The sequence below is a fragment of the Oceanobacillus bengalensis genome (genome assembly GCF_003628445.1).
GTDB lineage: Bacteria > Bacillota > Bacilli > Bacillales > Amphibacillaceae > Oceanobacillus > Oceanobacillus bengalensis.
The window spans coordinates 293,878-351,548 of sequence record NZ_RBZO01000001.1 but is presented as its reverse complement, the minus strand read 5'-3'; the positions used below and the strand labels follow the sequence as shown (position 1 = coordinate 351,548).

General features: G+C 36.2%; 59 protein-coding genes (2 of these 59 only partly in view). 26 read left to right on the top strand and 33 right to left on the bottom strand.

The features are described from left to right. Positions 1 to 432: the 5' portion of a prolyl oligopeptidase family serine peptidase gene (locus tag D8M05_RS01695; protein ID WP_121127979.1), read on the bottom strand. 330 nt of this gene lie to the left of the window's left edge; only the first 432 of its 762 coding nucleotides appear in the window; the start codon lies at positions 430 to 432; its stop codon lies off the left edge, out of view. Between the two features lie 135 nt (positions 433 to 567). On the opposite strand from D8M05_RS01695, the gene D8M05_RS01690 reads away from it, so the two are divergent. The 4 genes from D8M05_RS01690 (at position 568) to D8M05_RS01680 (ending at position 2,429) form a co-directional block, all read left to right on the top strand. After that, complete coding sequence (locus D8M05_RS01690; RefSeq protein ID WP_183072674.1) at positions 568 to 1,386, top strand: Cof-type HAD-IIB family hydrolase; 819 nt, start codon at positions 568 to 570, stop codon at positions 1,384 to 1,386. 162 nt (positions 1,387 to 1,548) lie between these two features. Further along, positions 1,549 to 1,671, top strand: a complete 123-nt coding sequence (locus D8M05_RS20715; protein WP_281271890.1) for a hypothetical protein — start codon at positions 1,549 to 1,551, stop codon at positions 1,669 to 1,671. Positions 1,672 to 1,694: 23 nt separating this feature from the next. Beyond that, positions 1,695 to 1,883, top strand: coding sequence for a DUF3813 family protein (locus D8M05_RS01685; protein ID WP_121127975.1), 189 nt, complete (start codon positions 1,695 to 1,697; stop codon positions 1,881 to 1,883). A 282-nt stretch (positions 1,884 to 2,165) separates the two neighbouring features. Further along, complete coding sequence (locus D8M05_RS01680; protein ID WP_121127974.1) at positions 2,166 to 2,429, top strand: NifU N-terminal domain-containing protein; 264 nt, start codon at positions 2,166 to 2,168, stop codon at positions 2,427 to 2,429. 38 nt (positions 2,430 to 2,467) lie between these two features. Here the strand turns inward: D8M05_RS01680 and D8M05_RS01675 are convergent, their stop codons facing one another. After that, positions 2,468 to 2,863: a hypothetical protein gene (locus D8M05_RS01675; protein WP_121127971.1), complete on the bottom strand. Its 396-nt coding sequence runs from the start codon at positions 2,861 to 2,863 to the stop codon at positions 2,468 to 2,470. A gap of 17 nt (positions 2,864 to 2,880) precedes the next feature. After that, a complete protein-coding gene (locus tag D8M05_RS01670) occupies positions 2,881 to 3,726 on the bottom strand; it encodes a YitT family protein (RefSeq protein ID WP_121127970.1) in 846 nt (281 codons plus the stop codon). Positions 3,727 to 3,836: 110 nt separating this feature from the next. On the opposite strand from D8M05_RS01670, the gene D8M05_RS01665 reads away from it, so the two are divergent. The 3 genes from D8M05_RS01665 to D8M05_RS01655 all read left to right on the top strand — a co-directional run bounded on the left by D8M05_RS01665 (position 3,837) and on the right by D8M05_RS01655 (position 6,045). Then, positions 3,837 to 4,706 carry a DegV family protein gene (locus D8M05_RS01665; protein WP_121127968.1) on the top strand — a complete coding sequence of 290 codons (870 nt, stop codon included), beginning with the start codon at positions 3,837 to 3,839 and terminating at the stop codon, positions 4,704 to 4,706. A gap of 188 nt (positions 4,707 to 4,894) precedes the next feature. Continuing rightward, positions 4,895 to 5,107, top strand: a complete 213-nt coding sequence (gene yppF / locus D8M05_RS01660; protein ID WP_121127965.1) for a YppF family protein — start codon at positions 4,895 to 4,897, stop codon at positions 5,105 to 5,107. A 65-nt stretch (positions 5,108 to 5,172) separates the two neighbouring features. Next, the gene (locus D8M05_RS01655) at positions 5,173 to 6,045 is read left to right on the top strand and encodes an SDR family oxidoreductase (RefSeq protein WP_121127963.1); all 873 of its coding nucleotides are present in this window, start codon (positions 5,173 to 5,175) and stop codon (positions 6,043 to 6,045) included. Positions 6,046 to 6,253: 208 nt separating this feature from the next. Here D8M05_RS01655 and D8M05_RS01650 read toward each other — a convergent pair whose 3' ends face one another. The 3 genes from D8M05_RS01650 to D8M05_RS01640 form a co-directional block, all read right to left on the bottom strand. Continuing rightward, complete coding sequence (locus tag D8M05_RS01650) at positions 6,254 to 7,744, bottom strand: alpha-amylase family glycosyl hydrolase (protein ID WP_121127961.1); 1,491 nt, start codon at positions 7,742 to 7,744, stop codon at positions 6,254 to 6,256. Between the two features lie 162 nt (positions 7,745 to 7,906). Next, positions 7,907 to 8,260 (bottom strand): YisL family protein, encoded by a 354-nt coding sequence (locus D8M05_RS01645; protein WP_121127959.1) that lies wholly within the window; start codon positions 8,258 to 8,260, stop codon positions 7,907 to 7,909. A gap of 115 nt (positions 8,261 to 8,375) precedes the next feature. Next, on the bottom strand, positions 8,376 to 9,563 hold the full coding sequence (locus tag D8M05_RS01640) for a DUF418 domain-containing protein (protein WP_121127957.1): 1,188 nt from the start codon (positions 9,561 to 9,563) through the stop codon (positions 8,376 to 8,378). 112 nt (positions 9,564 to 9,675) lie between these two features. Between D8M05_RS01640 and D8M05_RS01635 the strand changes: the two genes are divergently transcribed. The 6 genes from D8M05_RS01635 (at position 9,676) to D8M05_RS01610 (ending at position 12,160) form a co-directional block, all read left to right on the top strand. Next, a complete protein-coding gene (locus D8M05_RS01635) occupies positions 9,676 to 9,885 on the top strand; it encodes a spore germination protein (RefSeq protein WP_121127955.1) in 210 nt (69 codons plus the stop codon). A gap of 16 nt (positions 9,886 to 9,901) precedes the next feature. Beyond that, positions 9,902 to 10,108, top strand: coding sequence for a spore germination protein GerPB (locus tag D8M05_RS01630; protein WP_121127953.1), 207 nt, complete (start codon positions 9,902 to 9,904; stop codon positions 10,106 to 10,108). Positions 10,109 to 10,197: 89 nt separating this feature from the next. Continuing rightward, positions 10,198 to 10,776: a spore germination protein GerPC gene (gene gerPC / locus D8M05_RS01625; RefSeq protein WP_121127951.1), complete on the top strand. Its 579-nt coding sequence runs from the start codon at positions 10,198 to 10,200 to the stop codon at positions 10,774 to 10,776. Beyond that, positions 10,776 to 10,955 carry a spore gernimation protein GerPD gene (locus D8M05_RS01620; RefSeq protein ID WP_121127949.1) on the top strand — a complete coding sequence of 60 codons (180 nt, stop codon included), beginning with the start codon at positions 10,776 to 10,778 and terminating at the stop codon, positions 10,953 to 10,955. The genes gerPC and D8M05_RS01620 overlap by 1 nt, the downstream gene beginning before the upstream one ends. Positions 10,956 to 11,521: 566 nt before the next feature. After that, complete coding sequence (locus D8M05_RS01615; protein ID WP_121127947.1) at positions 11,522 to 11,887, top strand: spore germination protein GerPE; 366 nt, start codon at positions 11,522 to 11,524, stop codon at positions 11,885 to 11,887. A gap of 54 nt (positions 11,888 to 11,941) precedes the next feature. Further along, entirely contained in the window at positions 11,942 to 12,160 is a 219-nt protein-coding gene (locus D8M05_RS01610; RefSeq protein WP_121127945.1) for a spore germination protein, read from the top strand. A gap of 159 nt (positions 12,161 to 12,319) precedes the next feature. Here the strand turns inward: D8M05_RS01610 and addA are convergent, their stop codons facing one another. The 3 genes from addA to D8M05_RS01595 all read right to left on the bottom strand — a co-directional run bounded on the left by addA (position 12,320) and on the right by D8M05_RS01595 (position 20,394). Next, the gene (gene addA / locus D8M05_RS01605; protein ID WP_121127943.1) at positions 12,320 to 16,060 is read right to left on the bottom strand and encodes a helicase-exonuclease AddAB subunit AddA; all 3,741 of its coding nucleotides are present in this window, start codon (positions 16,058 to 16,060) and stop codon (positions 12,320 to 12,322) included. Next, positions 16,053 to 19,544: a helicase-exonuclease AddAB subunit AddB gene (addB, locus tag D8M05_RS01600; protein ID WP_121127942.1), complete on the bottom strand. Its 3,492-nt coding sequence runs from the start codon at positions 19,542 to 19,544 to the stop codon at positions 16,053 to 16,055. The genes addA and addB overlap by 8 nt, the downstream gene beginning before the upstream one ends. Before the next feature lie 190 nt (positions 19,545 to 19,734). Then, positions 19,735 to 20,394 (bottom strand): TVP38/TMEM64 family protein, encoded by a 660-nt coding sequence (locus D8M05_RS01595; RefSeq protein WP_121127940.1) that lies wholly within the window; start codon positions 20,392 to 20,394, stop codon positions 19,735 to 19,737. Positions 20,395 to 20,589: 195 nt separating this feature from the next. Here D8M05_RS01595 and D8M05_RS01590 point away from each other — a divergent pair, with 195 nt between their 5' ends. Beyond that, entirely contained in the window at positions 20,590 to 20,979 is a 390-nt protein-coding gene (locus tag D8M05_RS01590) for a YhjD family protein (RefSeq protein WP_121127938.1), read from the top strand. Here D8M05_RS01590 and D8M05_RS01585 read toward each other — a convergent pair. The 4 genes from D8M05_RS01585 to D8M05_RS01570 all read right to left on the bottom strand — a co-directional run bounded on the left by D8M05_RS01585 (position 20,927) and on the right by D8M05_RS01570 (position 25,256). Continuing rightward, entirely contained in the window at positions 20,927 to 21,448 is a 522-nt protein-coding gene (locus D8M05_RS01585; protein ID WP_121127936.1) for a competence protein ComK, read from the bottom strand. The genes D8M05_RS01590 and D8M05_RS01585 overlap by 53 nt on opposite strands. 233 nt (positions 21,449 to 21,681) lie before the next feature. After that, positions 21,682 to 23,229 carry a fatty acid--CoA ligase family protein gene (locus tag D8M05_RS01580; RefSeq protein ID WP_121127934.1) on the bottom strand — a complete coding sequence of 516 codons (1,548 nt, stop codon included), beginning with the start codon at positions 23,227 to 23,229 and terminating at the stop codon, positions 21,682 to 21,684. A gap of 221 nt (positions 23,230 to 23,450) precedes the next feature. Beyond that, a complete protein-coding gene (gene lplA / locus D8M05_RS01575; RefSeq protein ID WP_121127932.1) occupies positions 23,451 to 24,446 on the bottom strand; it encodes a lipoate--protein ligase in 996 nt (331 codons plus the stop codon). A gap of 78 nt (positions 24,447 to 24,524) precedes the next feature. Beyond that, positions 24,525 to 25,256 carry an MBL fold metallo-hydrolase gene (locus tag D8M05_RS01570; protein ID WP_121127930.1) on the bottom strand — a complete coding sequence of 244 codons (732 nt, stop codon included), beginning with the start codon at positions 25,254 to 25,256 and terminating at the stop codon, positions 24,525 to 24,527. 101 nt (positions 25,257 to 25,357) lie between these two features. On the opposite strand from D8M05_RS01570, the gene yhfH reads away from it, so the two are divergent. After that, entirely contained in the window at positions 25,358 to 25,486 is a 129-nt protein-coding gene (yhfH, locus tag D8M05_RS01565) for a protein YhfH (protein ID WP_183072673.1), read from the top strand. Between the two features lie 178 nt (positions 25,487 to 25,664). After that, positions 25,665 to 27,485 carry an oligoendopeptidase F gene (gene pepF, locus D8M05_RS01560; protein ID WP_121127926.1) on the top strand — a complete coding sequence of 607 codons (1,821 nt, stop codon included), beginning with the start codon at positions 25,665 to 25,667 and terminating at the stop codon, positions 27,483 to 27,485. Between the two features lie 227 nt (positions 27,486 to 27,712). Here the strand turns inward: pepF and hemY are convergent, their stop codons facing one another. The 4 genes from hemY to D8M05_RS01540 form a co-directional block, all read right to left on the bottom strand. Further along, the gene (hemY, locus tag D8M05_RS01555; protein WP_121127924.1) at positions 27,713 to 29,116 is read right to left on the bottom strand and encodes a protoporphyrinogen oxidase; all 1,404 of its coding nucleotides are present in this window, start codon (positions 29,114 to 29,116) and stop codon (positions 27,713 to 27,715) included. Next, positions 29,116 to 30,051: a ferrochelatase gene (gene hemH / locus D8M05_RS01550; protein ID WP_121127922.1), complete on the bottom strand. Its 936-nt coding sequence runs from the start codon at positions 30,049 to 30,051 to the stop codon at positions 29,116 to 29,118. The genes hemY and hemH overlap by 1 nt, the downstream gene beginning before the upstream one ends. 25 nt (positions 30,052 to 30,076) lie before the next feature. Then, positions 30,077 to 31,111, bottom strand: coding sequence for a uroporphyrinogen decarboxylase (gene hemE / locus D8M05_RS01545; RefSeq protein ID WP_121127920.1), 1,035 nt, complete (start codon positions 31,109 to 31,111; stop codon positions 30,077 to 30,079). Between the two features lie 124 nt (positions 31,112 to 31,235). Beyond that, positions 31,236 to 33,404, bottom strand: a complete 2,169-nt coding sequence (locus D8M05_RS01540; RefSeq protein ID WP_121127918.1) for a transglycosylase domain-containing protein — start codon at positions 33,402 to 33,404, stop codon at positions 31,236 to 31,238. 177 nt (positions 33,405 to 33,581) lie between these two features. On the opposite strand from D8M05_RS01540, the gene D8M05_RS01535 reads away from it, so the two are divergent. Further along, positions 33,582 to 34,079: an antibiotic biosynthesis monooxygenase family protein gene (locus D8M05_RS01535; RefSeq protein ID WP_121127916.1), complete on the top strand. Its 498-nt coding sequence runs from the start codon at positions 33,582 to 33,584 to the stop codon at positions 34,077 to 34,079. Between the two features lie 60 nt (positions 34,080 to 34,139). Here the strand turns inward: D8M05_RS01535 and D8M05_RS01530 are convergent, their stop codons facing one another. From D8M05_RS01530 to D8M05_RS01505, 6 genes are all read right to left on the bottom strand, one after another. Continuing rightward, positions 34,140 to 34,619: a thioredoxin family protein gene (locus D8M05_RS01530; protein WP_121127914.1), complete on the bottom strand. Its 480-nt coding sequence runs from the start codon at positions 34,617 to 34,619 to the stop codon at positions 34,140 to 34,142. Positions 34,620 to 34,657: 38 nt separating this feature from the next. Further along, on the bottom strand, positions 34,658 to 35,086 hold the full coding sequence (locus D8M05_RS01525; RefSeq protein WP_121127912.1) for a disulfide oxidoreductase: 429 nt from the start codon (positions 35,084 to 35,086) through the stop codon (positions 34,658 to 34,660). A gap of 123 nt (positions 35,087 to 35,209) precedes the next feature. Continuing rightward, positions 35,210 to 35,839, bottom strand: a complete 630-nt coding sequence (locus tag D8M05_RS01520) for a response regulator (RefSeq protein ID WP_121128031.1) — start codon at positions 35,837 to 35,839, stop codon at positions 35,210 to 35,212. Between the two features lie 34 nt (positions 35,840 to 35,873). Further along, positions 35,874 to 36,911: a sensor histidine kinase gene (locus D8M05_RS01515; protein WP_121128028.1), complete on the bottom strand. Its 1,038-nt coding sequence runs from the start codon at positions 36,909 to 36,911 to the stop codon at positions 35,874 to 35,876. A gap of 15 nt (positions 36,912 to 36,926) precedes the next feature. Then, a complete protein-coding gene (gene liaF, locus D8M05_RS01510) occupies positions 36,927 to 37,685 on the bottom strand; it encodes a cell wall-active antibiotics response protein LiaF (RefSeq protein WP_183072672.1) in 759 nt (252 codons plus the stop codon). Between the two features lie 54 nt (positions 37,686 to 37,739). Beyond that, positions 37,740 to 38,429: a phosphatase PAP2 family protein gene (locus tag D8M05_RS01505; protein ID WP_121127910.1), complete on the bottom strand. Its 690-nt coding sequence runs from the start codon at positions 38,427 to 38,429 to the stop codon at positions 37,740 to 37,742. A gap of 99 nt (positions 38,430 to 38,528) precedes the next feature. On the opposite strand from D8M05_RS01505, the gene D8M05_RS01500 reads away from it, so the two are divergent. Together D8M05_RS01500 and D8M05_RS01495 are read left to right on the top strand one after the other, a co-directional pair. Then, positions 38,529 to 38,963 (top strand): ferritin-like domain-containing protein, encoded by a 435-nt coding sequence (locus D8M05_RS01500; protein WP_121127908.1) that lies wholly within the window; start codon positions 38,529 to 38,531, stop codon positions 38,961 to 38,963. A 171-nt stretch (positions 38,964 to 39,134) separates the two neighbouring features. After that, on the top strand, positions 39,135 to 40,307 hold the full coding sequence (locus D8M05_RS01495; protein ID WP_121127906.1) for a M20 metallopeptidase family protein: 1,173 nt from the start codon (positions 39,135 to 39,137) through the stop codon (positions 40,305 to 40,307). Between the two features lie 22 nt (positions 40,308 to 40,329). On the opposite strand, the gene D8M05_RS01490 is transcribed toward D8M05_RS01495, so the two are convergent. After that, positions 40,330 to 41,544: an ABC transporter permease gene (locus D8M05_RS01490; protein WP_121127904.1), complete on the bottom strand. Its 1,215-nt coding sequence runs from the start codon at positions 41,542 to 41,544 to the stop codon at positions 40,330 to 40,332. After that, entirely contained in the window at positions 41,537 to 42,280 is a 744-nt protein-coding gene (locus tag D8M05_RS01485; protein ID WP_121127902.1) for an ABC transporter ATP-binding protein, read from the bottom strand. Before D8M05_RS01485 ends, D8M05_RS01490 begins: the two co-directional genes overlap by 8 nt. Before the next feature lie 1,103 nt (positions 42,281 to 43,383). On the opposite strand from D8M05_RS01485, the gene D8M05_RS01480 reads away from it, so the two are divergent. The 3 genes from D8M05_RS01480 (at position 43,384) to D8M05_RS01470 (ending at position 44,967) form a co-directional block, all read left to right on the top strand. Next, the gene (locus D8M05_RS01480) at positions 43,384 to 43,812 is read left to right on the top strand and encodes an HIT family protein (RefSeq protein WP_121127900.1); all 429 of its coding nucleotides are present in this window, start codon (positions 43,384 to 43,386) and stop codon (positions 43,810 to 43,812) included. A 149-nt stretch (positions 43,813 to 43,961) separates the two neighbouring features. Further along, a complete protein-coding gene (locus D8M05_RS01475; RefSeq protein WP_121127898.1) occupies positions 43,962 to 44,483 on the top strand; it encodes a tryptophan transporter in 522 nt (173 codons plus the stop codon). 121 nt (positions 44,484 to 44,604) lie between these two features. Continuing rightward, positions 44,605 to 44,967, top strand: a complete 363-nt coding sequence (locus D8M05_RS01470) for a YtxH domain-containing protein (RefSeq protein WP_121127896.1) — start codon at positions 44,605 to 44,607, stop codon at positions 44,965 to 44,967. A 150-nt stretch (positions 44,968 to 45,117) separates the two neighbouring features. Here the strand turns inward: D8M05_RS01470 and D8M05_RS01465 are convergent, their stop codons facing one another. From D8M05_RS01465 to D8M05_RS01455, 3 genes are all read right to left on the bottom strand, one after another. Next, positions 45,118 to 46,041, bottom strand: coding sequence for a glycine betaine ABC transporter substrate-binding protein (locus D8M05_RS01465; RefSeq protein WP_121127894.1), 924 nt, complete (start codon positions 46,039 to 46,041; stop codon positions 45,118 to 45,120). A 72-nt stretch (positions 46,042 to 46,113) separates the two neighbouring features. Then, positions 46,114 to 46,971: an ABC transporter permease gene (locus D8M05_RS01460; RefSeq protein WP_121127892.1), complete on the bottom strand. Its 858-nt coding sequence runs from the start codon at positions 46,969 to 46,971 to the stop codon at positions 46,114 to 46,116. Further along, positions 46,964 to 48,163 carry a quaternary amine ABC transporter ATP-binding protein gene (locus D8M05_RS01455; protein WP_121127890.1) on the bottom strand — a complete coding sequence of 400 codons (1,200 nt, stop codon included), beginning with the start codon at positions 48,161 to 48,163 and terminating at the stop codon, positions 46,964 to 46,966. Before D8M05_RS01455 ends, D8M05_RS01460 begins: the two co-directional genes overlap by 8 nt. Positions 48,164 to 48,432: 269 nt before the next feature. Here D8M05_RS01455 and D8M05_RS01450 point away from each other — a divergent pair, with 269 nt between their 5' ends. Continuing rightward, on the top strand, positions 48,433 to 48,909 hold the full coding sequence (locus D8M05_RS01450; RefSeq protein WP_121127888.1) for a GbsR/MarR family transcriptional regulator: 477 nt from the start codon (positions 48,433 to 48,435) through the stop codon (positions 48,907 to 48,909). A 3-nt stretch (positions 48,910 to 48,912) separates the two neighbouring features. On the opposite strand, the gene D8M05_RS01445 is transcribed toward D8M05_RS01450, so the two are convergent. Continuing rightward, positions 48,913 to 49,269, bottom strand: coding sequence for a DUF1878 family protein (locus tag D8M05_RS01445; protein WP_121127886.1), 357 nt, complete (start codon positions 49,267 to 49,269; stop codon positions 48,913 to 48,915). 202 nt (positions 49,270 to 49,471) lie between these two features. On the opposite strand from D8M05_RS01445, the gene D8M05_RS01440 reads away from it, so the two are divergent. After that, a complete protein-coding gene (locus D8M05_RS01440) occupies positions 49,472 to 50,014 on the top strand; it encodes a DUF3267 domain-containing protein (protein WP_121127884.1) in 543 nt (180 codons plus the stop codon). Positions 50,015 to 50,321: 307 nt separating this feature from the next. Continuing rightward, positions 50,322 to 51,194: a peptidylprolyl isomerase gene (locus D8M05_RS01435; RefSeq protein ID WP_121127882.1), complete on the top strand. Its 873-nt coding sequence runs from the start codon at positions 50,322 to 50,324 to the stop codon at positions 51,192 to 51,194. Between the two features lie 99 nt (positions 51,195 to 51,293). Here D8M05_RS01435 and D8M05_RS01430 read toward each other — a convergent pair whose 3' ends face one another. Continuing rightward, positions 51,294 to 51,488, bottom strand: coding sequence for a sporulation YhaL family protein (locus tag D8M05_RS01430; RefSeq protein ID WP_121128024.1), 195 nt, complete (start codon positions 51,486 to 51,488; stop codon positions 51,294 to 51,296). Positions 51,489 to 51,656: 168 nt separating this feature from the next. Between D8M05_RS01430 and D8M05_RS01425 the strand changes: the two genes are divergently transcribed. Next, positions 51,657 to 52,886 (top strand): HD domain-containing protein, encoded by a 1,230-nt coding sequence (locus D8M05_RS01425; RefSeq protein WP_121127880.1) that lies wholly within the window; start codon positions 51,657 to 51,659, stop codon positions 52,884 to 52,886. 41 nt (positions 52,887 to 52,927) lie between these two features. Here D8M05_RS01425 and D8M05_RS01420 read toward each other — a convergent pair whose 3' ends face one another. The 3 genes in view from D8M05_RS01420 to D8M05_RS01410 are tightly spaced (at most 51 nt apart) and all read right to left on the bottom strand, a layout consistent with a single transcriptional unit that may run on beyond the window. Continuing rightward, on the bottom strand, positions 52,928 to 53,476 hold the full coding sequence (locus D8M05_RS01420) for a GbsR/MarR family transcriptional regulator (protein WP_121127878.1): 549 nt from the start codon (positions 53,474 to 53,476) through the stop codon (positions 52,928 to 52,930). A 51-nt stretch (positions 53,477 to 53,527) separates the two neighbouring features. Next, positions 53,528 to 56,494, bottom strand: a complete 2,967-nt coding sequence (locus tag D8M05_RS01415) for an ATP-binding protein (protein ID WP_121127876.1) — start codon at positions 56,492 to 56,494, stop codon at positions 53,528 to 53,530. 4 nt (positions 56,495 to 56,498) lie between these two features. Beyond that, positions 56,499 to 57,671 carry the 3' portion of a metallophosphoesterase family protein gene (locus D8M05_RS01410; protein ID WP_121127874.1) on the bottom strand. 54 nt of this gene lie beyond the right edge of the window, so only the last 1,173 of its 1,227 coding nucleotides appear in the window; its start codon lies beyond the right edge, outside the window — the gene reads right to left on this strand; its stop codon occupies positions 56,499 to 56,501.

The window sequence follows — 57,671 nt, the reverse complement described above, 5'->3', positions numbered from 1 at the left end:
TAATTTGGGTGAACCCATAACGATTGCAGCAGTTTTTATCCATGGAAAGCTTTGTAAGCCAGCTGCGGTTGTAATTCCACCCATACTTGTACCAGCTACACCAAAGCGACCATCCAATAGTAATCCTTTTTCATCCACATAGTTTTTAATCATTTCTAACTCTTTTATGTTTTGGATGAGCGTATCCCAAAATGCGAGTGAACGCTTGCCGGCTGATATACCGTCCTCTCTCTCCCCATGATGTAGGCTGTCTGGAAGAATAACTCTTAACCCTTTTTCAGCTAATAAATATGCTGTATCTAAATTATGTTCTTTGGCACTAGTGAACCCGTGAAAATATGTAACAATCGGTAAAGCTTGATTTTCCATCTTCGCATCCACAATCACTAAGCAAGGGACGGAGTGGATTTCTTCTTTAAAAACACCAATCATAATTGTCTCTCCCTGGAATTATTTACTATTTCTATTTTAATGTTTAAATGGCACCACATGCAAATATCTTTACCTATAAATAACTTTACATATTATTCTTTCCCCTTTAAACTTAACTGATATGAGGTGAAAAAAATGAATCGACATTTAATTGCTTTAGATTTGGATGGAACACTATTAACCGATAAGAAGGAAATTAGTGAAAGAACGAAACAGACGATCTTGAAAGCAATGGACGATGGACATATTGTTGTCATTGCTACTGGTCGCCCACACCGGGCAAGCATTCATTATTATCATGAACTTGGTTTAACGACACCGATGGTCAATTTTAACGGGGCATTAATTCATCATCCGACAGATAAAAAATGGGACGCACTACATAATCCAATGCCAATTCGTACAGCACGTAAAATCGTTGATGCTTGTTATGATTTAGACGTGTACAATATACTTGCAGAAGTGATGGACGATGTGTACCTTGATCAATACGATGAGAAAATTATTGAAATTTTTCAGGAGACAGAAAAGGATACACCTTTTAATATTGGTAGTCTGAAGCATAAATTAAAAGATGATCCCACTTCATTGCTCATTCATCCGAAAGAGGATCATATCTTACAACTTAGAAATCACTTAACCGAATACCACGCAGAACTTATTGAGCATCGTAAATGGGGAGCACCTTGGAACATCATTGAAATCGTTAAAAAAGGTATGAACAAGGCAGTAGGTTTACAAAAAGTCTCCACATACTTCGGAATTCCGAAAGAAAGAATTATTGCTTTTGGTGATGAAGATAATGATTTAGAAATGATCGAATATGCTGGTGTAGGTGTTGCGATGGGAAATGCAATTAATGAATTAAAACATGTGGCAAAGCATGTTACCCATACAAACGAACAGGATGGTATTGGCGTATTCCTTGAAGATTATTTAAAAATGAAACGCTAAAAAAACACTCCCGAAAATTTCCAAGCTTATAAAATTTAATATGAACCATACTAGTAGTGAACGTGATATAAAGCGTTCACTTTTGTTTTCTCATCATTCACAAGTGTTTTCTTATACAACTGATTAGCATTCCATTTCTGATTTCTTAAGGAGGAATCATGCATGGGAAAAAGAAGTAAATCCAAACGGTTTACACAACAAGGTGCTGACTCTGTCAAGAAACACGCTGAGCGATTTCCATATCGTTCGACACTTGCTGAAGCAAAAACGAAAACAGAATCATAAAGAAATACTAGGAGGGTTTTTACTTGCAAAATAATTTATTCCAACAAGCTAAAAATGCTGTCACAGGTTTCATGAATGGGAATGCAAGTGAACAGGATAAGCAAGCCGCACAAAGCGCTATTCAAGCTGCATACAATGATGCTACACCTGAAGAAAAGCAACAATTACAGCAGTTAGAACAACAGCTTAAACAGCATAACCAATTACACTAAACTCCGCACAAAAGCACAAGCGCCCGTATAGAGACGTACGAACTGGACTGAACCGTAGGAGATAAAGGAAACACGACGACCCCAGGTTATAGGAAGTTCGACGTGTCGAACTGTTATCGTACGGAGGTGAGGGAAGTTCGCTAGTCTCTGGGCGCTGTAGCTGGACGTGGCTTTTAAGCTCCTCTTACTACATGTAAGAGGAGCTTTGTATTTTGCTTTTTAAAAGTGTGTTTTTCTGCTAATATAGGGGTAAGCACGATTTGATTAGGAGGGAAAAACACGATGGGCGTACGAGTAGAAGCTACACCAAATCCAAATGCAATGAAATTCTCAAGCGATAGCATTATTTTTGAAGGAACAAATAGTATTTCCGTTATGCCAGGAGACACAAGTGAACATGCAATTTTAAATGATTTAATGGCACTTGAAGAAGTTGATAATGTCTTTGGTTATCAAAATTTCATTACTGTAAACAAACAATTTGATGTTGAATGGGACAATTTGACCTCAAAAGTGTTAGAGGTTTTTGAAAAGTATAATCTTTAAAAGCGAAGAAGAAGTGCCATAATTGTTGGCACCTCTTCTTATTTTACATCAACAGGTATGTAATTTGGATTTGTTCGTTCTCCACTTTCATCCTTCACATATACCGTAATAATTGGTGGTTCTTCTGCACTAATTTGTGCTTCGGCCAATTCATAATTAATGTCAATTGGAAACCAACTTGAAACTTCATCTATTGCAATCGATGTTTCTTCATGTAACAATTCTTCGCCCTGTTCAATCGTATAATAAATTTCACTTTCTGTTGTATTTACTTCAGCGTTCAAATCAACACGATTCCTATCTAATTGCTGATCAATATTTCTCAATTGAAATGTAAAGTTAGCAGGTTCGCTCGTACTAGTATCCGTAACATCTTCCCCACCACATCCTACTAAAAATAAACACAATCCGAATATTAGAATACCGTATTTCATCTCTTTCTCACCCTTCGCTAATCTCTTCTAAAGAAGCCATAAATGCCGGCAGTTTCAACGATATTTGTAAAGGCATTTGGGTCTACTTCTGTAATAACCTTCTCCAAATCGTATAATTCATATCTAGTGATAACAAGGTATAACATACTTTTATCATCCTTTGTATATGCACCTTTAGCTGGTAAAATCGTAATTCCTCTCACTAGCTGTTTATGAATTGCTTGTTGTAATTCATCTGCTTTCAAAGTGATAATCATAACGGTCACTTTTTCATGACGAGTATGAATCGCATCAATAACCCTTGTTGAAACATATAATGTAACCATTGTATACAATGCATTTTCAGGTTCATAAAGTAATCCTGCCAACACAATAATTATACCATTCATAACGAGAAAATAGTTACCAATTGGTTTATCCTTCATTCTCGATAGAATCATAGCAATAATATCCATTCCACCAGTAGAAGCACCGTGCTTTAAAGTAAATCCAATTCCAACCCCAGCAATAACACCACCAAATACAGCATTTAAGATAATATCATCGGACAAATTTACTATCGGTAAAAATTCAAGGAATAACGAAGAAAATAGTACCGAGATAATACTATATATTGTAAACCCTCGCCCAACCTTAAACCAACCTAAAATCAAAACAGGAACATTTAATATTAATAGCAATATACCTGTACCAATAAAGCTAATGCCAATAAAGTCATTAAAGAAACTTGAAATTAATTGTGCTGTTCCAGTAAATCCACTAGCATAAACATTCGCTCCGATTAGGAAAAAATTTAATGATATAGCATTTAATAATGCCCCTAGAATAACAATAATAATACGCTTTGTTTCAACCATAAACATAGACGTAACCCTCCTTTTCTTTTGCATCAGCACACTCTAAACTTTTGACTAAATTTCTAACTAGCTATAAACTTAAAGGTAATACTAATATTTGGAATGTAGGTGAAAGCATGACAATCAAAATCCTTATCGATTCTGCAAGTGATTTGACAAAAACATATTATAACGAATATACACTAGAAATGGTACCATTAACTGTTCATTTAGATGAAAAAGAATACAAAGACGATGGAATTGCCATTAGGCCGAAAACGGTATACGATGCAATGAGAAACGGAAAATCTCCCAAGACATCCCAGGTATCCCCACAAACGTTTAAAACGGTCTTTACTACTTATGCTGAGGCAAATCAACCGTTACTATACATTGCCTTTTCATCACAATTATCAGGTACTTACCAGACGGCAAAGATGATGGAGCAAGAAGTAAAAGAAAAATACCCAGATGCACCTATCCATATTATTGATACGAAGTGCGCTTCCATCGGATATGGTCTTGTTGCACTCCATGCTGCAAAATTAGCTAAGGAAGGTGCTAGCCTTGAGGAACTTATCCGCGATGTTACCTATCAGGCAGAACATATGGAGCATGTCTTTACGGTTGATAATTTGGAATATCTATATCGCGGAGGACGCGTCAGTAAATCAGCTGCCTTCGTAGGCTCCTTATTAAAAATAAAGCCACTATTACATGTAGATGATGGAAAATTGATTCCTCTGGAGAAAATAAGAGGTTCAAAGAAAGTTATTGGTCGAATGTTGGAGGTAATGGAAGCTCGTGGTACAGATTTTAAAAATCAAACAATCGGTATTTGCCACGGTGATGATATTGAAAGAGCCGAAATGCTTTCTTCCATGATCCAAGAAAAATTTGGCGTAGACAAAGAAAATATCGTTATGGAGATGATAGGTGCAACAATAGGGGCTCATGTTGGTCCAGGAACACTCGGACTTTTTTTCTCTAATAAGCCAAATAAATAATTTAGTTAAGGCTCGCCCTTTATGTGGGTGAGCTTTTTTGAATTGTATACGCGGTTGATATCGACTACTACTACCTTACATTTCAAAAAACAATAATCTTCTACCCCATATAAAATTCATAAAACTCAACATTCCCTCATATATTTAAGGTACGAGAAAAATATATTCAATGGGGGAAGGGGAATTTCATGCATATTCACGACTTAGTAGATAGATATATAAAAGAACGCAAGTATTCACCTGATTCAATCAATGATATTCTTGATTTTTATCAACAAAAATATATTAGTGGAGAGATTGGCTTAAACAATTACAAATCCATCTTCTCCTATCTCCATAAGCAAGGCGCGATTTCTGCTTATGATTATGATGTTGAGCAGTTTTATCAAAAGTCCTATTAAGGGCTTTTTTTCTTTTGGGTATAATACCAAATCTTTGGTAAAAATACTCATTAGGAGGAGATATCATGGAAATGGAAAAGAAACATGGAAAAATAACCCCACCTGCCCAACATCAAGATAAACAGCCTGGTATTGAGGCAAAGATGCAACCGAAACCAGAATACATTCGTAAAGATTACAAAGGAAGTAATAAACTAACAGGAAAAGTTGCTATTATTACAGGAGGAGATAGTGGAATTGGACGAGCAGTTAGTGTCCATTTTGCAAGAGAAGGTGCAGACATTGTAATTGTTTATCTAAACGAACATGAAGATGCAAATGAAACGAAGAAATTAGTTGAATTGGAAGGGCAAAAATGCGCACTTATAAGTGGAGATATCGGTGATGAATCTTTTTGTCAATCAGTGGTGAAACAAACAATAGATACATTTAAAAAGGTAGACATCCTAGTGAATAATGCTGCTGAACAACATCCACAAACCAATTTCTTAGGTATCACTAGCGAACAATTAGAAAAAACGTTCCGCACCAATATTTTTAGTATGTTTTATTTAACAAAAGCTGTTTTGCCACACTTACAAAAAGGTTCTTCAATTATCAATACATCTTCTATTACTGCTTACGAAGGTAATGTGGATTTAATTGATTACTCTGCCACAAAAGGGGCAATCACCTCCTTTACTCGTTCTTTATCAGGTGCACTTGCCAATGAAGGAATTCGGGTAAACGGTGTTGCACCGGGCCCGATCTGGACACCGCTCATCCCAGCTTCTTTTGATAAAAAGAAAGTAGATACTTTTGGTGCAAATACACCGATGAAAAGAGCCGGTCAACCAATGGAATTAGCACCAGCATACGTCTATTTAGCAAGTGAGGATGCAAGTTATGTATCAGGAGAGATGATACATGTTAATGGTGGCACCATTATTAATGGATAAGGTATTACACGAAGCATAGCTAAAAAAAGGACCAGGTGCAATAACCTGGTCCTTTTCAAAATTTTTATATCTTTTTTTATTCCCAAACCTCACTCAAAATAATGGAGCTAATACATACACATCCGCTAAGTACTATTGCAATAAGTCCAAGCATACTAGCACCTCCTTAAAAATGGGATATATTGTGATAGGGTTAAACCCTTTACACTTAAGATTCACGCTTCTTTTGCTTACGGCTAAGATAAATAATGCCAAAGATAAACACTGCCATTATGCCACCAGCAAGACCAATTAATCCCCAGTTAAACCCAGAATAGGATTGTAGCTTATATACTTCAACAGATTCACGAGGAATACCAATTCGATATTCTCCATTATCTTCCTCACGAACTAGATTATCTCCAAGATAACCTCTAAGTTCCATTCCTGGTTCTATATCGGAAAGACGAATATATTGGGATTCACTATCGTTATTTATCGCAATGAACAATGTTTCATCCTCATAGGTTCGCTTAAACACACTCATTGCACCACTTGAACCAACCATTTCGAAATCACCATATTGTAAAGCAGGGAACTGCGAGCGCAATGCAGAGATACGATCATAGAATTCCTTTAATTCAGGTTCTCCACTATTAAACTGAACAAGCATCTGCACTTCCTCTGGTGTTTTCCCATACATCGGTATTTCTGACCCCTGGTAAAGCATCGGAACACCAGGTGTTGTATACATATAAGTTAAAGCCAATGTCCATGTAGTTACTGCATTTCTACCATTCTCAGAGAACGTTTGCGTAAATCGCTCTGTTGACATATCATCCAAAAATAGGATATCTTGTTCCTTATTACTTTCTTGCCAAGCTTCATATATTTCGGAAACTGGCTTATCAGGTTCCGAGAAAACATCTCTCATCGTTTGTGAAAGTGTAATGTTCTCAATTGCCTGTATTTCTGTATTATCTAAAATCTGTCCACTGTTTTCATCTGTTTCAAGAATATCACCTAACAAATAAAAATCTGGTTTTATTTCTTTCATATGTGACGTCAAATCAGCTAAAAATTGGACAGGTGCTTGATCTACAGCATGAAGCTTAAACCCATCTAAGTTTGTTTCACTTATCCAGAATTCTGCAACATCAATAATGTATTGTTCTACTTCGGGATTCTCTAAATTAAAAGTAGCGACATTTGTTAACCATTCAGGCCCTGTTTGATTATGCTCAATGAACCAATCTTCTTTGGCTGCATCGGTTACAATTGGATTCGATCGTGCAACATAACTTGTCACAAACTCCATCACGACTTTCATCCCACGGGCGTGTGCTTCTTCAATCAACTGGTTTAGGTCATCGATTGTTCCAAATTGCTCTTCCATGTTATAAAAATCCTCTATCAAATACCCATGGTATCCATTCTCTGCATTGTCCATCAGTGGTGAAAGGGATATGGTACTCACACCAATTTCCTGCAATGCATCTAACTTCAAAATGATGCCTTCTATATCCCCACCATGATATGCATGGGGGTTATCGACATCAGATGTATTATCGTTTTCATAATCCCCGTTGTTGAAACGATCGACCATAATTTGGTAAACAATTTCTTCCTGTAGTTGTCTTTCTTCTGCTACTGCAACAGGTTCATTTATATATAGAGAAACCATCATAGCAATTACGATTAAACCTAATATCTTTTTCATGAAAAATCTCCCAGCTTTATATTTATACTTCTATTATTGACCATACAAATAATTAGTCAATAACTTATCAAACATTGTTAAAAAGCGTTCACTTTTTTCACTGTAATTAACGTGAAAAGGCCGCCCACCTAGGGACAGCCTTTCTAAGAAACATGCTTTTTATTACATTGGTAATCTTACAAATCCTAACACCATTACAATAATTAAAGCAATAACAAATTGAATCCACACGCCTGTAACTGATTTGTTTTTACTCGATTTTACGAGAATCATTTCCATTGCAGCAATTAGCCAGACACCTGCAACGCCTTTTGTAATAGCTTCTGCTAGAATTGGCATTCCACTATTGGAAATATAATCTCCTAATAAAGCTCCACCAGTGTACAAAATAAATAAGTAATCAAGACGCAAAATCATTTGAACAACTTTTGCATTTTTCCCTTGCTTCAATAGCACAAATGCAACGATAAATAAAATAAATCCTAATACCCATGATGTAATATGCATATGAGTCATGTATGTAGCCTCCTCTGTTATGAATTCGTTTGATAAATTTCTCCAGTTACTATCTGATATCATACCATGCATAAAGCAATAATTCATTTGATAACTATTTTTTCACTAAAATTAATCACTTCTTAATGAAAGGTTGCCTCCTCTTGTACGTTAAGCTCCTCCATACCCACTCCAATGGGCCAAAGCGATATTTTTCAAACCACCTTTTACTCACAAACACTTGGAAAACATAAACAATTACAACAATACACACACCCATTAGTGGTGTAATTTTACCGTAAAGACCAAAACCCACACCATAGAAAAGGATAAATGATAGGAGTGATTGAAAAATATAATTGGATAACGCCATCCTACCAACATATGTAAAAGGTCTTGTAAGCTTCTTCCCTAGATCAGTTTGTCCAAGAAACGTGATTGTAATGATATAAAATAAAGCAGAAGCCGTGCCACCAATATTATCTTGAACATAGGAAAACCAGAGTGGATTCCCATAAAAATAAGGTCCAAGTTTCAAGGAGACAAACACAAGCAGTGAAGCTATCCATAGTTTCACTAATGTCTTACGATACATCATTGGTTCGTGTAACCATCTTTTTTTCGCTACAAACATTCCAATTAAAAATAATGGGAGTAATACGAGAATTAAAAATACAAAGCCAATTCCACCATTTGCATATGTCCAGTCATTATAGTTCTGACTCCAAATCGTAGTAATATCATTGCTGCTATAATGTTCAAGTGCCTGAGATATTTTCAACGTATTTACTACACCTAAGTAATCCCTTGCTGTATAATACATGAGGGATATAAACGCAACACTTCCTCCTAATAACATTGTCGCAGTCACAAGTAATGTGTTGGTACGAACATGTAAGAAGAATAGGAGTAAAAACCCAACGATACTATATGAAAATAAAATATCCCCGTGCCATATCCCAAAAGCATGTATTGAACCAAACAGGAGTAATACCGCCATTCTCCTAAATAAGATAGGATAAAGTGAATCATTTCGAGCTTCGATGCGCTCTTTCATAATTTGAAAGCCGAAGCCGAATAAAATCGAAAATAATGTGTAAAAACTAGCTTGGAAAAACATATCAATGATCACTTGAATAGAATGGTTTATTGGCCCTTCCCATAACTCACTTTCCCCACCATACATAAAATATGGTGAACTGAATGCACCAACATTGACGATAAATATGCCAAATATCGCAAAACCACGGGCAGCATCAATCCATACTAACCGTTTTTTCTCATTAATTGGTGATGTCGTATTCACTGTATTCACTCCTTTCATTACTTAACCCCACATATCTCTGTCTACTTTCTAGAATACCATGTTTCCTACCCATATTGCTTTCAACATTTTCATACTCAAACATAAATTATGTATGGGAGGGAGATTTCGAATGCCTGCAAAAGTCGGTGCTGTGAAAGTCATTTCAATTGGTTCATCCAGTATTTTTAATATTGGTGACGTCTATTCTATGAATCCTGTAAGTACAGCAAAAACATACGCTGGTGGTGGATCATTCAATACAGGTGACGGAATCCGAATAAACCTCACCAATTCAAATTTGTATGTCAATGATAAGGATATAAACGATCAAAACATTTAGAGTAGGAGGAGATAAAATGAATCTAACCATCCACCAATCCATTCATATTCATCTGTTAAAGATTGGATCCATAGCAAATTCTTCGGTTGTTCAAATTGGTAGTACGGGCAGCATTCAAGGAAAATCGGATATTCATAATACAGGAGGATTCACAGAACTTGCTGAGCAGGCGCTCCCTGTAGATAATTTAACACCACTCGTTCCACTTTCTCCAATTACGTAACTAACATAATCCTAGTTCCTTGCATAAACTACATTAGGCATTCGTCCATCATTCTATTTTTTTAATAACAGAAAAAGGGGGAGCCTGTTATGTATGGCAATGAATTAAACCAATATCTATTTGAACTTAGTCAATATATAAGACGCCAAGATGAGACAATACAGGCATTAGAAAAACGTATTGACATGCTTGAAGCAGAGATCAAGCATAAAAATGGAACAACGATTGAAAAGGTTGAATATAAATTTGACCAGCTAAAAGTTGAGACACTATCTGGAACGCTCCATATTGGTATTTCCCCTGATGAATTAAAGAACATTGAAGATTTAGCGGTGCAACAACATGGACTAAATGAATTCCCTATTTATGAACAACAATTAACTGGAAATCTTCAAGAATATTTACAAGTAAATGGTCCAACCATGATTCGTAACCTTTCTAATGAACATGCAGTGTCTATCGATGAATCTGATTACGAATTGTTAATCCAAGATATGCAGAAACAAATTCCGAATCGAATTGCATTTTATAAAGAAAATGCAGTAATGAATAAACCATTACAAGCGAATCATGATTTACCTAGTTTTATAGAAAATAAAATAATAGAAGAATTTCATTTGTCCTTAGCAAATTACATGAGGTCAATTGCAAATAAAGGAGAAAAATAATGATTTTTGAATTACACAATTGGAATCTAAATGTCGGTAATGTTGAAATTGGTGGTATCTCCGCTTCTTCCGTTTTTCTTATAGGCGACAACGACGAAATGATCTTATCTTCTTTTTATGATACACCACCAGAAAGCTTCACCATTGGAAACATTGTCCCATTGTCATCCACTGTTTAGGAAAGGTTATTTCCTATTGTTTGGTGTTTGTATAGATTGTAGATTATTTGAATTCAAACAATTAAGCTCTCGCTCATAATTATGATTGGTTTATGTCGTCATTCGCTGCGGCAGAATACTTCGCTTTCCACGGGCACGGCCTCAGCCTCCTCGCGGAAAGACCACCGCTGCGGGGTCTTCGGACACGTGCTATTCCCGTAGGAGTCTTCGTATTCTGCTATGATAGTTGTTCTAATTATTTTTAGGTTATAGACCATGAAATCACGTTTTGGATAGTTGTTTTCTGTAAAAAACAGTATATTTCTAGTTTTATAAAAGTAGAGCAGATTCCTAGTGAAGGCAATACACGTAGACTCCTGTGGGAGGATAGGCCTAGGTGAGACTACGTAGTGCGTTAGCACGGAGTTGGCTCACCAGCCGCCCACGGAAAGCGAAGTGTATTGCCGGAACGGTGTGTTTAGGACTATTTTGAATTAAATATATCTACACTTTATATCAACTGCTAGATAATCTTTAAAAAGCTGAAAAATCTTCTAGAAAACAGATTTAGGAAAAGAGGATTATTCATGAATAAGCGTACATCTATCGTTAACAACATTCGGGTTACTGCCATTTCTAACAGTGCAATATTTAATATTGGTGATTCGAATCAATCAAATATCAAAACAAAAGCAATTGCCGTTCAAAAGGAAGGGACACTAGCAAACTTGGATTTGGATTTTGATGATTATTTGCTTTTCAATCGGAGAGCAAAGTGGCCTAATTTGAAATCAACTGTTATCAAAAAAACCTATAACCATAACGAGGATATTTACGTTCAACAAATTGCAGCAATCGGTGTTAGTAGTTCGTCTGTCCTCCAAATTGGTAACATGAATCACATCAGAGCAGATTCTCGAATTAAACACTTTCGTATGCTAGAGGAAGATTAAGGCAACAATACCTATATTCTTTCATATGTTAATCTTAAGAGGAAGGTGTTTATCATGCCATCTATCGTTGGTCCAATAAAAATAAACAGTGTTGGTGGTGGTGTAATAAACTTTGGTGATGCATTCTATTTATCTCCAAAAAGCACTTCTAAAACCAATGCTGGATCTGGTGGACTCAATACAGGTGATTTTATTAATACGAACACTGGATATAGTGCTACTAGAACGCTTGACCCCGATGCTAGCGATCAGAATGTCGTGGGGAATGCATAGCGACAAAGAAAGCCAGCCTTAATTAGGCTGGCTTTTTTGTATATGATATTCGCATTGTTTTCGCCAAAGTTCACAGTAGAGTCGCTGATGTTCACATTATTTTCGCCGAAGTTCACAATCAAATCGCTAAAGTTCACAAATACACGCAAGCTCTACGAATTAACTTTTCTTTGCCACTTCCAATTCCAACTGCTTTGCAAAGAAGTAAAGATACGCTGCTTTTACTGGTTTTTTCGTAATTTGTTCTATTGCATGGCGGTACAGATTTACTTGCGTCTCATATCTTTTCATTAACTTCTGTTTCACCTTATCTGTAACGTCTTCAAAAATGGCATCTGACTTGTAATCAAGGAGAATCCATCCGTCTTCTGTAGGTATCAGACAATCAATAACCCCTTGGATCAATACCCTCTCATCTTCCCCACTCCATATAGAATAAACATCACTCGCAGGTAAGGTTAGACTAAACGGTACCTCACGCTTTATAGCTGCCTGCTCACGAATAATAAGGGTTGCAATTTCCGTCTCAAAAAACTTCTCGATTGCCCCGATATCAATGATTTCTGCTTCCTGCCTCGTCAATATTTCTTTCTCAACGAATTCTTCTAAATAGATTTCAATTTGCCGAGCATCCAGCACATCCTTCATTGGCAAATGTTGCATAACAGTATGCATTGCAGTTCCTTTTTCAGCTGCTGTTACAATCTTTTCCTTTTGCATAAAGTTAGGTCGTTTTACAATTGGTGCTGAAAAAGGTTTAACGAACTGATTATCACTATATTCATCGGCCAATTGCGACCTACGTTTAATTTCTGTTACCGATTGTTTTGCTCGGGATTTCGCAGCCATTTCATATGGATAGACGTAGGATAATCGTTCATGAACTGCTTGTTCCAACGACACGTCCTCTATATCCATCAGCTCCCAGTTATTAATTTTATCCTTCAATTTAATATCAGAATCAATTGACTCCTCTTCCAAATTCGCAAACGTACTTGCATGGATAGCCTTAATATCCCATTTTGATGGGTCTATCTGTATTTCTTTTAAAACAACATCCTTCAGTTCCTCTGACCTTAGTACATTACTATCCTGATGGCGCATTAATGCAGGACCAATCCAATCTATATAGGATTTTGCTTCCATTCTAAAGTACGCTGGTAAGATCCATTCCGAATGATCAACCATTTTCTGCCATTTTTCTAATTTTTTTGCTAAGGAGGCAACACTACCAATCATAACAAGTTTTTCTTTCGGACGGGTCAGCGCAACATATAGAACACGCATTTCCTCAGCCAATGCTTCGCGTTTTTTCTCGGCTTGCAATGCTTGATAATATAATGTTGGATACGTAATTCTTTTTACAGGATCAATATATTTACTTGCAAAACCTAAATCTTTATGCAGTAAATATTTCTCATTTAAATCGCGCATATTGAATTGCTTATCAATTGCCCCCAGGATAACAACTGGAAATTCTAAGCCTTTGCTTTTATGAATTGTCATGATACGAACAACGTCTTCTTGCTCACTTAAAGCGCGTGCAGCACCAAGGTCATCTCCACGCTCTTCCATCCTCTCAATGAACCGCAAAAATCGGAACAACCCACGGAATGATGTAGATTCATATCCTCTTGCTCTGTCATAAAGGGCACGTAAATTAGCCTGCCGTTGTCTTCCACCAGGCATTCCACCGACAAAATCATAATATCCAGTCTCGCGATATATATCCCCAATCAGTTCTGACAATGCCCCTTGTCTTGAAGCTAAACGAAATGCATCTAATTGTTCCAGAAAACCAGATAGTTTTTCTGCAGTTTCATTGGTGTTTTCCTTGTAATATTTCTTCATGGCATCGTAATAGGTATTATATTTATCTGCCAAACGAATTTCTGCTAGCTCATTTTCAGACAATCCAACAATTGGCGATTTTAATACGGATGCTAGCGCTATGTCTTGTCTGGGATTATCAATAACTTTGAGCAGACTAACCATGATTTTCACTTCAATTGCATCAAAATATCCTGTAGAAAGCTCGGCATAAACAGGAATTCCTTGCTTTTTCAACTCGTCTACAATTGTTGGTGCCCATGTCATCGAACGAAGCAAAATCACAATATCCCGGTACTGAACATCACGTCCAATTCCTGTTTCTTTATCGAAAACTTGTAATGGAGACTTTGTTTCATTGTTACCGATCCATGTTTTTATTTTGTCAGCGTATGCTCTTGCCTCGATTTGCGCTTTTTCTAAATCCTGAAAACTCTCCTCTTCCTTAGAAACATCTTCAGATTCCTCTGGCTTTTCACGGTCAATGATGACGAGTTCAGGAAAAGGTTCAGTAAATGGCAGTTCATCGTATGTTTTATTTCCATAAATCAATTCTGCTTTTTCGTCGTAATCAATATCCCCTAATTCTTCATTAAGAATCTGTCTAAAGATATAATTTGCACCGATTAACACATGCTCTCTACTGCGGAAGTTATTTGCCAAGTCAATTCGCTTTCCTTCGCTTTCTTCCTTTTCAAACTGCTTATACTTTTGAATAAAGAGGGTTGGTTCTGCATGCCGGAAACGGTAAATACTTTGCTTTACGTCACCAACCATGAACCGATTCCCAGGACCTGTTTGATCACTTACAAGACGAAGAATGGTCTCTTGTACAAGATTCGTATCCTGATACTCATCTACAAGAACTTCACTAAATTGTTTCTGAAAATGAAGTGCAACATTTGATGGAATGATTTCTTCTTTCGTTGAGCTTTCATCCACTAATAGCTGCAAACAAAGATGTTCAAGGTCTGAGAAATCAACAATTGCTCGTTCACGCTTTTGTTCACTAAATTTCTCAGCAAATTGTTTTACTAAGTCAGTGAGTTTGTGAATAACAGGTGCCAGCTCACTTATATCTTCAATATGGCTTTGTAAATTACGGCTAAACCATGTATCCTTCATATTTTTAAATCGCTTTTTATAACTATTTCTTAAGGTTTTTACCTTCTCTTGTTTCGTTTCATCGCAATCTTGCTTTTTGCTTGATAACCTTCCAAAATCATTTTCTTTATCTGACATAAACCGCTGAAGCTCATCCCAAGAATGCATGTACTTAGATGCTGCTTCGAGTAGCAAGATGTCTTGGTCGATTGTCTCCGCGTATTGATAAGGTCCATCACTTTCTCTTGTTACTTCGAGTGCAAGGCTCATTTCTTGTTCCATGGCTTGAAATTGATTTTGAACCTCTCGTTTCACTAAAGATAACCACGTTAAGTCATCTTCCTTCCAATCTTCTGGAACATCATAGCTTTCTGCTAACGAATCAAGCCATGTATTCGGCTGAGGGTTTTGCTCACTAAATGTATATAAATCTCGGATGACATTCTCTACTTCCAGGTCGCTTCTGTCACTAGAGAAACGGTCGACAACCTCAAAAAATTGCTCCAATGCCTCTCCTTCTAGACCATACCACTCTTCAAATAAGTCATCCAACACTTCCTGCTTCAGTAAATCGGCTTCCATATCATCTGCAATTCGAAATGCAGGGTCAATATCAAGTAAATACGAATACTTTTTGACTACATCTAAACAAAAAGAATGCAAGGTCGAAATGGATGCGCGTTGTAATAAGGAAAGCTGTTTTTTCAAATGATTAGAAGCTGGATTTTGATCTAACGCTTTCTCAAGCGCTACTCCTACCCGATTTCTCATTTCCTGTGCAGCAGCATTCGTAAACGTTACAACTAATAAGGAGTCAATATCTACTGGCTGATCTCTTTTTAGCAACTTCTGGATAATCCTTTCAACAAGTACTGCTGTTTTTCCAGACCCTGCCGCCGCTGCAACAAGAATATCCCTACCATCTGTATAGATTGCTTCTTCTTGTTCCTTTGTCCAACTAACCATCTATATCCACCTCCTCATTTATTTTTCTTAGAATTTCCTCATCTTTCATGTCCTTCAATTTTCGATAATCATTTTCCTCTAAAATAGGATCAAATTGACAAACTGAGAGAAATGGACAATACGTACACGCGATATTATTTTTATGCTGGTAGGGGTTTAAATGGACGCCACCAGTTGTGATATCGCTACCCGCATCCTGCATTAAATGATGAATATGCTTTTGCAAACTTGTAAACGTCTCTTCACTTGCTACTTTTGATTTTGCATCAAACGTTCCATCTCTCTTTATACCAGCAGGTACAATACTACTGCTTTTTCCAATGGACGTATCCATCATCGTTACAATTTCTTCATCGGACAGCAATAGTCCCTTCATTTTGTACTTTTTAAAAATTTCTTTTTCAATATCATCGATACTTATTTTGGTGTTTTTCGAAAGCATTGGGTTATGCACATGGAAATAAAGTACCCCAGCTGGTGTTGCCTTTTTCTTTAACCACTTTTCTGAGTTTGTAAGTACGACATCTAAATACGCTAGCATTTGTAATGCCAGTCCGTAATAAACATCAAGCAAATTTAATCCTTTCGAGCTTGATTTATAGTCTATAATTCTAAGATAAAGGTCATCCATATTCGTTGCCTTATCAACACGGTCAATTCTTCCTCGTAGCAATAGTTCAAACCCATTTGGAAGTTTCATGGATAATGGGGGTAATGTCTCTCCATCACCAAATCCTAGCTCCAAACCGACAGGGGAAAAATTACTTTGTCTTGCCTGCTCACTCAAAATAAATGTAGCACGTGCAATAATATCTTGAAGCTTTTGACTAATATATTTATAGCGATTTGAACTGTGTAATATTTGATGTTGCAAAATAGGAGCAAGACTGTTTACCGCTCTCGAAGCATAGCCTGTTGCGTCTTTTTGGTTTAACTGAGAGAAATCTCTACCATCTTCCCCAATCCATTCTGTAATAATTTTGATAGCTTCATGGAAAAGCATCCCTATGTCTGGAGCATCCAATTTATATGTTTTCCGTTCATCCAATTTCAAGCTATACTGAGCAAAATGCTGATAGGAACATCGGAAGTAAGACTCTAATCTACTAACACTAGCCTTTATTTCTTTTGGATATAATTGCTCTACTGTTTCTGTTTTTAAGTCTTTCGGTATATTTTGATAGTACAAGCTCTGTAAAATTTTATAGGTTGTACTTTGTTTAGGATGGTTTGTTACATACCAGTTAAATACATGCCACCAAACATCGGCTACAGGATAACCCTTCCTTGAACGTGCAAGTTGTGCAGTCAGTGCCGACCTTGTCTTCATAGGGGTAGTAATGAACCGATTCGCATCAACTAATTCTTCTGGGTCCTGTAACAACAGGTGATTCGAACAGGATGGAAATAAATCCTCTATTCGTTTAATTAACTGTGATGGCATCTTTGCTTTACCCTCTTTATCACTTAATGGATAACTAACCCATAAGTTATCCTTAGCAGATGTAAAGGCTAAATACATATAAAACCAATCATCAAGTAATTGTCGTTTACTAGTATCAGCAAGCTGTATTCCTTCTCCGGCCAATAAATCCCGCTCTTCTTCATTAATCATCCCGTCAGCTTTTGGTTTCATCGGCCAAACACCATCATTTACACCGAGTAAAAATGCAGATTTAATACCACTCATTCTCGAGCGATCGACACTTCCGACAATAACATGATCAATACTTGGTGGGACATGAGAGAATTGTAATGTTTCAAACCCTGCATCAAGTGTTGTTCGGAAGGTTGCCAGGGACATCTTCTCAACACCTGCCATTTCTACCATTTCATCAAATAATTGAATGATAGCATTCCAAACCTGTTCCTGCTCTCTTCCCTTTTCCAATTGTCCGTTCTCATCGAAATGCTGTCTTATTTCCTCTAAACGTTTACTTGCTCCTAGTTCTTCTAATAAAAGATAGGTAACCTCACATAATTCTTTAATTGATTTTGCCTTGCGAATTTTTTCATCGAAAGGTTGTAATGCGCTAACGACCTGTTTGCGATACTGATTGATCCGCTTTTGTGTTTCTTTCTCATAATTTGTTTGTACCGCCTTATCAAATCCGCGGAATCGCTCGAACTTCCACTCTTCTTTACTGAACCAACGATTTCTTCCGCGAATGCCATACTCTAACACATAATTTTCTAACTCATCAATGGCATCATTTGTGAGTGGATATTCGTCATCACTGACTGGTATGAAACCTGTTTTTAACACACGAAAAATCGCATCATACCGCCAATTTCCATCAACAATATCTAAAAGGGAACGAATAAATTCGATGAGTGAATGATTTAACATATTTCTTTTTTCATCAATAAAAACAGGAATATTATGATCTTCAAAAACCGTCTTAATGAGATCATGATATACATCTGTTTGCCTTATAAATACAGCCATATCTCGATATCGATAATTACTGTCACGTACGAGGCGCAAGATTTCCTGGGCTACCCCTTCTACTTCAGCACGTGGATGTACAGCCTCAGCAATTTGGATAGGTACAGAACCTTTATATTCGGGTGCAGGTCGCACGTTAAAATACCTCTCTAAATGAGCAAAATAGGCACGGTTCTTAAATTTCCCATTCTCTGGTTTGAGTACAATTGTCTCATCCAATGGAATGTTGTTTTCATAAGCTATTTGCCCGAGTACATGATAGGTTTCCGTTGTTTGGTAAAATAAATCGAGTTCATTTAGTGCTTCTTCAGGATTTTCTAATGTCAATGTGACTGTTACAGAATTACACTTTTTCAATAGTTGTTCAACCACGAGTAATTCTTTCGGCGTAAAACGGTGAAATCCATCAAAATAAATATCAGCACCATCTAAGAAGCTTGTCTCACTTATCTTGTCCGCAAGTAATTGCAAGCTATCTTCACTATCAACATACTGACCTGCAAGTGCTATTGTGAGCCTTTCATAGACATACAATAGATCTTCTAATTTTTGTGTTAGTGCCTGTTCTTTCGGTTCTTTATGTACAATATTTTTCATATGTTCAATTTGCAAATGGAGCACTTCTGGTGTTACTTGATAACGTTTAAATTCAGTTATCATTTCTTCTAATTGATGTAGGAATCCATGCTTTTCCATTGCTTTTTGAAATGTATGCCATTCCCCTTGTTTTTCTTCAATAATTTTACGTAGCATCATTTGAATACCAATTGAGCTAATAGACTGCTTTGTTCCTCCCCCAGTTTCTTGCAGGATTCGCCATGCAAGGCGGGAAAAGCTCACTACTTGTGCTCTAATACTACCAGGTAATTCACTATCATGAAACAAAGCATATTCTTGTCCGAACGTCATTTGATCAGGAACAATATAAAGAATAGGCTTCCCTAAGGGATCTTCAATAAGTTTTTCTTTTATTTCATCAAATGTGCGACCACTTTTACCAGTTCCTGACCTTCCTATTAAAAACCTTAGTCCCATCATTAAACCTCCATTCAAAAAAGAGCTCTATCATTCTATTTTACCAAAGATAGTAACTCTCATGTAGTTAGATACTGTTTTGTTTCTTATTATTCCCCGTAATTAATACAAGCTGTGACGTAAGATCTTTGCAAAATGAATATCGTTAGTCAACAGCTTATATCAACTGTTTATTAAATTTCAAAACAGCTCACTTGGTTTGTTCAATTTTTGAATCTTCTTCATGCTTTGAACGATTTTGAAGTCTTTTTTCGATAAGTTTACCAACAAACCAAAATAAGAAGATAATAACAATCACAACGATGGTTTTCATTGGATTTTCAGCAAATTCCATAATACTTGAACCTACGTATGAAATGGAAAAAATCATAACCGATTTCCCTAACAAGACAGCCAATGCAAATTGCTGGATACTTACTTTTGACAGACCAGCAACAACATTAATTACCGCTGAAGGAGAAAAAGGAAAAGCCAATAACAAGAAGATTGGTCCAAATCCACGTTTTTCTACCCATTTCGTAACAGCGGAGACCTGCTTATTATTCCTTAATTTCTTTACCCACTTCTTATTTGCCAGTTGCCGTACAATAAGAAAAACAGTAATTGCTCCTGTGCTTGCCCCAAGCCATGAAAATAGAAATCCCTCAAATAACCCATATGCCGCAGCGTTACCAATAACAAAAACAATCAATGGTAAAAACGGTAAAAATGCTTCAATAAATGGAAGTAATATCCCTGGAAGTGGACCTAGTCCTTCATATTGATCAAGCAGTTGTAGAATAAATGACTCCACGCCCTCTTTCTCAAGCATTACTTCCCAATTCGAAAAGGTAATGTTCATTAGATACATATAGTAAAACTCCTCATTATGTAGGTGAAAAACTTTATTCTATTATCCATTCTCTTCAATTTTAATAGTATCAATACACGAAAGCTACTTTCTTTTCCATTTTACTAAAAAAATGTATTTTATGTTGAATTTTAGTTTCAATTTAGCATATAATAGGATAAACAGAACGAATGTTCTCTTGAGAGGAGTTTTATTATGCGTTATCTAAAAGATGAAGAACTACAATTAGCATCAAGGTTTCTTTTTCTCTCAATGGCTATTGTCGTATTAAAGCAGGATATCATACAAATACAAAGTGGAGCTTTTAAAATTAAGGAGCCTTACAATGACCTGATTGAGAAAATGATTTCGAAAGCAGTGAATGAACGTAGAGAATTAAGGAAGACAATGGAGGATATGCATATTCGTGTTGTCAAAGTAAATAAAAATGATTCATTTTCTTCCTATTTGTTTCTCTCTGGTGGTAGGGAAGAAAAAAGAAATTTCTTTAATCCTGCAATTCGAAAGCATGTTGAATTAATCATTAAGGAGCTTATGAATAAGACTCTGCAACCATCTCACCCTTCTGCTGTTGCAAAATCCTAATTCTATTATCTAGTAAATACCGATATTGTGCTGTACGCTGCACTTGATTCAACATAGATCCATATGAAACATCTAGTACGATTCGATTTCCATTTTTAAATATAAATTCCGTACTGTGCTTCTGTATCTTTTTAATCTTGTCAATATGGGAATGAGCAATCCAGGAACACTTACTATTATTCGGGGAAGCTGTTGGAAAGAAGTACATTCCACTTGAGGGGTCAATTGCAATGGGAATTTTATTCGAGATTCCACAGATGTCTCTCGAACCTTCCTGTCTACCTTTCAAACTTGAACCGAAGAACTTACAGGAATATTCAATAATAGATAGTGGCGTTGATTCAACTACATACTCCATGTCTTCTTCTAATACTTTTGAGATTAGCTCGCCATTCGAATCCTGTTCAGCAACAATAGCTAATGTAAGTGGATTCATTTCATAATCTGGAAAATCTAAGTAATTTGTCATTTTTAAATCATCCCTTCGTTTTATAAAACGAAAAGAAAGTAGCTTAAAGATAACTTACCAAATTTCGTCAAAAAAAGAAAGCGAAAACCGAATTTTTAGAAAAAGATTATCAATTTGTTCAAATTTTAATATATTTTTCATTTGAAATAACATTCATTGCGAAATTATCATCAGGTCTATCCCACTAATAAAGGTGTTCTAGAATACACTTCTAAAACACCTTTATTTCCTTATTAATGTTGAATGAGTTCTCGCAAACTTTTACGTAGTATTTTACCAGTTGTATTTTTCGGTAATTCATCTAAAAAGTCAATTTTAGAAGGTACTTTATATTCAGCGAGATGCTCTTTACAAAATTCTTTTAAATAACCTTCTGTAATATTTTGATCACTTGTAACGACAAACGCAATGACCTCTTCGCCTCTCTCTATATGAGGTGTACCTATAACTGCTACTTCAGAAACGCTTGGATGTGAATATAATATTTCCTCAACTTCCCTCGGATACACATTGTACCCACCAACAATAATCATATCTTTTTTACGATCTACAATGTAAAAGTAACCTTCATCATCCATTCGTGCCATGTCCCCCGTATATAACCAACCATCCTTAAGGGTAGCAGCAGTTTCTTCAGGGTTCTTATAATACCCCTTCATCACATTGGGACCTCTAACAACCAATTCTCCTACTTCACCTACTTGAACATCTTCTCCCATTTCATTTACTATCTTATTCTCAACATTTATGATACTTCGACCAATCGAACCTGGTTTCCTTGGTCGATCTAACGGATTGAAACATGTCACAGGTGATGCTTCTGATAAGCCATAGCCCTCAGATAACATAACATCAAAAGTCTCTTCAAAAGCTTTCAACAAGGCAACAGGCATGGCAGCTCCTCCTGATATACATAAACGTATACCTGCAAATGTTGCTGTTAATGTATTATCATGCTTTACAGTTTGCAACAGGAAATTATACATGGTTGGGACACCAGCAAATATTGTAGCCTGATTTTCCTGTGCCATGCGAAATACTTCTTTTGGAGAAAACTTAGGTAGAATAAGAACCGTTCCACCATTCATTAATGGTGCATTAAGTGCGACCGTTAAACAAAATACATGAAACATTGGTAATGCAGCAATAACACGGTCTTGATTACTTATTGTAAGATAGTCAGCAACATCTTTCGCATTTGAATAAAGATTCCTATGCGTTAGTAGTGCCCCTTTTGGATTCCCCGTCGTTCCAGAGGTATATAGAATTACCGCTACATCTTCTTCATCTAATATTGGACCATTATAATCAAGCCTTCCACCTTGCATAAGTTGTGTAAACTGCACAATCTTTGATTCGAAAGGATGGTCTTCGAATGTTAAATCTGGATTACTCGCACATACAATAAAGCTGTCAACATTTGCAAGTTGGTTCGTAGTAGAAGCAAATTTTGGCATTAGCACGTCCATTGTAATAACGGCTTTAACATCCCCATTATTTAAAATATATGTAATTTCACTTGTTGTATAGAGTGGATTAATAGGGATTACAACCGCACCCACTCGAAGCGCACCATACAGACTAATAACGTAATAAGGACTGTTCCCCAAAATTAATGCAATATGATCTCCCTTCTTGATTCCCATTTCCTCAAGTTGAGAAGCAAATTTACGAACCGCACCTTCCAATTCTTGATAACTTGTTTCTTTATTCTCGAATATATACGCCGTTTTACTTGGATTTTCAATAGCAGTTATTGATAATTGTTCACTTAAATTCAATCGTAAACCTCCTTTATGAATGAATAATCATTCATTTTTTATGTAAAAAAATATTACAGACGACTAATTTACACCTCCTCTATTCATACGCGTTTAACTGTTATAACTTTTCTAACTTTTTATAATTATAGATTATATTTAATGTAATTTCAATAGAAAGCGCTAACATTTGAAGCAAAAAAAACATGCCCTTCCATTTCATGAGCATGTTTTTATACACATTAATATAGCAGACCGATAAAATCTTCTTTCGATATTTTTCCAAGGTAATGTGGCACATCAAAGTCTATCAGTGCATCTTCAATTGCTTGTCGTTCGTGACGAATACCGATTAATTTGGCTTCTAATTCTTTTACATCACCAATACCGAAGAAGTCACCAAAGATTTTACAGTTTTCGATAACACCTTTTTGAACATCAAGACGAATATCTACAAGGCCTGCAGGGAATTTATGAGATTCCCCGACATTATAGGAAGGAGATTTCCCATAGTTCCATTCCCATTTTTGATAACGGTTTTTAGAGATTTCGTTGATTTTTTCCCAATCTTCATCCGTTAAAACATATTGAGGAACATCCTTCACATCATCTACTTCAAAAACATTTTTAAGAATTGCTTCTTTAAATTCCTGCATTGAGATCTTTTCATCTAAGTATTCTGAAATATTAGCAACACGACTGCGAATCGATTTGATCCCCTTCGATGCAATTTTTTCCTTTTTCACTTTCAATGACTTCGTAACTTCTTCAAGGTCAGAATCAAGCATTAATGTTCCATGACTGAACATACGCCCTTTAGTTGAGAACATTGCATTACCAGAGATTTTACGCCCTTCGACAGCGACATCATTGCGGCCTTGCACTTCAGCTGGCACACCTAATTTGTTTAGAACTTTAATAATCGGCTGTAGGAATTTAGCAAAGTTTTGGAAACTTTCTCCATCATCTTTTGTAATAAAGCTAAAGTTTAAATTCTCCTCATCATGATAAACAGCTCCCCCACCAGACAGGCGACGTACAACTTTAATCCCTTTTTCATCTACATAATCCGTATTGATTTCTTCAATCGTGTTTTGGTTTCTACCAATAATAATTGATGGCTTATTGATATAAAATAATAAATATGTATCCTTCTCACCAAAATTCTCTAAAATATATTCCTCAATCGCTAAGTTCACCATTGGATCAGTGATTCCTTTATTATCTATAAACTTCATGAATTAAGCCTCCTATAAATGTATGTTTCTACTCTTACTAGTTTAATTCAATTATAAAACGGATTCAAAGATTAAAGCCTATTTACGCCAAACAAGCCCCTCTTCTGCTAACATAATTTTACCATTAAAAAGTCGGCCAGCTTCTTCTGCTAATTTATTTCTATCACCATACTGCGGCAAATGACTCAACATTAATGCTTTTACATTTGCTCCAGCCGCTATTTTTCCAGCTTCTTCACTATTCATATGCCCTGCCTTTGTACCATCCTGTCCTGCGTAATAATTACAATCTGTAATAAATAAATCAGCATCTCCCGCGAATTCTATCCATTCATCCTTGTAACTAGAATCTGCAGTATACACCAGAATGCTTTCCCCATCCGTAATCCGCATGCCAAAACAGGCTACAGGATGATTCGTTTTCATAAATGTAATCTGAAATGGGCCAACATGAAGCGTTTTATCTGGCTGGTAGGCAATCCCTTTTGTATAAGTATGGGTTAGTGAAGCAAAACCCTCGGTATCCTCATCATGTCCATAAATCGGTAAAACTGTATCAGTTCCTGTTACATAATAGTCAATTAAACGTGCATATTGTAATACACCGACATCTGCAATGTGGTCATGATGATAGTGGGAAACGATAACTGCATCTAGATTTGATACAGATTTGTACTTCTGTAACTTCGCTAAGGACCCACTCCCTACGTCAATTAATAATGTGAAATTATCTTTTTCTAATAAATAGGCAGAGGTCGCCCCATCTACAGCTGGAAAGCCTCCCCAATACCCAACTACTGTTAATTTCATTAAAAACACCCTCCTAATTTCGAATTTGTTATAAAACAGCATTGACAAAAATACTACTGTGGTAATACAATATAGTAAATCAACTAAAGGGGGATTCAATCATGATCAGTGTACTAGAGTTTTTCAGAAATTTACCGAAAAAGAAATGTCACAGATGCGGTGGCGAAATCCACGAAAAAGCTGACTGCTATGGCAATGTTTGTGATGAATGTGACCACCCGGCTAGATAGAAATGCCTAAGATTAACTCCCATTCTAAGATGTTATTTACTATATGTTATATATTATAATACAGCTGCTTGTTAGCTGTATTTTTTTTATAAATGTCAGAATAATGATATCTTTCTATTTGTTTTTGCATTATAATTACTTAGAGTAGCGAAATAATTATTTTTGGAAGGAGAATTCGATGACTACACTATCTAGCACAAGCAGTTCTCATCGTTCACAAGTACCTGAAGAACAAAAATGGGATTTAACAGATTTATTTATTTCTGATGAAGCATGGAAAAATGAATTAAAAAGCATCAAAGAAGATGTTAAAAATGTAACGAAATATAAAACAAAATTAAGAAATGATGCGGCTACTTTATTAGAATGCATTATTACAGTTGAAGAATACAGACAAAGAATTGTCAGAGTAGCTACATATGCTAATCTTAAATCCAGTGCAGATGGTTCGGATCCAGATAATCAACGAGACACAGCAAAGGTAAGTTCAACACTTGCTGTAATTGATGCAAAGCTCTCTTTTTTCAGGTCAGAGTTGCTCGCACTTCCTGATGAAACCATCGAGCAATTTTTAATAGATGAACCCGAATTACAAACATACATTAAACTATTTGCGGATTTAAAAGAAGAAAAGGCCTATACCCTATCACCTGAAATTGAAGAGACACTGGCAGCATTAGGGCAGTTGCAAAATGCTCCCTATATGATTTATCAGCGTACAAAAGCATCCGACATGCGCTTTGATCCAATTTCCACTGATACTGGTGAAGAATTGCCAATGTCTGCTCCGTTGTATGAAGACCGTTATGAATTATCATCAGATGCTGGGTTACGCAACAAAGCATATACATCGTTCACAAATACATTAAACAGGTACAAAAATACATTTGCTGCAACCTATTCAACTGAAGTAACCAAACAAGTAACACTAGCACGCTTACGTTCCTATGAAACTGTTACAGATATGTTACTCGCACCACAGCAAGTAACAAAGGAAATGTACCATAATCAACTAGACGTTATTCAAAAAGAGCTGGCACCCCATATGCGCAAATATGCAAAATTAAAGAAAGAAAAATTAGGACTTAAAGAAATGCGTTACTATGACTTAAAGGCGCCACTAGACCCATCCTTTAATCCACACACAACCTATGATGAAGCAAAAGAAACAATTCTTCGTGCACTTGAAGTGATGGGACCAGAATATACACAGATAATGGAAAAAGGACTTAATGACCGTTGGGTCGATTTAGCAAATAATGATGGAAAGGTTAATGGTGCATTTTGTTCAAGCCCATATGGTGTTCATCCATATATTCTAATTACATGGACAGATACGATGCGTGGTGCTTTTGTACTAGCACATGAATTAGGACATGCAGGCCACTTCTATCTTGCTGGTGAAAACCAGAGGATATTAAACACACGTCCTTCTATGTACTTTGTGGAAGCTCCATCAACATTAAACGAAATGCTACTAGCAAATTATTTACTGGAAAAACATAAAGATGATAATCGTATGAAACGTTGGGTGATCTCGCAATTACTCGGAACCTATTACCATAATTTTGTTACTCATTTATTGGAAGCCGAATTCCAGCGTCGTGTCTATCATTTAGCGGAACAAGGTGTACCATTAACAGCTGATGTTCTATGTAAGGAGAAACGTGAAGCACTCATTAACTTCTGGGGGGATGCTGTTACAATTGATCAGGGTGCAGGTTTAACTTGGATGCGCCAGCAACATTATTATATGGGCCTCTATCCATACACTTATTCAGCTGGTTTAACTGTCTCTACAGCAGTTGCTAAGAAGATTAAGGAAGAAGGCACACCAGCCGTAGAACGTTGGCTAAACGTGCTTAAGTCTGGTGGAACGATGAAGCCACTTGATTTAATCAAACAAGCAGGAGTTGACATGTCAAAACCTGATGCGATTAAGATTGCTGTCCGTTATGTTGGATCGCTCGTTGATGAATTAGTTAAGAGTTATGAATAATCTTTTGAGGGGGTGAACAGTACTTTGCTGTTCATCCTTTTTTTGTTTGAGAGGGGTGGAGAGGTGGATTGTGGGCCAATTGTGAACTTTGGCGATTTAGTTGTGAACTTCAGCGAAATGATTGTGAACTTTGGCGATTCTCTGTGAACTTTCAGCGAATTCACTGTGAACTTTGGCGTAATCAACATAAAAGGCTCCAAACCAACGTTTAGAGCCCTTCACCTAAGCTACCTTATAAATCCAAGCACTTCATCCGCTACCTTTTCAGCATTTCCAATACAATCTGGAATTCCAGCACCATCATAAGAGCTACCAATTAAATAAACTCCTGGAAGTGTTTCAGTAATTTCACGTCGCACTTCCTTCACTCTATCCAAATGCCCCACTGTATATTGTGGTCTTGCATCTTTCCAGCGTGTTACAACCGAAAATTCTGGTTGTCCCTTTATTTTCATTACTTTCTTTAAATCTTTCAAGACGATTTGAGTAATTTCTTCATCCGATAAATCAACAATTTCCTGATCACTAGGCTTTCCAACATAACACCTTAACATTACTTTTCCTTCTGGTGTTGTCATTGGCCATTTTTTATTTGTCCAAGTACATGCGGTAATCCTGAAATCATTACTCTCACGCGATACTTGAAAACCTGTTCCATCAACATCCTTCTTAATTGCTCTTGAATCAAATGTTAAGACAACATTTGCCGATGAGGTAGAAGGTATTTCATATAATTCTTTTAGAAAATCATATTGACTAAACATTTTAGGAATTGCTTGATGCTCTGTAGCCATAATAACAGCATCTGCTTTTAGAACGTCCCCATCACTAAGTAAAAGATGATAGTAATTGGCTTTCTTTTCTACGTGATCAACCGCACAATTTACGATAACACTATCTTTTTCTAATTTCTCTGCCAATCGATTAATAAGTGTCTCTAATCCATCCTCAAAAGAGAAAAACATGCTAGCTTGCTTTTTCCCCTTCGTTTTTGAAGACTTTGGCATTGCTTTTTGCAAGCCTTTTATAACGCTTCCATATTTTTGTTCTACTTGATAAAAAAGAGGACTAGTAGCCTTTATACTCATCTCATCAATATCTCCAGAATGAATACCAGATAACAATGGAGAAATTTGACGGTCTACCACTTCATCTCCAAAGCGTCTACGCATCAATGAACCAATTGACATGTCTTCCTGCGCCTTCCCCTTTGGCAAAATTAGATCAGCAAGTGCACGGATTTTTCCCGTTGTAGAGATTAGTCCAGACGATAATAGGGGACCTACTTCTTTCGGAACACCCATAAACGTTCCTTTAGGTAACTTATGTAATTTTTTATTGTGCAAAATATACGATTGTCCAGTTGCATTACGGATCATTTTATCCTCTAGTCCAAGTTCTTTAACAAGGTTTACAATTGCAGGCTTTCTAGAAAGTAGGGAATCTGGCCCCAGTTCAATCGTATAGCCATCAAGCTTCTTCGTTTTTATTTTCCCACCTAAGTGGTTCGTTGCCTCTACCAATTTAACTTTATAGGCTAACTGATTTTGCTGAATTGCTTTTTGCAAAAAGTAGGCAGCGGATAATCCGCTGATTCCGCCACCTACAATCACAATATTTTTTGCTTCCATTACGCTTCACTCTTCGCTACATTTAATACTACTTCTGCCAATGTATTGATAAACCCAGGATGAGAATTTGGCATCTCAGGGCGATAGTAGTTTGCACCTAACTCATCACATACTACTTTACACTCATAATCATTATCATAAAGAACTTCCAAGTGATTTGCCACAAAGCCTACTGGTGCATAAACAAATGAACGATAGCCTTTTTGTTCATACAATTCACGTGTTAGATCTTGTACATCTGGTCCAAGCCATGGGTCAGGTGTGTTTCCTTCACTTTGCCAGCCTAGTTCGTAATTCGCAACACCTGCTGCTTTAGCAACTAAATCTGCTGTTTCTTTTAATTGATTCGGGTATGGGTCGCCATTTTGTAAGATTTTCTCAGGTAGACTATGTGCTGAAACGATTAGCACTGCTTTTTCGCGTTCATCTTCAGACATATTTGCAAAAATTCCCTTGATTCCATCAGCCCAGAATTTAATAAATCCTGCTTCGTTGTACCAGCTTTGAACAGATTTGATGGTCATTCCATATTTAGATGCCTCATCCTGCGCACGATCATTGTATGATTTCACGCTAAATGTGGAATAATGTGGAGCCAATACTAATGATACAGCTTCCTTAACTCCATCTTTAGCCATTACCTCTACTGTGTCTTCGATAAATGGATGAATATGTTTCAAACCAATATAAGCTTTAAATTCGAATTCATCTTGGCTTGCATTTAAACGATCTTCTAAAGCTTTCGTTTGTTCTTCCGTAATTTTTGCTAAAGGTGAAATACCACCGATTGCTTTATAACGGTCTTTTAAATCTTGAAGTGCTTCGGCTTCAGGTTTTCTTCCGTGACGAATATGTGTATAATATGGCTCAATGTCCTCTTCATTGTAGGGTGTACCATATGCCATTACTAATAGTCCTAATTTCTTTTTGCTCATTTCCTCTGCACCTCTTTAAAAATTTTTATCGATTTGAATATTCGTGAATGAAATCAGTTAATTTTTTCAATGTTTCTGGTTTGATATCAGGTGTAACACCATGCCCAAGATTAAAGACATGCCTTCCATCATTCATTCCTGCATCTAAAATTGCTTTTACTCGATTTTCAATGGTCTTCCATTCAGTTAATAATATCGTTGGGTCAAGATTCCCTTGAAGAACCTTGGTTACACCCATCTGACGAGCCTCAGCGATAGATGTACGCCAATCTAGTCCAATAACATCAACAGGTAAGTCGTTCCACTCTAAAAGCAAATGACGAGCACCAACACCAAAAATAATAAGTGGCACTTGTTGTTGTCTTAGTTCAGAAAAAATTCTTGTCATGACTGGTTTAATGAACACGCGATAATCAGCCGCATTTAAAGCACCAACCCATGAGTCAAAAATTTGAATAGCTCTTGCTCCTGCACTTACCTGCGCCTCTACATACGTAATGACCATATCCGCTAGCTTATCCATTAACGCAAACCATGTTTCAGGTTCACGATACATTAGTGCTTTCGTTTTACTGTAATTTTTGGATGGGCCACCTTCAATCATGTAACTAGCTAACGTAAAAGGTGCACCACTAAAACCAATTAACGGGACTTCTAATTGTTCTTCCGTTAATAGTTTTATTGTATCCAGTACATAAGGTACATCTGATGTAGGGTTAATTTGCCCTAGTTTTTCAACATCTTGCATGCTTTTAATTGGATTATGAATTACGGGTCCAATTCCACTTTTAATTTCTACATCAACCCCTAAAGCTGGCAAGGGACTCATAATATCCTTATATAAAATCGCGGCATCAACACCGTAATTCTCAACTGGAAGCCTCGTCACATAGGCACATAATTCTGGTTGATGTGTAATCTCAAATAAAGAATACTTTTCTTTAAGCTTACGATATTCAGGCTGGGATCTACCCGCCTGTCGCATAAACCATGCTGGGGTGTAATTCGTTTCTTCTCCATTGTAAGCTCTAATAATGGTATCATTGATTTTTTTAGACATAATATTCCATCCTTCGTTGATATTCCTATAACAACTATAATAATAACAATGCAAAAAGTGTAGTCTTTATCGTTTATTGTCATTAATTTGTCTTATTTAAGTCCAATTAACTAATATAATTTGACTACCAACTTAATTCTACCGCTTCTGACCTCACACCTTCAAGTTTGGTTAAGGGATCATAGGGAACAATATAGTACATATTATCTAAAAATAAGACATTATCGATGATATACTCCGTTTTACCTTTTACTTCGGCAATACGTTTATCTATCCCATCTTGCTTGCGGTATATTCGATATATTACTCTTTCATCATCTGACCCATTCCATTTTATCTTCCCACGAATAAATGATAATCCACCGAACGTATATTCCGCATTCGCTTCTGTTATAAGTGGTAATTCAATTGGTTCAGGCAAATCTTTCACATTGTCTGGTCTGATAAACTTCTCAGCTAGTGGATTCTTTTTGTCAATTTCCGTAAGAATAGTCTTCGTCAACGTTGTTGGATACTTACTGCCACCTGTCAAATAGTGGTCTTTATCTGATTGGTCATATCCCATCCATAGAGCAGTAACATATTCTGGTGTATATCCGACAAACCATGCGTCTTTTACTTGTCCGCGGACAAAAGGATGTTGTGTAGAACCCGTTTTACCTGCCAATGCTTTATGATATTCGCCCGCATTTGCAGTGCCGCTTTCCACTGTTTCGGATAATATCTCTGTCATATTCCAAGCAACTTGCGGACTAAATACTTCCGTCTCATTTGTTTCTACTTGAAACAGGAGCTCATTCTCTTGATTATAAACACGATCAATCGTATAGGATTCTACTACCTTTCCTCCACTAACAAATGAACGGTAGCCTTCCATCATTTGTAATGGAGTTATCCCATATTTCAGACCACCGAGTGCAATGGCTAAATCATCATCTTCAATCTGAATCCCCATTTCCCTGAGGTAATCTTTTGCATATGGTACGCCAATTTGGTCTAAGAGCCATACAGCAGAAGTGTTTTTTGAATGAATAAGCGCATCATAAATAGTGACATAATCTTCATACATATTATCAACATTCGACACCATATAGTCATCCATTTGCCTATCAGGTACTAGTGTAAAAGGTGTAAATCTGTCCTCTTGCATCATTGCTGGACCATATACCGCAATTGGCTTAAACGTTGAGCCAGGCTGCCGCTCGACGGTCACCCTATTTAAGTTACCAAGTTGATAATCTCTTGCGCCGAGGGCTGCAATTATTCTTCCAGATTGCTGCTCCATCATCACAAAAGCTCCCTCGACACCCTCTGTATTGCCCGGGAAATAGGAATCATTTTGAAACTGTTCATACGCTATTTCCTGCGCATCTTCATCCATATTCACCACGATACGATAACCGCCACGCCTAATTTCGTCAATTGATAATTGATACTTTTCAGCAGCCTCTTTTGTAACTAAATCGATATAGCTATTTACCCAAGGTTTCGCAACTTTCTCCTGAACATTTAAACCTAACGTTTTGCCTTGTTCCACCAATCTAGTTTCAGTTTGAATCATTCCCGCATCATCCATTGACTGGAGCACAAGATTCCTTCGTTCTAAGGCTTTTTCTGGGTGATTGATTGGTGAATATCCATTGGGTGCCTTTGCTAGGCCCGCAAGTAGCGCACCTTCTGCAATACTTAAATCACTAACAGACTTATCAAAGAAATAATTGGATGCTGTCTCTATTCCATACACCCCATGGCCAAAATAAATTTCATTTAAATAGAGCTCAAGTATTTCGTTTTTTGACAATTTATTTTCTAAATAAATGGCAGCCATCACTTCCTTGGTTTTCCTTGTCCAAGTTTTATCATTGTATAAAAATAAATTTTTCGATAGCTGCTGTGTGATGGTACTTGCACCTTCCACTTTACGCATTGCAAGGATATTTTTATAAACAGCACGAATGACAGATTTCATATCAATTCCTGCATGCTCATAAAAGCTGCGATCTTCAATAGCAACATAAGCATTTCGCACATGTTCAGGGATCTTGTCAATTGAAACATATACTCTGTTTTCATTATAAAGCGTTCCAATAATTTCCCCATCTAATGTCTCGATACTTGTTGTTTGATCTAAAATAAGAGCTTCATCACGGGCAATCATACTTCCCCCTAGTAAGATAGCTCCATAACCAATTGCGCCCAGTATGATAATGGAAGTGATGATTATCAGAATGGTTTTTCCTTTTCTAGGGATGGAAAAATGCTTTTTTCTATCCTTTTTCTCGTTTTTCTGCATTTGTTCACCTCTACACAGATTACTTCTATTATACGACATTTTTCTACAATCTAAAAGTAATATATACTTCATCTTAAATAATAATTATTATAATGTAATTCTCAATAATGAAACCTCTCTTTTAGTAGCTGAATGATATCATTTTGGGTATGATAATACTAGAGAGGTGGTATGAACATGAAAGCTTATATGACCAATGGAACATTAGATTTTCTCATTAAGATAAAAAGAAAACATGCATTGAAACTCTTTTTAATGAAAAATAATGAAGGCGGCTTAGCTTATTATGAGGATAATAAAAAGCGTATTTTTAGTGCTGGAAGAGGATATGAAGTCGTTACACAAAATGGTGAAATACAGGAAGATGGATATGTTGTCATGAACAACATCCCAGTTACAGATGACGCTAGGGCTGTTTTTGAAGATCGTTTCAAAAAAAGACGTAATGATGTCGAGTCAATGCCAGGTTTTCAGGCTTTTCGTTTTTTACGCCCTTTAAAAGGAAATAATTATGTTGTTTTTACACAATGGAAATCTGTCCGAGACTTTGAAAACTGGAAAAACTCATCTACCTTTCAGAAAGCACATCAAGACACGGCCACAAAAAATCCCGCATATTACGCTGATAGACCATTTACGAAGACATTTCAAATGTATGTTGAAGAAGAAAGCTAACGAACCATCCGTTTCGTTAGCTTTTTTCTTTATCTATATTACTTTAGGGTGTTTACCAAATTAATTTAATACATATTCATCAAAAAATGCTTGGAATTCTTCTTCTGTTCTTTGACCAACAATACGAGCAACCTCTCTACCATCTTCAAAATGAATCAGTGTTGGAGTCGATTCGATAGCATAAGGTACTCCTTCTTGTCCAAACTCTAATAAATTAAATTTCTTCATATCAACGCTGTTATCTTCCGCTAATGGAACGAGATATGGTGTTGTTTGCTGACAATATACACATGTTGGACTATAGAAATAGACAGTAGCCTCTTCACCATTCTCTAATTTCTCACTTAGATCATCTGGCAAAATTTGATTACCATAGTCAGGATTATCAAGTTGATCAATTGTAGCTTGATCTAGATCTGTCGTACCATACGGGTTGTCTACCCCTTCCAATGCTTGATTATTTTGATATTGTACAACAAGGAATAATGCAACCAATAGTACAACAATAACACCAATAATTGCTATCATTTTTTTTCCCATGTTTTTCTCTCCTTCTATGTATCTGTTTGTGTTAACGATTATTTAGCCTCTTTTAATAATAATAGATGAACAACAAATATAACAACAAAAGCTACTAAAGCTAAAAATGGTATCGTAATAAACCCAAAATAATTTACATATATCGCATTACACGGAACTCCACCAGTACACGAACCACCCATTTCTTGAAAAGCTGGGACTTTCTGGACCAAATAATGATAAGCAGAAACAAACATGCCGAGTCCACTCATTATTAAACCTGGTAAAGCAATACTAATGTCTTTCTTAATTGCTGCTACACCGTAAATAATTACCAAAGGATACATTAAGACTCGTTGGTACCAACAAAGTTCACATGGGATGTAGCCCATTGCCTCGGAGTAAAATAAACTTCCAGCCATTGCAACAAAAGCTTGGCTCCAAGCAAGGATCAATAAGTTTTCTGCTTTTCTGGACATATTCCTCATATCTTAGTATTCCTCTCCTATTTAATGCTATTATAGTATACTAGACTCGAGTTACAAAATACAATAGGATTACTAAAAATAAGTATGATTTTTTCTTTGCAGTATTTACCACTACATTTCAGACTAATCCATTAAACGATTTCGGTGCACATACACTGCTACCTGTGTACGGTCGTTCAAATCTAATTTTGATAAAATGTTACTTACATGCGTTTTCACCGTCTTAATCCCAATGTACAATTTTTCACTTATCTCTTGATTGGTCATTCCGTTACCAATGCATAGTAACACTTCCATCTCCCGTTCTGTTAAGTCATCATGGGCTTTCTTTTGTCCCCGCTGAAAACCTGACATCATTTTCCCTGCGACCTTTGGTTCAATGACATTCACATTATTTGCCGCTTTTTTGATTGTGTCAGTAATTTCTGTTGCTGAAGATGTTTTTAAAATATAACTAAATGCTCCCGCCTCGATTGCAGGGAAAATCTGTTCATTATCATAAAAACTTGTTAATATAATAATTTTACAAGACGGATGTTTCTCCATTACTTGTTTTGTTGCCTCAATTCCATTCCCGTTATCCATCATTAAATCCATTAACACAACATCTGGTTTTGTTTGAATAATAAGGGCAGCTCCTTCATTCCCACTCGATGCCTGACCTACTACTTCTATCTCATCCTCCGTGCCGAGATATGCAATAATTCCTTTTCGGACAATGTCATGATCATCTACAACGACTACTCGTATCATACCCATAAACTCCCCTTTCATTTCATTCGATCAATTAACAAGGTATTCGTATATCAATATATGTCCCTTCATTCGTATTGGAACGTACGGAGAAGGTTCCACCTAGTTCCTCGCTACGCTCTCGCATTGTCTTCAATCCATAGGAAGTTTTTCTATCTGCATTAACCGTCACATCAAAACCTTCCCCATTATCTCGAATATGTACAAATAACTCCTTAGATTTTTTCGAAATATCTAGATTTACTTCTGTCGCATTAGCATGACGTAAAATATTCGAGAATGATTCTTGGATAATTCGGAAAACATGTTCCTCAATGGTTTCACTTACCTTTAAATCTTTCGGTATCGATACTTGAAAATTTACTCTACTTCTCTGCTTTAATTCATTAATTAATTTATTAATTCCTACTGGTAATGACTCTCCTGATAGATGTACAGGTCTAAGATGTAACAAAAGTGCCCGCATTTCTGTTTGCGCCTGTAATGCCGAGTCTGCCACATCCTGCATCTGTATTTTTGCGATTTCTGGTTTCTTTTCTAACTGTTTTACCGCCGCTTCTGACATCATCGTTAATGCAAACAACTGTTGACTTACCGCATCATGTAAATCCCTTGCAATTCGCTGTCTTTCTTCTATAACAGCTGCTTTATGAGCAGATTTTGCAAAATCAGCTTTTTCGTCTGCCATTCGTTGCAATGATTTCACCTGGCTTTGAAGTTTCTTTCCAAGTTCGTTTAATTCATTCGTAATTCTAGTAATTTCATCCTTCTCCATGGACTGAATGTAAGAATCGTAGTTTCCATTAGAATATTGCGTGATTAACACAGACATCGCGTCTAACCTGGATTTATAGTTTCCACTTGTCTTGAAACCAGTATACATGGAAATGAATAGACCGATACCTATATACAACGCAATAAACAAGAAAATACTTTGAACCGATAACCATTCCGGACTAAATAGTACATAAATTGATAGTAAAATAGACAAGATTGTCACTGTTGTAAGGAATAAGCCATATAGATGCGATCGTATAAAAACGTAACGAATACTTGAGAACCTTCTTTTAATCATAGCTTCCTCCCCTTACACGTGATCAATCCGAATCGCTCCTGCTCGTAAATGAATTTGAAAGTCTATCTTTCTTTCTGCATCCTCATACCCTTCCGTTTCAAATGAAAGGGAACGATTAATCCCATCTGTTGTTTGGTCGAGTACGACAATTTCCCCAGCATTCAGCGTTGCCTCTACGCGAAATTCCACATTGCTAGGCATTAAAATATTTACATCCCCCGCTAAACAATTGATTGTTACAGGTATCTCCTTTTCAGGAATAAAGGCCTTCGAAAAATCAAAATAAAAATCACCAGCCATCGTTCGAAGGTTAATTGGTGTCACTTTCCAGTTCGGTTCATTAAACTCATGATCACCAACCGAAAAAAAAGAATTAGAATACGATTTTGTCTTTTTACTTCCAGATGAATCTTTATTATTATATTCTATAACAATATTAGGTTTAGCCCTTATTAACATAAAGCCGAAATAAACAATCAATAATGGCCATAATTTAAAGACACTCCAAAATGTAAAATATATAATCTCAAATCGGTCTAACAGTAAAAGAGAGCCAAATATTAGGAAAAAGGAGCCAAATACCCAGCTGCCACCTCTTTTTCTGAAATAATCAAATAACCACCTCATACCAATTATTACAAAAAATATTGGATAAATAAATTGCCAAGCAATCGAGAAATCAAAGGATACAACACCTAAATTCGTCAATACGAGCATAACTCCAATGGTTATTAGAAATATTGCAATAAAATACCTACTAAAACGCTTCAACTAGTATCATCCTTTCTATGAACGAAACGTTGGAGAATCCACCCTATACTCCTATCATAAGTTCTTTTCACGCCTTTTGGAACCATCTACAGTATGCTTTCCCCTCGGTCTCAGGGCGGAGTGCTGTAATTTTTCATAGAGAAAGATAAAGCCAATTAAGCAGAGAGCACCAATGAAGAAACCAGCCAAAACATCTGTCAAATAGTGAACATTAATGACATATCTACTAATACCGATTAATAAAATAAGCAATAAAAAAAAGATTTGTGTCATAAAAATGATTTTGGTAGATTTTAACTTCTTTGTAAAAAAATATGCAAGTAAGCCGTAACATACCATGGAAATCATCGCATGACCGGATGGAAAGCTATGCCCCAAAGCATTCGCCTCTTCTAAAATACTTGGTCTTTCACGCTCTATAATATTCTTGATAATCTTATTCAAGCTATGGGTTATTAATGTACCACCAGCAAAAAACAATGCCGGAAGAGAATTTTTGTAAACCATCCATAAAAATACAGCTGTAACAATTACAAATGGTATCAAAAAAGACCTCGATCCTAAATTTGTTATTTCAAGAAAAACACGATAAACGGAAGTATCCACCAACCTTCCGACCAATTCACGCGTCCAACTGTCGACATACGGTACATATCCATTCATGATTTGAACAATCCAAATACAAGTAATAAATAAAAAAATAATAAACAAATATAAGATAATTCGGTTGCGTTTTTCTAGCATCTTTTTTCTCCTTAGCTGATATCTCCGGTTAAATGTTTACATTGAAAGAGAAGTGGTATAGAAGTAGTATACCAAAATTATTAAAAGGAAGGGATTAACATGGATAAAGAATTACAACAATTAATAGACGGACTAAATACAGACTTATCTTATGAATATGGTGCAATTATTCAATATACTTATAGTGCTTCTGTTGTATCAGGATTATACCGTTCCGCTTTAAAGCCATTTTTTGAAACGGAAATCACCGATGAACTTGGACATGCTCTATATCTTTCAGAAAAAATAAAATCACTAGGTGGAATACCGACAACAAAGGCAGCTACTATCCAGCAACCAACTGATGTGAAAAACATTTTAGAGGAAACGTTGAGGTCAGAATCTGACACAATCCAACGATATGAAAAGCGTAAGAAACAAGCCGAAAACCTAGGACTAACGGAATTAGTTGTTAAACTTGAAGATCTAATCACTGATGAAACGCAACATAAGGAAGAGCTAGAACGCTTACTAGAGGATACGAGAATTAAATAACTTTTTCATAAGGAATGGCGTAATAGCCATTCTTTTGTGTCTGGCTCTTTTTGTGCTTTTTATTGCTAATTGAATTAAAGATATCAACAATCTTACACAACGTAATTATTTTATAAATCGAAATTAAAAAAATGTTATAATTATTTAAATACTCGGGAGGTGGGACTTATTATGCTAAACAAGATTCATAACGCAATAGATGAATTATACCCAGAAATGGTGGAAATACGGCGATACTTGCATCAACATCCAGAGCTTTCTTTTCAGGAAACAAAAACAGCCCAATATATTGCTGATTTTTATGAACAGCTCGGCATTCCCTATCAAACGAATGTTGGAGGAAAAGGTGTTGTCGCAACTCTCAAAGGGGCTAAACCAGGAAAAACTGTAGCACTCCGGGCAGACTTTGACGCCTTACCAATACAAGACGAAAAGGATGTCCCATATAAATCAAAAATCCCTGGAGTAATGCATGCATGCGGACATGATGGGCACACAGCGACCTTGCTTATTCTCGCGAAGGCGATGAAACAATTTCAAGGAGAACTAGCTGGTACGATTGTATTTTTGCACCAACATGCGGAAGAGTATGCGCCAGGTGGTGCGAAACCAATGATTGAAGATGGGGCTATCCGTCTTGTAGATGCTGTTTTCGGTACCCATTTATGGGCTACCACCCCTCTTGGAAAACTCCAAATAGCGAAGGATGTAATGATGGCTGGGGCTGACCGTTTCGAAATCGTTGTTCAAGGGAAAGGTGGACACGGAGCTTATCCACATGAAACAAAAGATGCAATTGTCATCGCATCCCAGTTAGTAACTGAATTACAACAAATTGTCTCTAGAAGATTAGATCCATTAGAAACAGCCGTTGTAACTGTCGGGATTTTTCACGCTGGGAATGCATTCAATATTATTGCTGATTCTGCAGAAATATCTGGCACAGTAAGATATTTAAATACGGACGTCCAGAAAAAAGTGATTGAAGAAATGAAAAAAATTATAAAAGGAGTTTGTCTTGCCAATGATGTAACCTGTGATTTTACATATTCCAAAGGCTACCCCCCACTAGTAAATCACAAAAGAGAAGCAAGTCTCGTAATGGAAGCAGGGAAACATATTAAGCAAATTGATGCCATTGAAGAAGTAAAGCCCTTTATGGCCGGAGAGGATTTTGCTTATTATTTGATAGAAAAGCCTGGAGCATACTTCTTTACTGGTGCAATGAAAGAAGGCCATACTTATCCACATCATCATCCTAAATTTGATTTTGATGAGCGGGCAATGGCCACTGCTGCAAAGACTTTAATTGGAGCTTATTCTGCTTTTCAAGATAAAAAATGAGAGGAAGCCTCCCTCTCATTTTTTATGTAAACTTTCTCTTAACATATCCATTAATAAATGCCACATTAAACACTAAACCACCAGCTAATGCAACAATAAACCCAATGTACTCCTGCGTCAGCAAAATCAAAAGAGAAAATAGGATTATTTGTATAAACCCAAGTTGATATAATAGTTTTACAATCGCTTCTTTACGTCTATCCAGTTCCACGGGATAAAGATCTATCCACATATTTGTTCGATGATGATGATACAATGTCATCATCTGGAAAATACTTAAGTATAAAAATAAAATACTAAATACTACTTTCATCCATACATTTGGAATAAGATAAATAAAGATTCCTCCGATTACGATTAAGCGAAAATACATTCCTATATAATCCCCACTCCGAATAAATGTAATTCGAAACAGATAATCGTATGTATTCTTTTTCTCAAAAGGAACCCCTTTCGTAACAAGTGATACGAGCCACTGCCTCTTTTTCACTCGAGCTTTCAAATGTGGTACATCAGCAAACATATTTGCAAAACGATAAAACACTTGCATCCGATGTTGATCTTTTTCAATTAACAATTCCCAATTGACACCTAACTGTTTCTTTGAGACTGTGTAATCGTATAAAAAAACGAACATAAAAATAGCCGTTGTAATACCCGCAAATAACAGATTGCCATTAATAATAAAATAAAAAATGACAACATTTAAAATCATTCTTACAAATTGATCAAGACGCCTTATCGTTCTATCTCTAACCTTCAGCATCCACCAATTTACTATTAAATTTCCAGCTTTAAAAATTAATACTACAGCAATTGTCCACAAATACACTTCACCTGAACGGTCAGTATATGTTGCTGTATACAATGGGCCAAGCGCTCCAACGAGTAAAAAAATAAGGTAAAGTTGAACAACAAAGCTATAGATTAATGTGTTACGAAAATAATGATTCATTTGATCTTCTGCAACTACGATAAACACTAAATCAGGTTCTTTAAGCAGGGTTCGAATAGGGCTGTAACTCACTAACAAACCAAAAGCGATCCCAATTATAATTGCTGTCGGAAAATTTTCTGGAAGCTGAGTTAGGGCCTGCTGATAATAAACTGCTGTAGCTGAAATTAGAAAGAAAATAACAATCATCATATGACCATTTAATATATACCGCAAATATCGCCCTAATTCCTTTATATGGGCGGATAATCGTTGTTTATAAAAAGCATGTGAATCAAACATGGCTATCTTCCTTTGTTAACTGTACATATAAATCATCTAATGTTGCATTCGGCATATTAAAGGAATCACGCAGTTCATCTAATGTTCCCATCGCCCGTATTTCCCCGTCATGCAAAATAACAAATCGGTCACAATAACGTTCTGCAGTTGCTAGAATATGGGTCGACATTAAAACACCAGAACCATTATCTTTCATTTGATTCATTAATTGAAGGTAAGACTGAATCCCTAGTGGATCCAAACCAACAAAAGGCTCGTCCACAATATATAAAGGAGGCTCAATTAAGAACGCACACATAATCATCACTTTTTGCCGCATCCCTTTGGAAAAATGTACAGGAAACCAATTTAATTTCTTTTCCATGCGGAACGCTTTTAAAAGCGGGGGTAATCTTTTTTCAAAAGTAGCTTCTTCAATGCCATACGCCATTGCTGTTAGGCGTAAATGTTCATGTAATGTTAATTCATCATATAAAATAGGCATCTCTGGAATGTAAGCCATCTGATTTCGGTAGGAGTTTGAATTTTCCTTAAATGTCTTTCCATTAACCGAGATAGTACCTTTCTTTGGTTGCATCAGACCTATAACATGTTTAATTGTTGTACTTTTACCAGCACCATTTAAACCAATTAGACCGACGATTTCTTTAGGATGTACATCAAATGAAATGCCATGTAGCACGTCCTTATGCGTATATCCCCCATATAGGTTCTCAATATGTAGCAATGATTCCACGAATTTTCCTCCTCTACTCTACATTAAAGTTTATCATTTTTGCATATGTTTTCCAAAATAAACCGTAGTTGCATTTTCGACAACTTTTTTCAATTTCTTTGTATAAATATAATTATAACGTGCAGAATATGTAGTGTAGAAGCGAGATGCAGCAAACACTTACAATCGTGTGAATCACAAATGAGGTGTTAGTGATCGAATCTCTAATGTAATTTCGTGTTACTTTAAACACAAATGAGGTGTTAGTGAACGATAAACTACTCTGAATTTCGTGCATATTAACACACAAATGAGGTGTTGGTGTTGGCGTTCTAATGATAAAATAAAACCCTTTTGCCAGAACCCATCTCATTCATATGAGATGCTGACAAAAAGGTTTTTGTAAACACTGTTAAACATTTAACAAAAGTTTACACGTCCCCACGCATTAGATTGACCATCTCGCTTCTACAACCACAAGCAGGCCTGGACCGTAGTGATACGGACTGGGCCTGTTTCTTTTGTTTTTTTATGATTGATTTTTTGTTTAAGTCGCAGTTGATATAAAGTGTTGACTAGTGTAATTCAGTATGTGTATAGCACGTCGTTCCGGAAACACACTTCGCTTTCCGTGGGCGGCTGGTGAGCCCCCCACAGGAGTCTACGCGTGTTTCCTCCACTAAGGTATCTGCTCTACTTTTATAAAACTAGAGATATTTTGTTTTTTTACAGAAAACAACTATCCGTAACGTGGTTATACGGACTAAAATCTCAAAAATATTTAGAGCAACTAACATAGCGTAGGCAGAATACGAAGACTCCTGCGGGAACAGCACGTGTCCGAAGACCCCGCAGGAAGGGCTTTTCTTCCGAGGAGGGCTGAGGCCGTGCCCGCGGAAAGCGAAGTATTCTGCCGCAGCGAATGACGACATAAACCAATCATAAGTGTGAGCGAGAGCTTAATTGTTTGAATTCAAATAATCCACAATTTATACATTTTGTGTCATAAAAAACATTTTTTAGTATACTACCCCTTTTATTTTTTCAGTGACCCGAAATGCTTTACTTTATCCCCTCAACCTATATAAAATAAGAATAATTAAAATAAAGGAGTGGTAAATGTTATGAGTCATGATGATTGCATTTTTTGTAAAATAATTGCTGGAGATATTCCTTCTGCCAAAGTGTACGAGGACGAAAAAGTATATGCATTTCTGGACATTTCACAAGTTACGAAAGGACATACATTAGTCATTCCGAAACAACACACGAAAAATATTTTTGAAACACCACCAGAAGTTGCAAAGGAATTATTCGAACGGATTCCTACAATCGCCAATGCAATTAAAAATACGTACAAACCATTAGGCATGAATCTTTTAAATAATAATGGAGAAGCAGCTGAACAATCTGTATTCCACCTACATATTCATCTAATTCCGCGTTACGGTGATGGGGACGGCTATACACCAAATTGGAAAACACATCAGGATGATTATGCATTTGACGAACTCCAACAGATTGCAAAGGAAATTGAACAAGCAATTCAATAATTATCTGAAAAAATATTTTTATCCAAAAAGGTACTTTTAATTTATATATATATTTGTTATAATCATGTATACATTCCGCAACTGACAAAGAGTGTACAGTTGGGAAGATAATTAGAGTAGAGATTAGTTGAGATGAGGAGAGGTAAAAAATGAATATTCGCGTTTTAATTATGTTATCCCTTTTAGTTGGGATCGGAACGGTGCTGCATGCTGCAATTCCAGGCTTATCTATTATGGGTGTTAAGCCAGACTTATTGCTTTCCATGATGTTTTTAGGTATTTTCCTTTTTCCAAAGACAAAGTATGTACTACTTCTGTCGTTAACATCAGGAATTGTTGCGGCATTAACAACAACAGCAGCAGGTGGACAAATTGCTAACATAATGGATAAACCGATTTCCGCATTTGTCGTTTTAGCTTTATTTTTATTTATGAAAAATAAAGTCAATGACAATATTTCAGCCCCAGTACTAACATTTATTGGTACGGTAATTAGTGGTTCTGTTTTTACAGGAATTGTCGCTTTAATTGCTAGCTTACCTGAAGGTGGATTTATCGGATTATTAGTAACGGCTGTATTACCTGCAGCAGCTATTAATACTGTCATCATGGTAGTCGTCTACCCAATCGTACAAACAATAATGAAACGAACCAATTTAGCTTATAACTAATATACAGTCCTCTGACTCGTTCTAGTCAGAGGACTTTTTAAAGAAATAAATTTCCTCTTCTCTTTAGTAGCAGGTTATAAGAGGAAGTGTTATAATAGGAAAAAGAAAGGAGCGTGTTATTATGTCAAGAGCAAAATCATTAACTTTGGGGCTCTTAATCGGAGGAGCAGTAAGTGCCGCCGTTACTTTATTAACTACACCTTCATCTGGTCGTGATATGCGTGGTCGTGTGAAAGACCAAAGCATAGAATTAAAAGATATGCTTTACAACTTAAAAGTAGAGGGCTTACGTCTTAAAAATCAAATTACAGAAACATCGAAAGAAAGTGCCGTATTAATTAAGGATCTAACACAGGATATAAAGAAATCGGTAGAAGAATGGAAAGAAACAATCGAACCACATCAAGAAAGTATTCATACTTACTTAGAACAAATTGAAAGTAGCCTGAAAGATTTAGAAGATAAGATGAAAGAAACGAAATAGCTTCCTCAAACTGTTGAGGGAGCTTTTTTTGTGGAGTGATATAGTGTTCTTCTCGGGATATCCATCCTCTCCCTCTTCACAAATTCTTAGTTACATCTAAACAAAAAAACGAGCCACCCATCACTGGATAGCCCGCCTTCTACAAATAATTTATTCTACGCCTTCTGTCCATTCAGCAACGCGATCTGGATTTTCTTCAACCCAAGCTGCTGCTGCATCCTCTGGATCTTCACCATCAAGAATAGCAACCATCACTTCTTCCATTTCTGCTGGTTCCCAGTAGAAATTATCTAATACTTGGTAAGCTTCTGGTGCATCTTCTTCTAAACCTTCACGAACCATTGTCTTAATTACTTCTGCTTCACCAAATGAGCCTTCTGGGTCCTCTAAATATTTCAAATCATATTTTTGGAATTTCCAATGTGGCGACCATCCGGTAATAACGATTTCTTCTTCATTTTCATATGCTTGCCCTAACGCCGTAGCCATCGCACCACTTGAAGAGGTTTCTACTTCCCATCCGTCAAGATTATCATATTCCTCTACTGCACGTTCTGCAGCAGCCACAACACCAGCACCTGGATCAATACCAGTAACTGTCATATCCGCTTCATCCGTTAAATCAGCGATTGAATTAACATCCATGTATTCTGGTACTACCATACCAATTGCAGCACCTTCTAAGTTTTCACCTAAGTCTACCACTTGATCTCCATATTCTTCATATTGTGCAGCGTGCGTTCCTGGCATCCATGCAGCAACCATACCATCTGCTTCGCTAGTGGCAACTGCTTCCCACATAACTGCATTATCTAATGGAGTTAATTCTACATCATAACCCAAATCTTCTAGCACTTTACCAATAACATGTGTAGATGCAACTTCAGTTTCCCATTCTACATATGCTAGTTCAAGTTCCGCTCCATCAACAGATGCTGATTCTTCCGTTCCCTCATCCGTTCCAGTGTTTTCTGCTGTATCTGTTTCTTCTTCTGCATCACCACAACCAGCAGCAACTAACGATAATGAAAGTCCAGCGATTAAGCCAAGACGTTTCCAATTAAATTTTGACATAATTTAAATTCTCCCCTTTTCACTTATTAATCCTATATGGAAACTTTTCATAAAGAAAAGATGCCAACGAAATTAAGCCTTACTCTTATTCATGTTCTGAGTAATACGGTCAATAATAATCGCCAATATTACAATACCAAACCCTGCTACAAATCCTGTACCAGCTTCAGCACGTTGTAGGGATGATAGAACTTCTCTACCTAGACCCTTCGCACCAATCATTGATGCAATGACTACCATTGATAGTGCAAGCATAACCGTTTGGTTTATACCAGCCATTATCGTTGATTTGGCCATTGGTAATTCTACCTTAAATAATTTTTGTGCACCCGTCGTACCAAAGGCATCTGCCGCTTCCACTAACTCATTAGAAACTTGACGTATCCCCAAGTTTGTAAAACGGACGGTTGGTGGTGTTGCGAAAATTAATGATGCAAACACGCCAGGAACCATACCAATACCGAAAAATGCAACGGCAGGAATCAAGTAGACAAATGCAGGCATGGTCTGCATAAAATCAAGTATCGGAGTAATAATTGCATTTGCTGTTTTACTTTTCGACATTAGGATTCCAAGTGGAACACCAATAATAACAGAAAGAAGACTAGCGAGTATTACGAGTGTTACAGTATTCATTAAGTTATCCCAATGACCTTGATTATAGATAAACCATAGACCAACAATCGAAAAAGCAGCTAGTCCAAACTTTTTACCTGATACAAAGAATGCAATTAGTGCAACGATTAATATAAAAATAACTGGCGGAATTACCATTAAGACATCTTCTGCCACAAATTCCATAAAATTACCGAAGTGTTCTTTAATCGGATCAAAAACAAATGACAACATATCTGTAATTTCATCTGTTAACCAATCAATACCATCAGCAACCGGTATTTCAGGTACAAAATCTAGTAAATTATTAAGCATGCTCTAAGTTCACCTCACCATCTCCAGCAAGTGCAGCAATAACAGAACCACGTACAATGATTCCCTTCAATTTCCCATCATCTACTACCGCAACAGGAATAGGTGTATCATGTATTATGCTAAAAATATCATGTAATGCTGTTTCTTTTTCAACAGTAGGAATATCTGTTTTAATAATTTCTTTTAAATCTTTTACCTCTTTTTTACGGGCATCAGAAGCGTCATCTGCTGTTATATACCCTTTTAAATTCCGACTGTTATCAACAACAAATATGCTAGAAATACCTGCTTCTTTCATTCGTTCTAAGGCTACTCTTGGACCATGTTTATCAATATTAATTGTCTCAGGTCGTTTCATAATGTGCTGCGCTGTTAATACCTTCGAACGATCAATATCTTCTACAAATTTCTCAACGTAGTCATTCGCTGGATTCACAAGAATTTCTTCTGGTGTACCAATTTGGACAATTGAACCATCTTTCATTAGTGCAATGCGGTCACCTAGACGCAATGCCTCGTCTAAATCGTGCGTAATGAAAAGAATTGTTTTTTGCATTGATGATTGTAAATCAATCAGTTCATCTTGCATCTCTTTCCGAATAAGTGGATCTAGTGCTGAGAATGCCTCATCCATCAACAAGACTTTTGGATCATTTGTAAGTGCTCTAGCTAACCCAACACGCTGCTGCATCCCACCAGATAATTGTCCAGGCTTTTGGTGAATATAACCACCTAAACCTACCATCTCTAAGGCCTCTTTTGCTTTCTTTTCACGTTCTTCTTTAGAGACCTTTTGGATTTCCAACCCGAACGCAGCGTTTTCTAGAATCGTTCGATGCGGAAATAGTCCGAATTTCTGGAAAACCATACTTAGTTTCTCACGTCTTACACTACGAAGTGCATTTTTATCCATCTTAGATAAATCTTCTCCGTCGATATATATATTGCCCGTAGTAGGTTCTATCAATCTATTAATCAATCGAACCAAAGTAGATTTACCACTGCCTGAAAGTCCCATAATAACGAAAATCTCGCCTTGCTCTACCGAAAACGTAGCCCGATTAACACCGACAGTACTACCCGTTTCTTTTAATATATCTTCTTTTGATTTGCCTTGTTCTACAAGCTTGAGTGCCTGTTTCTTATTTTTTCCAAAGACTTTCGATAAGTCTTTTACTTCTATAATAGGCATATACTCACCTCTTTCTTACAAACTTTTCTTAGTCCTAAACAATCGTCCGCAGCAATCAACTACCTTACAATTATAAACATTTTTGTTTGTTTTGTACAAACTTTAAATTCCGTTAAAATCGAATATATTTTACGTACAGTTTATTCTGTACAAACTATACAATACAAATGCTTTTAATTCCTCCATATTCCTCCTAAATACTATGCAAGTCGATATTTTTAAATAAAAGGAATTTATTGTAATCTTTATATAGGAAGGATTGGTTGTATATGGGAACAACAAAAAAGGAACTAATCATGCAAGAAATCATGATAGAATTCTCCAAAACTGTTGAAATGTTTGGATTAACCCCTTTAGAAGCTCGTTTATTCTCTTTTTTATATTTATCCGAAAAACCCCTTACATTAGATGATATGAGTGATGCCTTGGGTAAGAGTAAAACATCCATGAGCACGAATATTCGTAGTTTGCTAGAATTGAATCTCGTTACTCGTGTATGGAAGAAAGGCGTTAGGAAGGATCTGTATGAAGCAAATTCACAATTGTTTAAGGCTTTTATGAATTTTTATTTAAAGAATTGGATCGATCAGGCTAATCAGCAAAAGAATTCATTAGAAGAAATAGAAAAAAACATCAAAAGAGCCAAAAATAATGAGGAGCTTACTGCGCTTAAAGAAGGTTTAAAGCATATTATTGGTTTCCATAGACAGCTCGAAGAAACTTATAAAGAACTCAATCAAGACTAGATGTTATCTCCGCCTTTTATTGGGTTCTTTATCATTTAAAATTGCCAAAAATTCATTGATCAAAGAAGGATAGTATCCTTCTTTTTTTAATGCTAAGATTGTCTCTGTAGGGTCTAATTTTTCATTTAACATCCCAGCAAAATGCACAAGTAACGATGTAAAATTAATTAACCCCTCTTCCTTTTGTACTAGATAGTTCTTATCTAATTTCTCCAGCAAGTTAAAAAGTTCGTCATATTCCTTTTTATTTATATTCTTTTCAATCAAGAGTTTAATAAATGGGTATTGATTCATATCAATAATATTTGAAAGTAAATGTATATGAAAAGAAGAGGTATTACAATTACTTATTTCTCTCATTTTAATAAAACCCCCAAATAGATTAAGCGTTAAAATATTCACTTTTAGATAAGTTACTTAACACTTTCATTCTTACTTTCAGAAAAGATCGCACATGTTTGTAAAAAATAATAAAAAGCTATTGATTTTTATTCTCAATCGTACTATTATTCTTGAAGTATTCTTAATGGAGAATTGATTTTTTTACACAGAGGTGACTATCATGAATTGCTGGAAATCAATCAAGTTTAATAAAGAATTTGGCAAAGTGCGCCTTTTCCTAATATCTACGTCCATTGGAATATTGACATTCATCATTCTTTATGTTCCTTTTTCTATCATCCATGACACACATCATGTACGTGAATCAGGAATAATTCCATTTATTATAGCAGTTTCTCTATTGCCGTCTATACATTCAATTATGCATATTTTACCATTAATTATTATGAATAAACGAGTGAAAGTTAATTATAAACGAAATATGAATTGTATTCCTACTTTTACCTATTATACAAAAACTCACGTAACAAAAAAAGTTTCTTTATTCGTGGCGATTTCGCCAACTGTTTTCATTACGCTTCCAGGCCTTATAGCGAGCTTTGTATTTACCGATTATTACGTTTACTTCTTACTGTATACTTGCATTCATATTGGTGTGACTTTTATTGACTTTTGGTTTATTGTTCACGTCATTCAGGCACCTAAAAAAGCTTATATTCATAACGAAAATGATGGATTTGACATATTATTAGAGGCTAACTAAGAACCTGGACAAAAGATTTTGTCTAGGGTCTTTTTTTATACCTACTAAAAAAATGATCCCATGTAAATTACCAGCCGCCCACGGAAAGGGAAGTGAATTGCCGGAACGACATATTTAGGACAATTCTGAATTAAACAAGTCTACAATCTATATACAGTAACAACCAACCTAAAGACCTTTCGTTATTTTTGTGGCACAAATTAGGTATTTATGAGCTTCATTACATCAGACTATTTTTTTTACCATTAAGTATGGTATATTAATCATTGTACAAAATAGGAATAAGATACATATAAGGAGTGTTAAAATGAAGAAACTAGCCATAGCTCTAGCATTATCAGCTAGTGTCATTACGTTATCTGCATGTAATTCGGAGGCAGATGAATCAGAGGTAGTTGTAGAGACTGCTGCTGGCGATATTACAAAAGAAGAATTTTATGAAGAACTAAAATCTCGCAGTGGCGGAGCAGTGCTACAAGAATTAGTCACTGTTAAGGTATTAGAGGACAACTACGAAGTATCTGATGAAGATGTTGATAATGAAATCGAGGCGATGAAGGATCAGTATGGTGATTCTTACGATATGCTAATTCAACAACAATTTGGTAGTGAGGACGCATTCCGCCAAATCCTTTATATCTCACTGCTACAAGAAAAAGCAGCAGCTGAAGATATCGAAATCACAGATGAACAATTACAAGAAAGATACGATCGTAGCTTGAAAGAAATTGATGCGCAACATATTCTAGTTGCTGATGAAGAAACAGCAAATGAAGTAAAACAAAAACTTGATGATGGTGGCGATTTTGCTGAGTTAGCTGCCGAATATTCAACAGATGGTTCAGCACAAGATGGTGGTAACTTAGGTTACTTTACTGCTGGTGATATGGTTCCAGAATTTGAAGATGCTGCATATAGCATGGAAGCAGGAGACGTTAGTGACCCAGTTCAATCAGACTTTGGATTTCACATTATTAAAGTAAATGACATTCGTGATACGGAACAGGAAATTGGTGAATTTGAAGATGTGAAAGAGGACCTTCGCCGAGAACTTGTTGCTTCACAAGTAGATACAGCTAAATTACAAGAAAAAGTTAATGGCCTGATTGAAGAAGCAGAAGTAGACATAAAAATAGAAGAATTTGAAAACATGTTTGAAACCGAAGCAGCAGAAGGTTAAACTAGAAAAGCGCAAAATTTAAAGATTGTAATCTTATCACAAGAAGGCTGTCCTAACATCAGGGCAGCCTTTTTCCAATATCTAAACCTTGGATTGCCGCTAGCTGGATACCTGTTCTTTTCTTTTTTCCCTCTCTTCTCTCTCCTTTTCCATCCGTTCAAGATAAATCTTACCTTCTCTTTCAATAAATGTTTGCTCTAGCTTTCGTTCAGCTGCCATTGTGCGAAATGCCATGTACCCACTGAAAAATATCATTGCTATAACAATAAAAACCCACCATGGAACACCTAAAATCATCTCCCTACCTCCTTGTCCACTTGTATCTAACACAATATATGATACAAAGAAAAGAAATATAACCTAGGTGCGAGAGCTATCCCTCTTTTTGCACTTTCTATTAATCTAGTTTTCAGTTAAACTTAAAGATAAAAGGTAATTCACATTCAATTTTGGAGTGATAAAATGACAAATACGCAATCCTATTTTTATAATATTATCCCAGTTCATATAAATATCTCTGAATATCAGAGGGAGCAGATTCTCCTTCAGTTTCCCGCCCCTGAATTACCTTCAGGTGAAAGTCGTTTCCTGATTGATCAAGAAACACATGGAAACCGCGTCCGTACCCGTTTACTATTAAATGATTTCACTGTCCAACGAACGAAAACAAACAAGGAATTTCTAAAAATGAGATTTAGTAATAATGCAGGAAATATTAATGCAAAGATGTGGGACAATCAAGGTGCTGTGGAACGCTCGATTCCACTTCTTGAACAGCATGCCGTGTTTGATATTGAAGGGAAAGTAGAAGAATTTAATGGCTACAAATCTTTGACAATCGATTCACTCACCCCTGTTGAAGGAGAAGTCAATCCTTTTGCATTGTTACCGTACACCGAACAAAATATAGAAGATCTAACTGTTGAACTTTTTTCCTATTTGCATGAACTAGGGACCCCTTATCAGGAAATTGCCTTATCCGCTATGCAACACTTTTGGGAACAATTTTCTATTCGCCCAGCTGCAAAGGGGTATCATCATAACTACTTAGGTGGATTATTAAAACATACCGTGGGTCTCATGCGTTTTGCTAGATATATTCTACGATTTGAGGAAAATCATTACAAAGCTACAATGAAACTCATTCAAGTTGTTGAAAAAGCTCACAAAAATGAACTATGGGCCAAAATCCAAGCACCTGATGATGTACAGCAGCTTGTATGGAAGAATACAATTGACCATCTATACAATATGTTACACGGGATGATGCAGTATAAAGATAGCACACCTAATTACGATTTATTAATGACTAGTATCTTGTTCCATGATATTGGGAAATTATTAGAATATGATCATGCTGGAAAAACCGATGACACGTTGAAATTTTTATATCCTACGGCTACGATCGATGGCTATGGTAACCGTAAGCAGGCAGGAATTACAATGGATGAACTTGGGGTAATGATTGGACATATTCCTTATGGTGTTCTTATTTTATCGAAAATAATAGAAAAAGAAGAGATACAGATCTCTGTAGATGCAATTCACCACATGTCACATTGTATTCTATGTCACCATGGTCTACCTGAGTGGGGCTCAGCTGTTAAGTCCCCTGGGTCGATTGAAGGGTATCTTATCCATATCGTTGATTACCTAGATAGTAGGTACGAAAATACGGAAACGGTGAAGTAAATAGAGTGGAAACACTAGGAGTCATCCTTAGTGCTTCCACTCTATTTTTTTGGAATGTATTTAAAGATTTCTCCAGATTCAACCACCCGTATAAAACTCATCAACCATTCATAATAATTCTTAGCGTACTCTAGTTTTTCAATATCATTCTTGATTTTTTCTTTTAAAGACTCATCCATTGTATCATTGTACATTTTTTCTAACTTCTCAATGGTTTCTTGCGTTTCTTCAATATTGGTTTCCGTTTGTTGGCGCCATTTGATACCGAATAAAGACGTAAACGACTTATACCAATCTTCTTCAGACTGATACAGATCTTTTCGTACACCTTTTCTAAAGGTTGATTCAACCATCTTCATATCTGATAATGACCTTACTCCTGTTGACATACTCGTCTTGCTCATTGATAATGCTTCACGCATATCATCTAAAGTCATCGGATTTTCCGCAAAATATAACACACCATATAATCGACCAATCGATGGTGTAATACCATATAAGTTCATATTTTTTGCGATAACTTGTATAAATTTCTCAATTGCTTCTTCATGCTTTTCCCAATTTGCTGTATCTTTTTCATCTTCAGGCATTGGAAGACCCCTCCACCTACATATAATCTGAGAATAGTTTATCATTAATTATCAATTTATGCGAATCGGATTCTCTAGCATAAGAATTTCGATAGCTTCCGAATTATCTAACATTTCCTTTTTACAAGTAAAAATAATCACTTGTTGCTTTTTCGCTATTTCATTCATCATTTTCATGATGCGTTTCGTCCGTACAGAATCAAAGTTTACAAATGCATCATCAATGATAAATGGAACCCGATGCTTTTCACTCACTGTTTCACTTATTGCCAATCTTAATGATATATATAATTGTTCAACTGTTCCTTGTGACAACTCACTTACTGCATATCTTATTCCATTAATCCCCTCAACTTGAAATGAATTTTTCTCGTTGGGGGCAAAAATACGGATATATTTTCCACCTGTTAATTGTGTGAAATAAGAGGATGTTTTCTCCATTACATTTGATAGATGTCTTTCCCTATAACTCCGCTTCGTTTCAGCTAGAATATCCTTTGCTGTTTTTAATATTGCCCATTCTTTCGCTTGTTTATTTATTTGCTCCGTTTTCATTTCAAATTGATGCATCGTCTTTGAGTAGTCATCAGATGATTCCATTGTTGAAAGGCTAGCAGAAGTCATTGCTAGCTCCTCCCTGGAAGATGAAAGTTTTCCCTCCAGCGTCTCAATCCTTTCTTGTTCTTTCTCCAAATCTATTGCTATTGTTTGTTCGTCGATTTGATTGTTCATGTATTTCATCCACGAACCCTGTGGATATACCTTTTCTAACCTGGCAATCGTTTTCTCTCGTGCATGCACCATTTCTAGTTTTTCTTTATGTAATTTTGCCTTCTGGTAGTATCCTTCTTCTGTATCAACATGCGCCATTTTAAATAATTCTTTTTTCTCATTCTCAACCACACAGATTTTTTGAGCCAATTCATCCTGTTCAATCATATTTTCCTTAACTAATCCTTTGAAATGTTCCACCTGTCTTTGCGTTTTGTCTGCATGAGCCAAAAATCCCTCTAACTTATTAAATTGCTGTTCAAAAGAAAATGCTACATCCCATTTGTTCTCCTTGAAAAATGAGCTAATTTTAAATTGATATTCATTGATACGAATTTGTAATTGCTCTAATTCGTTTATAGCTTGTCTCTTTTCATTAACTAGACGTAATACTTGCTTCATCGCATGGAAAAGTTCAGGCCAATAACTAATTCCAACTTGTTTTAAGAACGGATATTGTTCATGTTGTACCCTTATTTGCTCCTTTAATTGCTGGTCTTTTTCAACATGCGTTTTCTTCTTTTCTAGCAGATTAAATCGTATTATTTCATTCGTTTTTAACTGTTCTGTAACATGTTCTATTTCACTCCATTTTTTATTATGAAGCGAAATAAGCCTTTCAGCTTCTGCTCTTTCATCATCTGTTATTTGCGTTGTCTGAATGGGCGTTTTTTCATTACTGATCAATTTCTCCATATCATTGATGGCACGCATTCCAAGGAACCACCGGCCAATCCCGATAATAAGGAAAGCAATACTTACTTGAATAAGCCATGTCTGATTTGTAAGCAGCATACCTACTCCAGCTAAGATGGAAAGAACAATACTTAAGAAAAAGAAATTCTTTATATGTTTTTCCTTCTTTTTTTTATCCAATTTCCAATCACTTACTTTTTTGTTGGATGCTATTTTCAGTTTTTCCAAGAGAGAAGATCCGTTATGCTCAGCTATTTTACTATTTAATGCCTTTAATTGCTCTTCGGATAAAACATCGTCTTCTAATTCCTCGATTTGATTCAATAAATAATTTCTTTCTTGTTTTAATTGCCTTTCTTCTTGAAGCCATTTTCCTACTTCAGCTTTAATATTTTCATTATTATTTTTTAGTTCATTCCACGTTTTTTCGATATGGAAGGGAAATTGCATCGTATCTAATGCATCATGATTAATCCCAATATTTAACCTGTTTAATTCTGTTTCTATTTGCGTCGTTAGCTTGCTGATAGTGTTTTTAACTTTTTGCCATTCTTTGTTATCCTCCTGATACTTCTCCTTTAATTTATAAAGGATTTGCGCCTCCTCTTGTATGTTTGAAGGAATGATTTCCTCTTGTATCGTGACAAGTTTATTTTCCAGCTTTTGTTCATTATCTTTTAAAACAGTTAATTCACTTTGTAACGGCAATAATGTCTGATTAATATTTTCCAGTCTGCTTATTCCACTTTCTGGAAAGTCCATATCTTCCTTGTATGTTCCAATGCGAGAGGAATAATAGTGATAATCATTGATGACTGGTAGTGCCTGTAGAAGCTTTTCTAATTCTTTTTGCTTTCTTTTTTCTTCCTCAAGTTCTACCTTCAATTGTTTGATTTTAGCGATTATATTTTCTTTTTTATTTCTCTTTTCACTGTAAGTTGCTTCATTCGCTTTATACTGCCGAAGTGATGTGTACAATGCATCCATATTTTCTATTTGCTGATTAATTGATGGTTTCTTACCATATGGTTTAAATAATTCACCCAAACCCAGATCAAGCTGCTTCTCAAGGCTATAGATTTTCGTTGATCCTGACAGACTGATTCCTAATAGTACCTCACCAAGTTCTTCTTCTGTCATTTTCTTTATTCCGTTCAAGTCTGCCTGAGAAAACGAAAAAATTGATTGATACGTTTGTAATGTCATTCCTTTTAACCGCTCTTTTAACCATTCCTCGTCGAATTCTTCACCGGTTACTGTATAACATACCGCAGCGCCATTCCTAACTTCATCAAATCGCTCAATCGTAAATTCTCCATGATCTATATCGTTTAGCGTTAACCTTCCACCCATTCGACCACTTGTTTTCGGACGATAAAAAGATCGTTGTTTCGGTGGCAATCCAAAGAGCATAAACAAAATAAAGTTCTGAATGGTGGATTTCCCAGATTCATTTTCTCCATAAATACATAGGCTTGAATGCTGCTTGAAATCGATCGTATAATCGACCCATTTACCGAAACCGAAAATCGTAGCATTAATTAGTCTCATTTGGTCACCCCTTTAGTAATTCTCGGAGTAGCAAGATTTTTGCTTCTTTTTTTATCATTTGCTCCTCATCCTCTGATATTGACTGCAAATATTTTCTGGCACTTCGATGCTGGTATAAATCCTGTAAATACGGCTGCACAGCAGTATCATCTATATTTCGTACAAGTTCTCCTATGAAATGCTCCCCATTATACAATTCAGGTTCTATTGTCTCGTCACTTCCTTCAATAGCAACACGGAAAATGTATAGCCATGTTTGCCGTGTCGCTAATGTCTCATTGACTAGTTCTATTAAATCATCTAGTAACTTATCACTTTCCCATTTCTTTAAGTTTGAGAAATCCCCTTCCAACGTTAGATCAATAAGCAGGTTGGTAGGTGTATTCATCTTTTCAATGTCCGCTAGAATAGCTAATTCTACTTGATGAATTTCTTCACATTTCGAGACATCTACATGCAAACGACTATACATAATCGATTGCAAGGAAATAAAATTTAATTCTGTAGCTGTTTCAGAAAGGATGACATGGTAACAACCTTTTTCATCGGTTTCTTTACGATTTCTTCCCTGTGTATTACCTGGATATACAACTGGGGGATTTTTCTTAAGAATTTCACGTTTATGTATATGTCCGAGCGCCCAATAATCGAAATCTTTTTCTACTAAATCAGTTATTTGAAAAGGTGCATACACATCATGTTCCGTATTGCTTCCGATACTACCGTGAAGCGTTGCGATATGAAAGGGTACCTCTGGGTTAACAATATTAAATTCTGTTGCCTTTTTTTCTATCACGGCTCGTTTTTCATAACTAAAACCATATATATTTGCTAAATCTTGTCCATCTTTTTCAAAGGTGAATGTCCTCACCTTTTCATCAGGAAAAACATGTACATTATCTGAATATGTCACGGGATGAGGATTTCCTTGAATAAAGTCGTGATTACCATAGGAAAGATACACATCGATATGATGACGGTTCAACTCTTCAAAAGCTCTTCTTAAATAAATTTGTGCTTTTAAGCTTTGTCTTTCATTGTCAAATAAATCTCCTACAATTAGAATGAAATCTACCTTTTTATCAATCGCTATTTGAACCAAGCGCCGCAACGCATCAAAAGTACTCTCCCTTACCTTTTGAAAGAGTTCTTCTGGCATATTCGCTAACCCTCTAAA

What these genes read in the sequence shown, in the direction of transcription:
- D8M05_RS01690 (WP_183072674.1), top strand. Translation starts at nt 568, where the DNA reads ATGAATCGACATTTAATTGCTTTAGATTTGGATGGAACACTATTAACC.
- D8M05_RS20715 (WP_281271890.1), top strand. Translation starts at nt 1,549, where the DNA reads ATGGGAAAAAGAAGTAAATCCAAACGGTTTACACAACAAGGTGCTGAC.
- D8M05_RS01680 (WP_121127974.1), top strand. Translation starts at nt 2,166, where the DNA reads ATGGGCGTACGAGTAGAAGCTACACCAAATCCAAATGCAATGAAATTC.
- D8M05_RS01675 (WP_121127971.1), bottom strand. Translation starts at nt 2,863, where the DNA reads ATGAAATACGGTATTCTAATATTCGGATTGTGTTTATTTTTAGTAGGA.
- D8M05_RS01670 (WP_121127970.1), bottom strand. Translation starts at nt 3,726, where the DNA reads ATGTTTATGGTTGAAACAAAGCGTATTATTATTGTTATTCTAGGGGCA.
- D8M05_RS01665 (WP_121127968.1), top strand. Translation starts at nt 3,837, where the DNA reads ATGACAATCAAAATCCTTATCGATTCTGCAAGTGATTTGACAAAAACA.
- yppF (WP_121127965.1), top strand. Translation starts at nt 4,895, where the DNA reads ATGCATATTCACGACTTAGTAGATAGATATATAAAAGAACGCAAGTAT.
- D8M05_RS01655 (WP_121127963.1), top strand. Translation starts at nt 5,173, where the DNA reads ATGGAAATGGAAAAGAAACATGGAAAAATAACCCCACCTGCCCAACAT.
- D8M05_RS01650 (WP_121127961.1), bottom strand. Translation starts at nt 7,744, where the DNA reads ATGAAAAAGATATTAGGTTTAATCGTAATTGCTATGATGGTTTCTCTA.
- D8M05_RS01645 (WP_121127959.1), bottom strand. Translation starts at nt 8,260, where the DNA reads ATGACTCATATGCATATTACATCATGGGTATTAGGATTTATTTTATTT.
- D8M05_RS01640 (WP_121127957.1), bottom strand. Translation starts at nt 9,563, where the DNA reads ATGAAAGGAGTGAATACAGTGAATACGACATCACCAATTAATGAGAAA.
- D8M05_RS01635 (WP_121127955.1), top strand. Translation starts at nt 9,676, where the DNA reads ATGCCTGCAAAAGTCGGTGCTGTGAAAGTCATTTCAATTGGTTCATCC.
- D8M05_RS01630 (WP_121127953.1), top strand. Translation starts at nt 9,902, where the DNA reads ATGAATCTAACCATCCACCAATCCATTCATATTCATCTGTTAAAGATT.
- gerPC (WP_121127951.1), top strand. Translation starts at nt 10,198, where the DNA reads ATGTATGGCAATGAATTAAACCAATATCTATTTGAACTTAGTCAATAT.
- D8M05_RS01620 (WP_121127949.1), top strand. Translation starts at nt 10,776, where the DNA reads ATGATTTTTGAATTACACAATTGGAATCTAAATGTCGGTAATGTTGAA.
- D8M05_RS01615 (WP_121127947.1), top strand. Translation starts at nt 11,522, where the DNA reads ATGAATAAGCGTACATCTATCGTTAACAACATTCGGGTTACTGCCATT.
- D8M05_RS01610 (WP_121127945.1), top strand. Translation starts at nt 11,942, where the DNA reads ATGCCATCTATCGTTGGTCCAATAAAAATAAACAGTGTTGGTGGTGGT.
- addA (WP_121127943.1), bottom strand. Translation starts at nt 16,060, where the DNA reads ATGGTTAGTTGGACAAAGGAACAAGAAGAAGCAATCTATACAGATGGT.
- addB (WP_121127942.1), bottom strand. Translation starts at nt 19,544, where the DNA reads ATGGGACTAAGGTTTTTAATAGGAAGGTCAGGAACTGGTAAAAGTGGT.
- D8M05_RS01595 (WP_121127940.1), bottom strand. Translation starts at nt 20,394, where the DNA reads ATGTATCTAATGAACATTACCTTTTCGAATTGGGAAGTAATGCTTGAG.
- D8M05_RS01590 (WP_121127938.1), top strand. Translation starts at nt 20,590, where the DNA reads ATGCGTTATCTAAAAGATGAAGAACTACAATTAGCATCAAGGTTTCTT.
- D8M05_RS01585 (WP_121127936.1), bottom strand. Translation starts at nt 21,448, where the DNA reads ATGACAAATTACTTAGATTTTCCAGATTATGAAATGAATCCACTTACA.
- lplA (WP_121127932.1), bottom strand. Translation starts at nt 24,446, where the DNA reads ATGAAGTTTATAGATAATAAAGGAATCACTGATCCAATGGTGAACTTA.
- D8M05_RS01570 (WP_121127930.1), bottom strand. Translation starts at nt 25,256, where the DNA reads ATGAAATTAACAGTAGTTGGGTATTGGGGAGGCTTTCCAGCTGTAGAT.
- yhfH (WP_183072673.1), top strand. Translation starts at nt 25,358, where the DNA reads ATGATCAGTGTACTAGAGTTTTTCAGAAATTTACCGAAAAAGAAATGT.
- pepF (WP_121127926.1), top strand. Translation starts at nt 25,665, where the DNA reads ATGACTACACTATCTAGCACAAGCAGTTCTCATCGTTCACAAGTACCT.
- hemY (WP_121127924.1), bottom strand. Translation starts at nt 29,116, where the DNA reads ATGGAAGCAAAAAATATTGTGATTGTAGGTGGCGGAATCAGCGGATTA.
- hemH (WP_121127922.1), bottom strand. Translation starts at nt 30,051, where the DNA reads ATGAGCAAAAAGAAATTAGGACTATTAGTAATGGCATATGGTACACCC.
- hemE (WP_121127920.1), bottom strand. Translation starts at nt 31,111, where the DNA reads ATGTCTAAAAAAATCAATGATACCATTATTAGAGCTTACAATGGAGAA.
- D8M05_RS01540 (WP_121127918.1), bottom strand. Translation starts at nt 33,404, where the DNA reads ATGCAGAAAAACGAGAAAAAGGATAGAAAAAAGCATTTTTCCATCCCT.
- D8M05_RS01535 (WP_121127916.1), top strand. Translation starts at nt 33,582, where the DNA reads ATGAAAGCTTATATGACCAATGGAACATTAGATTTTCTCATTAAGATA.
- D8M05_RS01530 (WP_121127914.1), bottom strand. Translation starts at nt 34,619, where the DNA reads ATGGGAAAAAAAATGATAGCAATTATTGGTGTTATTGTTGTACTATTG.
- D8M05_RS01525 (WP_121127912.1), bottom strand. Translation starts at nt 35,086, where the DNA reads ATGAGGAATATGTCCAGAAAAGCAGAAAACTTATTGATCCTTGCTTGG.
- D8M05_RS01520 (WP_121128031.1), bottom strand. Translation starts at nt 35,839, where the DNA reads ATGATACGAGTAGTCGTTGTAGATGATCATGACATTGTCCGAAAAGGA.
- D8M05_RS01505 (WP_121127910.1), bottom strand. Translation starts at nt 38,429, where the DNA reads ATGCTAGAAAAACGCAACCGAATTATCTTATATTTGTTTATTATTTTT.
- D8M05_RS01500 (WP_121127908.1), top strand. Translation starts at nt 38,529, where the DNA reads ATGGATAAAGAATTACAACAATTAATAGACGGACTAAATACAGACTTA.
- D8M05_RS01495 (WP_121127906.1), top strand. Translation starts at nt 39,135, where the DNA reads ATGCTAAACAAGATTCATAACGCAATAGATGAATTATACCCAGAAATG.
- D8M05_RS01490 (WP_121127904.1), bottom strand. Translation starts at nt 41,544, where the DNA reads ATGTTTGATTCACATGCTTTTTATAAACAACGATTATCCGCCCATATA.
- D8M05_RS01480 (WP_121127900.1), top strand. Translation starts at nt 43,384, where the DNA reads ATGAGTCATGATGATTGCATTTTTTGTAAAATAATTGCTGGAGATATT.
- D8M05_RS01475 (WP_121127898.1), top strand. Translation starts at nt 43,962, where the DNA reads ATGAATATTCGCGTTTTAATTATGTTATCCCTTTTAGTTGGGATCGGA.
- D8M05_RS01470 (WP_121127896.1), top strand. Translation starts at nt 44,605, where the DNA reads ATGTCAAGAGCAAAATCATTAACTTTGGGGCTCTTAATCGGAGGAGCA.
- D8M05_RS01465 (WP_121127894.1), bottom strand. Translation starts at nt 46,041, where the DNA reads ATGTCAAAATTTAATTGGAAACGTCTTGGCTTAATCGCTGGACTTTCA.
- D8M05_RS01460 (WP_121127892.1), bottom strand. Translation starts at nt 46,971, where the DNA reads ATGCTTAATAATTTACTAGATTTTGTACCTGAAATACCGGTTGCTGAT.
- D8M05_RS01455 (WP_121127890.1), bottom strand. Translation starts at nt 48,163, where the DNA reads ATGCCTATTATAGAAGTAAAAGACTTATCGAAAGTCTTTGGAAAAAAT.
- D8M05_RS01450 (WP_121127888.1), top strand. Translation starts at nt 48,433, where the DNA reads ATGGGAACAACAAAAAAGGAACTAATCATGCAAGAAATCATGATAGAA.
- D8M05_RS01445 (WP_121127886.1), bottom strand. Translation starts at nt 49,269, where the DNA reads ATGAGAGAAATAAGTAATTGTAATACCTCTTCTTTTCATATACATTTA.
- D8M05_RS01440 (WP_121127884.1), top strand. Translation starts at nt 49,472, where the DNA reads ATGAATTGCTGGAAATCAATCAAGTTTAATAAAGAATTTGGCAAAGTG.
- D8M05_RS01435 (WP_121127882.1), top strand. Translation starts at nt 50,322, where the DNA reads ATGAAGAAACTAGCCATAGCTCTAGCATTATCAGCTAGTGTCATTACG.
- D8M05_RS01425 (WP_121127880.1), top strand. Translation starts at nt 51,657, where the DNA reads ATGACAAATACGCAATCCTATTTTTATAATATTATCCCAGTTCATATA.
- D8M05_RS01420 (WP_121127878.1), bottom strand. Translation starts at nt 53,476, where the DNA reads ATGCCTGAAGATGAAAAAGATACAGCAAATTGGGAAAAGCATGAAGAA.
- D8M05_RS01415 (WP_121127876.1), bottom strand. Translation starts at nt 56,494, where the DNA reads ATGAGACTAATTAATGCTACGATTTTCGGTTTCGGTAAATGGGTCGAT.